The following is a 56412-nucleotide window of genomic DNA, read 5'->3' as shown; positions in this document are numbered from 1 at the left end:
GCCCTGGGTCAGCAGGTTCTTGAACGGCTCGTTGGAGCTCACCAGGCCTTCGTCGCGCATCAGCTTGTGGAAGAAGCGCGCGTACAGCAGGTGGAGAATCGCGTGTTCGATACCGCCGATGTACTGGTCAACCGGTAGCCAGTGGTCGGCCGCCGATTTTTCCACCAGGCCGCCTTCGAAGTGCGGCGAGGCGTAGCGGGCGTAGTACCACGAGGACTCGACGAAGGTGTCCATGGTGTCGGTTTCACGCTTGGCAGGCGCGCCGCATTTAGGGCAGCTGCACTCGTAGAACTCGGGCATGCGCGCCAGTGGCGAACCGGCGCCATCCGGCACCACGTCTTCGGGCAGCACGACCGGCAGTTGATCTTCAGGTACCGGCACGTCACCGCAGGTGGTGCAGTGGATGATCGGGATCGGGCAGCCCCAGTAGCGCTGACGGCTGATGCCCCAGTCGCGCAGGCGGAACTGGGTGCGCGAGGCGCCCAGTTCTTTCTTGATCAGCGCGACTTCGATGGCGTCGAAGGCGCCCGCGAAGTCGAGGCCGTCGAACTCGCCGGAATTGATCAGCGTGCCGTGCTCGCCGTAGGCGTCTTGCCATGGCGCGGGGTTGGTGTCACCGGAACTGGTGCGCACGACCGATTTGACCGGCAGGTTGTATTTGTGGGCGAATTCGAAATCGCGCTCGTCGTGGGCCGGAACCGCCATTACCGCGCCATCACCGTAATGCATCAGCACATAGTTGGCGACCCATACCGGCAGCTTTTCGCCGGTCAGCGGATGCTCGACGAACAGGCCGGTCGGCAGGCCTTTTTTCTCCTGGGTGGCGACGTCGGCTTCAGCCACGCTGCCGCCTTTGCATTCAGCGATGAACGCTTGCAGCTCGGGATTGTTCTGTGCCGCGAGGGTGGCCAGGTGGTGTTCGGCGGCCACGGCGACGTAAGTCGCTCCCATTAAAGTGTCCGGACGGGTGGTGAAGACTTTCAGTGCACCGGTTTCGCCGATGGAGTCGACGTTGTACGGGAACTGCACTTCCATGCCGCGGGACTTGCCGATCCAGTTGCGCTGCATGGTCTTGACCTGTTCAGGCCAGCCAGTCAGTTCGTCGAGGCTTTCCAGCAGTTCATCCGCGTAGGCAGTGATCTTGAAGTAGTACATCGGGATTTCGCGCTTCTCGATCAGCGCGCCGGAACGCCAGCCGCGACCGTCGATCACCTGTTCGTTGGCCAGGACGGTCTGGTCGACCGGGTCCCAGTTCACGGTGCCGCTTTTCTTGTAGATCACGCCTTTTTCGAACAGGCGGGTGAACAGCCATTGTTCCCAGCGGTAGTAATCGGGCTTGCAGGTGGTCACTTCGCGCGACCAGTCCACCGCCAGGCCCAGGCTGCGCAGCTGGCTTTTCATGTAGGCGATGTTTTCGTAGGTCCACTTGGCGGGCGCTACGTTGTTCTTCATCGCGGCGTTTTCCGCCGGCATGCCGAAGGCGTCCCAACCCATCGGTTGCAGAACGTTCTTGCCCTGCATGCGCTGGTAGCGGGAGATCACGTCGCCGATGGTGTAGTTGCGCACGTGCCCCATGTGTAGCTTGCCGCTGGGGTAAGGGAACATCGACAGGCAGTAGTAGGTCTCCTTGCCTGGCTGTTCACTGACTTCAAAGGACTTTTGCTCGTCCCAGAACGACTGGGCGGCGGCTTCGATTTCACGGGGCTGATATTGTTCGTGCATGGCTACTTTTGAACTGAATAGGGGTGGCCTAATCCTCTTCAATGCAACGCTGGACGTTGAAGCCGCCACATTGGCGTTTTCGCTGCCCAGCCGAGCTGGAAGTGGAGTTACAGGAAGCGCCGTAGCATACATGACCGCGCTCTACCGAGGGAAACCCTGATTGCTGCCATACATCCTGCGAAAACCGCTGCGAGGGCCGTTGGTCGCGGCGTTCAGCCGGTTTGTTCATGGAAGCTAAGCTCTAACTGGGGAGTAGGTCATATCTTCCAATGAGGTGAGGGATGGTTGAGTCACAGCAAAAAGCTACAAAACCGGAGCTATACGAAAGGCTGATCGATCGTTTGGCCTTGGCCCTGGAAGCGGCAAGGACCGCTGGCCGGTTGCGCGACGAACGCCCTCTGGAGCTGGAACTGCGCGGCCTGAGCGCCGCAGAGTTTGCACTGGTCAAGGCGTATCTGGATCGCAGTGAACGTGAGACGCACGGATGCTTGTCAGAAGCGGTAAAGCAGCTCGACGCACCACGTTCAGCCAAAATCATCTGGCTCAAGGACAAGGTTCCCGGCAGAGACGCGGTAAAGGTCCGGTCTTTGCAGTTCAAATAGGACACGGTGCCATGCTCCTTGAATTTTTGAAGCATAGTCCTTCCATATTGATTGTCGCATTGCGCCAACCCACTTAGGCTTCGGGCATCTCCAGGAGATGCTCGATGCCGTTCCGATATTTCGTAAAACAACTTCTATTGCCGCCCGGCATTCTATTGCTGCTGCTTTTGCTCGCCTGGTGGTTGCGCCGCTCAAGGCCGCGGCTTGCCGGTGCGTGCTTTGCTCTGGGCCTGGGTGGTTTCTGGCTGATGAGCCTGCCGGTGGTTGTGCAGTGGGGTGCCGGCCTGCTCGAGCGGGAGCCACCGCTGGCCCGCGATGAATGGGCAGTCCTGGGGCAGCGTGCGGACGCGATCGTGGTCCTTGGCTCGGGGCGTGAGCGCGGTGACGTGGCCTGGGGTGCCGACCAGCCCACGGGCGTCGGTCTGGAGCGCCAGCGCTTTGCCGCGCGGCTGGCCAAGGCTTCCGGATTGCCGGTACTGACCAGCGGCGGCCTGCATTACGGCACGCCGCCCAGCGAGGCGCAGATGATGGCTGACGCCTTGCGTGACGATTTCGGCTTGAGCGTGCGCTGGCAGGAAGGGCGCAGCCGCACGACCTGGGAAAATGCGCAGTTCAGCGCCGAGGTGTTGCTTCCCCAGGGCATCAAGCGAGTCGTGCTCGTGACTCAGGCCTGGCATATGCCACGGGCGGCCTGGAGTTTTCGCAAGGCTGGTTTTGAGGTGGTGCCGGCGCCGGTAGGGTTCCTGGGTGGCGATAACGCGCGGCCGCTGGGCGGCTGGATGCCGGAGTTCAAGGCGATCTGGCAGAACGGGCAATTGATCAACGAGGCGGTGGGGCAGGTCGGTTATTCGTTGTTCTATCGAGGTGATGTCGGCACTGATTGATGCGGTGCAGTGAGGCCGCCTTCGCGAGCAAGCCCGCTCCCACATTTGATCGGCGTCGTACACAAATACTGTGACCGACTTAGATCCAGTGTGGGAGCGGGCTTGCTCGCGAAGCTTTTAAACGGTCTTGGCCATCCGGCTGGCAATCAGCGCCCAGCCAAACAACAACACGCAGACTATGAGCAATGGCCATGAACGCCATTCCAGGTATGGCGTCAGGTTGTGCATCGGCACCACTTCGCCATACAGGATGCCGCGTTCGAACTGCGGGATCTGGTCGGTAATCTGACCGAACGGGTTGATCAGGCCGGACACGCCATTGTTGGTGGCACGGATCATCCAGCGGCCGGCTTCCAGCGCGCGCATCTGTGCCATCTGCAGGTGTTGCAGCGGGCCAATGGAGGTGCCGAACCAGGTGTCGTTGCTGATGGTCAGCAACAGGTCGCTGCGGGCGGCAAGGCTGGCGGCGAATTCCGGGTAGACCACTTCATAGCAGATGAACGGCGCGATCTGATAACCCTTGGCTTGCAGCAGCGACTGGTCAGACGGGCCGCGAGCGAAGTCCGACATTGGCAGGTCGAAGAAGGCGATCAGCCCGCGCAGGATGTCCTGCAAGGGAACATATTCACCAAAGGGCACCAGTTTTTGCTTGAGGTAAGTGCCGTCGCCTTCACCGGTCACGGTGATGCCATTGAAGAAACGCTTCTCGTGGCGTACCTCCATGCGGACCGGGACGCCGGTAATCAACGCCGATTTACGTTCGGCCGCGAAGTCGCCCATCATGTTCAGGTAGCCTTCGGCGGACTCCTTGAGTACCGGGATCGCCGTTTCCGGCCAGATGAGCAAATCGACGCGTTTGGAGCTGAAGCTCATGTCGCGGTACAGCGCCAACTGCGCGTTGAGCTGCGCCGGATCCCACTTCATGCTTTGTTCGATGTTGCCCTGAATGGCGGCGACGCTCAGTGGCGGGCCCGAAGGGCTGGTCCAGGCGTGGTGTTTGAGCGCCATGCCGACCAGCCATGGGCCGACCAGCAGCAATACACCGGCAGCGATGAAGCCTTTGCGTCCCGTGCGAACCAGGCGCAAGCCGTTGTAGATCAACGCCGCTGTCAGGGCCAGGGTAAAGGAAATCAGCCACATCCCGCCGAGAGGGGCGAGCCCGGCCAGCGGGCCATCGAGCTGGCTGTAACCGGAATACAGCCACGGGAAACCGGTCAGGAACCAGCCGCGGAAGGCTTCCTGGGCGACCCACAGCGCAGCGAAAGCCAGGGCGTCGGCCAGCGGCGCCTCATTGCGGCGCAGCCAGCGCGCCCAAATCCAGGCGGGCAGGGCAAAGAACCAGGCAATCGCCGCCGTGAAAAGCAGCATCAGGAAACCGGCCAGCAATACCGAAGCGCCGCCGAAGTGGTGAATGCTGTAGTAGATCCAGCTGGTGCCGGCACCGAACAGGCCGAAACCGAAACACCAGCCGCGACCCAAGGCTTGACGTGGGCTCAGTTCGCGCAGGCCGGCATAGAACAGGCCGACGGCGAGCAGTGCCAGTGGCCAGATATCGAACGGCGCCAGGGCCAGGGTGGTGATTGCACCGGCCGCCACGGCCAGCAGGTTACCGGGCCAGCCGGGGCGGGTTGTCCAGCGCATTTCAATCCTTAGCGAGCAATGGGCGTCAGGCGAAGCAAGTGAATCCGACGGCTGTCGGCGTTCAGGATGCGGAAGCGGTATGTGCCGATTTCAGTGATTTCGTTACGTTTTGGCAGATGCCCGAACGCACTCATCACCAGACCGCCAACGGTGTCGAATTCATCGTCGGAGAACTCGCTGTCGAAAAACTCGTTGAAGTTCTCGATCGGCGTCAGGGCCTTGATCAGGAAATCACCGCTCGGCAGCGGCTTGATGTAGCTGTCTTCTTCGACATCGTGTTCGTCTTCGATGTCGCCGACGATTTGTTCCAGCACGTCTTCGATGGTGACCAGGCCTGCCACGCCACCGTACTCGTCGATAACGATGGCCATGTGGTTGTGGTTGGCGCGAAATTCGCGCAGCAGCACGTTAAGGCGCTTGGATTCCGGCACGAAGGTGGCTGGACGCAGCAGATCCTTGATGTTGAAGCTGTCGCCGTTCTCCTTGAGGATCAACGGCAGCAAGTCCTTGGCCAGCAGCACGCCCATCACGTCATCGTGACTTTCGCCGATGACCGGGTAGCGCGAGTGAGCCGAGTCGACCACGGCAGGCAGGAACTCGCGGGGTGTCTGGTTCGCCTTGATGCTGACCATTTGCGAGCGCGGGACCATGATGTCCCGCACCTGCAAGTCAGCCACCTGGATGGCGCCTTCGACGATGGCCAGCGCTTCGCTGTCCAACAGTTTGTTCTGGTGTGCATCGCGCAGCAGCTCCAAAAGCTCCTGGCGGTTTTTCGGCTCGTGGGCAAAAGCCTGGGTGAGCTTCCCCAGCCATGACTTCTGCCCGTTGCTCGATCGATCTTCGCTCATAGCGATTACTCTGAATCCTTTGTTGTTTCTGTGGGGGATAAATCGGTTTCGTCGTCCGCGTACGGATCGGGAAAGCCCAGTTCTGCAAGCAACGTTCGTTCCAGTGCTTCCATCTCCTCGGCTTCGTCGTCATCAATATGGTCGTAACCAAGCAGATGCAAGCAGCCGTGAATCACCAGATGTGCCCAATGGGCCTTGAGTTGCTTGCCTTGTTCGGCGGCTTCACGCTCGACCACGGCGACACAGATCACCAGATCGCCCAGCAGCGGGATGTCGAGGAACTCATCCGGCACATCGGCCGGAAATGACAAGACGTTAGTTGCGTAATCCTTTTGCCGCCAGGTGTGGTTCAGCTCGCGTCCTTCGGCTTCGTCGACCAGGCGAATGGTCATTTCCGAGTCGGCGCTGCGCTGGCGCAAAGCCAGTTCGCACCACTGGCGGAACTCGGTTTCGCTGGGGGCAGGGGCTTGGGTAGCGATTTGCAGGTCAAGCTCAAGCATCGCGGCGGCTATCCTTGGCGGCTGCATCATCGGCCGCACGGGTTTCGAAGCGCTCGTAGGCTTCAACGATGCGCTGTACCAGCGGATGGCGCACGACGTCCTTGGGTTGGAAATGGGTGAAGCTGATCCCCGGCACTTCCTTGAGCACTTCAATCACATGGTGCAGGCCGGACTTGGTGCCGCGTGGCAGGTCGACCTGGGTGATGTCCCCGGTGATGACGGCCGTGGAGCCAAAGCCGATCCGGGTCAGGAACATCTTCATTTGCTCGACCGTGGTGTTCTGGCTTTCGTCAAGAATGATGAAGCTGTTGTTCAGCGTGCGACCGCGCATGTAAGCCAGTGGCGCGACTTCGATCACCTGGCGCTCGATCAGCTTGGCAACGTATTCGAAGCCGAGCATTTCGTAGAGTGCGTCATAGAGCGGGCGCAGGTACGGGTCGATTTTCTGCGACAGATCGCCGGGCAGGAAACCGAGTTTTTCACCCGCTTCGACCGCTGGGCGCACCAGCAGGATGCGGCGAATCTGCTCGCGCTCCAGTGCATCCACCGCGCAGGCGACGGCCAGATAGGTCTTGCCGGTACCGGCCGGGCCAATGCCGAAGTTAATGTCGTTACCGAGGATTTCCTTCACGTAGCGCAACTGATTCAAGCCGCGGGGGCGAATCATGCCTTTTTTGGTGCGCAGCGCCACGGACGGTTCTGCGGGGGAGTGGTTGTCCAGCTGTTCCACGGCAGATTCCTGCAGGAACAGGTGCACCATGTCCGGCGACAGCTCGGTACCCTTGGTTTCCCGGTACAGGCGGCGCAGGAGGTTTTCCGCGGAGGTGGTGTGTTTGGGCTCGCCGATCAGCTCGAACTGGTTGCCGCGATTGCGGATCTCGATGGTCAGGCGTTGTTCGATCAAGCGCAAATGCTCGTCGAATTGCCCGCACAGATTGGCGAAGCGGCGAGCTTCAAAAGGCTCGAGGATGAAACGATGTGGTTCTATGGGTGCGTTCAAGGTCGTATTTAGCCGCCCTGGGGCAATTGAGATGAAATCAAGGATAACGCCAGTGGCGCGGGTGCGAAAGCTCTTAAATGAGGCAACCCGATTCCCGCCTCTGGCGCTGTACCTGTGGGAGCGGGCTTGCTCGCGAAGATGGAGTGTCAATCGACATTAATGGCGCTGACAGACCGCCTTCGCGAGCAAGCCCGCTCCCACAGGGATATTCGGTGTTATTGAATCAGCGAACCCCGCAGCGAGTGCGGCTGCGCGGCATCGATGTGCACGTCCGCGAACTGGCCGATCAGGGTCGGATTGTCGCAGCGGAAGTTGACGATACGGTTATTCTCGGTCCGGCCTTGCAGTTCGCCCGGGTCTTTTTTCGAGTAATCGGTCACCAGGATCCGCTGGATCGAACCGACCATTTGTCGGCTGATCTCGAAACCTTGCTGGTTCAGGCGATGTTGCAGGGCGTTCAGACGTTCTTTTTTCAGCTCTTCCGGCGTTTCATCGGCAAGGTCGGCGGCCGGTGTGCCCGGGCGTTGGCTATAGACGAACGAGTAGGAAAAGTCGAAACCGACGTCGGCAATCAGCTTCATGGTCTGTTCGAAGTCTTTCTCGGTCTCACCCGGGAAGCCGACGATGAAGTCCGAGCTGATGCAGATGCCCGGCACGGCGGCGCGCAGCTTGCGCAGTTTGGATTTGTATTCCAGCGCAGTGTGGTTGCGTTTCATCGCGGCGAGGATGCGGTCCGAGCCCGACTGCACTGGCAAGTGCAGGTGCTTGACCAGTTCCGGTACATCGGCGTGGGCCTGGATCAGGCTGTCGGAGAACTCCAGCGGATGCGACGTGGTGTAGCGGATGCGGTCGATGCCATCGACGGCGGCAACCACACGGATCAGCTCGGCCAGATCTGCCAGGCGGCCGTCATGGGTGAGGCCGCGATAACCGTTGACGTTTTGCCCCAGCAGTGTCACTTCGCGCACGCCGTTTTCGGCCAGGTGAATGATCTCGGCAATCACGTCGTCGAACGGCCGGCTGACTTCTTCGCCGCGGGTGTAGGGCACCACGCAGAACGTGCAGTACTTGCTGCAGCCTTCCATCACCGATACGTAAGCGCTCGGGCCGTCGATGCGCGGCTCGGGCAAATGGTCGAACTTTTCGATTTCCGGGAACGAGACGTCGACTTGCGGCAGCTTGCTGATGCGCGCGGCGTCGATCATTTCCGGCAGGCGGTGCAGGGTTTGCGGGCCGAACACCACGTCGACGTACGGCGCGCGATCGCGGATGGCCGCACCTTCCTGGCTGGCCACGCAACCGCCGACGGCGATCACCATGTCCGGGTTGGCCAGCTTCAGTTCGCGCCAGCGCCCGAGTTGGGAGTAGACGCGGTCCTGCGCACGTTCGCGGATCGAGCAGGTGTTGAGCAGGATGACGTCGGCGTCTTCAGCGCGCGCGGTGACTTCCAGGGCCTGGTGTTCGCCCAGCAGATCGACCATGCGCGAGCTGTCGTACTCGTTCATCTGGCAACCGTGGGTTTCGATGTAAAGCTTCTTGGCCATGGAAAGAGTCATCACGTGATTCAAAGAACCGCGCATTATAGGGAACATGTTCCAAGGTTCCTACCGCTGTGCGTCCGGCGGCTATGCTATAGTTCGCGCCCTCTTTTTTATCCCTCGATGTGTTACCCGCCCACCATGACCAAACGTGAAGCTCCAATCTACAAGGTGATTTTCCTCAACCAGGGCCAGGTGTTCGAAATGTACGCCAAGCAGATCTATCAAAGTGATCTGTGGGGCTTTCTGGAAGTGGAAGAGTTCGTCTTTGGCGAGCGCACGCAAGTGGTCGTCGATCCGAGCGAAGAAAAGCTCAAGGCTCAGTTCGAGGGCGTGGTGCGCAGTTTTGTGCCGATGCATTCGATCGTGCGTATCGACGAAGTCGAGCGTCTGGGGACCCCGAAAATCAGCGAAGCCCGCGGCGCGGTCGGCAATGTCATGCCGTTTCCGATGCCGATGCCTGAGAAGTAAGCCTCAAGATCGAGTCGCCCCCATCGCGAGCAGGCTCGCTCCCACAATTAACCGCGTTTCCATGAGAGAACCCGGTCAACTGTGGGAGCGAGCCTGCTCGCGATAGGGCCAGTCAGAACACAGCAAAAATCAGGGAAGCGGCGCGAAAGGCGTACGCCCATCGGCACTCTGCAGCTCCATAAGATATTTACGGAAAATTTGCCCGAGCACCTGGGTGGCGAGTTCGAGCTCTTCGCGGGGCATTTTTTCGGTGACTTCGTCGGCGGTGTCCAGTGCATCTTCGGCGCCGTTGACCGCCGCCATCTTCAGCAGGATATACGCCTGAACGTTATTGGCCGGTACGCCTTCGCCGTGGAAGAACATGGTACCGAGCTTGAATTGCGCCTGGGCATGGCCTTGCAGCGAGGCTTTTTCGAAATAGCTCAGGGCTTGATTGAGGTCGCGTGGCGCGTTTTTACCTTCGTAGTAGAACTCACCCAACTCGTATTGCGCTTGCGCATCCCCTTCATCCGACGCTTTCTGGCAGGCGGCGATCGCCTGTTCCAGGTCTTGCGGCTGGGTATTGAGGGTGCAGCGACCCATCGCTGGGATCAACAACGAGTTGCCGCCTGCTTGTGCGTGCGCGAGCAGGGGCTGAAGAAGCAACAGGCAGCCCAGTGCAAGGGTGCGGCCGGTGCGGTTCATGGGAATCGACTTACCTCTGAAGGGCGCGCGGACCCATCGAGGGATCCAATAAGCGCGCATTATGAAATAAGCAGGGCCAACCTTACAAAGTCTTTACTCGTTTTTCTGCTGCGCGGGAAATATATCTCCCGTTTTGCGGAGGATTTTTGCTGGAAGTGTAGGAATGGAGGCGGGCGTGTAGGTGAAAGCTGACGCTGGCAATGGCCAACGTCAGCGCTACAGCGTTATTTCAAGGCGGCGAAGGCACGCTCGGCGGCGTCCAGGGTCAGTTTCAGTTCGGCTTCGCCGTGGGCGATCGACGTGAAACCGGCTTCGAAGGCACTCGGTGCCAGGTACACGCCACCTTCGAGCATCAGGTGGAAGAAGCGGCCGAACAGGGCGGCGTCACTGGCCATCACGTCATCGAAAGTGACGATGTCGTCGGCGCCACTGAAGTACAGGCCGAACATGCCGCCGGCTTGTGTGGTCACGAACGGAATGCCCGCCGCATCTGCGCGCTGTTGCAGACCGTCGAGCAGGCGAGTGGTGTAGTCGGTCAGCTCGGCGTGGAAGCCCGGACGGCTGATCAGGCGCAGGGTAGTCAGGCCGGCGGCCATCGCCAGCGGGTTGCCGGACAGCGTGCCGGCCTGGTAGACCGGACCCAGCGGGGCGATGCGCTGCATGATTTCACGCTTGCCGCCGAAGCAGCCGACCGGCATGCCGCCACCGATGATCTTGCCGAAGGTGGTCAGGTCCGGCGTCACGCCGTAGTACGCCTGGGCTCCGCCGAGGGCGACGCGGAAACCGGTCATCACTTCGTCGAAAATCAGCACCACGCCGTGCTTGTCGCACAGGGTCCGCAGGCCTTCGAGGAAACCCGGTGCCGGCGGCACGCAGTTCATGTTGCCGGCCACTGGCTCGACGATGATGCAAGCCACGTCCTGGCCGACTTCGGCGAGCATGGCTTCAACGGCGTCGATGTCGTTGAACGGCAGGGTCAGGGTATGTTTGGCGAACGCTGCCGGTACGCCGGCCGAACTCGGTACGCCCTGGGTCAGTGCGCCGGAACCGGCCTTGACCAGCAGGCTGTCGGAGTGACCGTGGTAGCAGCCTTCGAACTTGATGATGCTGTCGCGACCGGTGAAGCCTCGGGCCAGGCGAATGGCGCTCATGGTCGCTTCGGTGCCGGAGCTGACCATGCGCACCATTTCCATCGACGGCACGAGGGAGCAGACCAGGTCGGCCATCTGCGTTTCCATCTCGGTCGGCGCGCCGTAGGACAGGCCGTGCTCCAGCTGCTTGCGCACCGCGTCCAGCACATCCGGGTGGCTGTGGCCGAGGATCATCGGGCCCCAGGAACCGACGTAATCCACATAGCGCTTGTCGTCTTCGTCGGTGACGTAGGCGCCTTCGGCGTGCTTGAAGAACAACGGCGTGCCGCCGACGCTCTTGAACGCGCGAACCGGCGAGTTCACGCCACCGGGAATGTGTTTCTGGGCATTGGCAAACAGCGTTTCGGAACGAGACATGATCGGGTTCTCAGATTTTAAGTAATTCGTTAAAGGCGCGGGCACGGCGGGTGACTTCAGCTGTGCTCTCGGCGCCGAACAGTCCATGCACCACGGCCAGCAGATCGACCCCATGGGCCACCAGCGGGGCGGCGTTTTCCAGGGTGATGCCGCCGATCGCGCAGATTGGCAGGTGCAGTTGCTTGCGCGCCTGGTCGAGCAGTTCGAGGCTGCAGGTCGGTGCGCCGGGCTTGGTGTTGGAATTGAAGAAGCGGCCGAAGGCAACATAACTGGCACCCTCTTTGGCAGCCTGTTCGGCTAGTTCGAGTTGCGCGTGGCATGTCGAGCCGATGATGGCTTTGGAACCGAGCAGGGCGCGGGTCGGTGACAGCGGACCATCGGTTTGGCCCAGGTGCACGCCCACATTCAGGCGCGCGGCCAGTTCGGCATCATCGTTGATGATCAGATGGGTCTTGTAGCGTTCGCACAGCTCGCGCAAGGCTTCGGCCTCACGCAGGCGACGGGCCTCGTCGCTGCTTTTGTCGCGGTACTGCAGCAAGGTGACGCCGCCTTCCAGCGCCGCCTCCACGTACTTGAGCAACTTACCATCCAGCAAATGGCTGTCGGTAATGGCGTACAGGCCACGTAATTTCATCGGACAAGCCTCACCGCATTACAAAAGGAAGTTACGAACAGAAATCCAGCGGCAGGCGGCGCGGCACAAACTGGCCTTTGCCCAGCTGCTCGGCGTCACGCAGGGTGCGCCATGTGTAGTTAAGCGCGGTCTGCACGGCGCTGGCGAGGTTTTCACCCTGGGCCAGACGACCGGCCAGCGCGCTGGCCAGGGTGCAACCGGAACCGTGATAACTGCCGGGCAGGCGCTGGCAGGTATAGGTTTCGCGCAGGCCGTCGCGACTGTACAGGCGATTGTGGATTTCGGTTTCGTCGCCATGGCCGCCGGTGATCAGCAGGTGTTTGACAAACGGCAAGAGTTTTTCAGCGCACTCGTCCGCGGTGCCTTCGGGCAGTTCGGCGAGGATCCGGGCTTCGGGAAGGTTGGGGGTGGCAATGATCGACAAGGGCAGCAGGCGTTCGCGCATGGCGTAGCCGACTTCGTCCTTGCCCAGGCGTCCGCCACCGCCGGCGCGCAGCACCGGGTCGCAGACCACTGGCAAATGCGGGTGCGCCGATAGCAGTTCAACCACGGTGTCGACCATTTCCAGGGAGCCGAGCATGCCCAGTTTGACCGCCGCGACTTCGGAATCGTTGAGCACGGCATTGGCCTGGGCCAGTACCCACTCACGGTCGAGGACGCGGAAGTCAGTGACATTGACGGTGTCTTGCACGGTCAGGGCGGTGACGGCCGGAGCCGCATGGCAACCCTGGGCGAGCAGGGCTTCGATATCTGCCTGCAAGCCGGCGCCACCACTTGGGTCGTGGCCGGAGAGACAGAGGACAACGGGGCGAGAGCTGTAGATATTCATGGTGCGCGAGCTTACCACCAAACATTCTTTTTCGGGTGCAGCGACACTCCATTGTGGCGAGGGAGCTTGTCGGATCGCCGCACCGTCCCGCTGGGCGCGAAGCGGCCCCAAAAAACCTTCATGTTCATTGCGTCGACTGGTTTTACGACTGCTTCGCAGCCGAGCGGGAGCAAGCTCCCTCGCCACAGTCGTCTTCGTGCCACTGTTTGTGTTGCTGAAACGCCCGTCCTAGAGCCTTTTCATGAAAAATTTCAATGGTGTTTAATGGCCATCAACGGCTATGCTAGAGTGGATCCAAACCAATAACAGGTGATACCGGTTTTACGTCTGCTCAAAAGGAATGGGGGGGCTTCCTGACAGAACCGGACAGGCCACGCTGGGGCTTCAATGCGCTATTTGCTGATGTTGCTGTTGTGTTTGCCCCTCCTGGCAAACGCCGTCGAGTTCGATGAGTTCACTCAGAGCCTCCCCTTGGGCCGAACCCTGCAGGTCTATGAGGACGCGGGTGGTCAGGCAACCATCGCGGATATCCGCGCGCAAGCGGCGGCCGGCAACTTCAAGGCGCACAACAAAGACACGCTCAACGCCGGGTACTCGCGCTCGGTGTTCTGGCTGAAAATCGACCTGCATTACCGCCCGACCGATCCGGCGGTGCAACGGACCTGGCTGCTGGAACTGGCCTATCCACCCCTCGATCATCTCGATCTCTATTTGCCCGATGCGGCCGGCAACTATCAGTTGGTCAGGCAGACCGGCGATGCCTTGCCCTTCGCCAGCCGCGAGATTCGTCAGAACAACTATCTGTTCGACCTGACGTTCAAACCTGAACAGGCCGAAACCATATTCCTGCGATTGCAAAGCGAAGGCTCGATTCAGGCACCGGTAACCTTGTGGTCGAGCACCGCCTACCTCGAAGAGCAGCCTGTGCGCCTCTACGTACTGGGGCTGATCTACGGCGTGTTGCTGGGGATGCTGGTCTACAACCTGTTCATCTACCTCAGCGTGCGCGACACCAGTTACCTCTACTACATCTTCTATATCGCTTCGTTCGGCTTGTATCAGCTGTCGGTCAATGGCGCGGCGGTGCAGTATTTCTGGCCGGACAACCCTTGGTGGGCCAACGCCGCGACGCCGTTTTTCATCGGCTGCGCGGGCCTGTTCGGCAGTCAGTTCGCCCGCAGTTTCCTGCAAATGGCTATCCACAGTCGCTGGCTCGATCGCTTGTTGCTGGCGCTGGTCGCCTTCGGTGCGCTGGTGGTTGGCCTGTCATTGATGACCAGCTACGCCCTGGCCTTGCGCCTGGCCACGGCCCTGGCGCTGACGTTCACGGTGGTGATTTTTGCCGCCGGGATCTTTGCCTGGCTGCGGGGCCTGCGCGTCGCGCGGTATTTCATCATTGCCTGGTCGGCGTTTTTGCTCGGCGGCATCGTCAATACGTTGATGGTGCTTGGATACCTGCCTAATGTGTTCTTGACCATGTATTCCAGCCAGATCGGCTCGGCCATCGAAGTGGCGTTGTTATCCCTGGCACTGGCCGACCGCATTAACGACATGCGCGAGCAGCAGGCGCAAACGCTATTCGACGCCGGCCAGAAGCTTGAAATCCTCAACCAGCAACTGGCTCGCAGTAACAAGCTCAAGGACGAATTCCTGGCCACCCTGACCCACGAACTGCGCACGCCCATGAACGGTGTGATCGGTTCACTGGAATTGATGCAGACGGTCGAAATGAACCTGGAGCTTGAGCAGTATCAGCAGACGGCTTCGGGGTCGGCGCGGGACATGATGCGCATGGTCAACGGTATCCTGACCCTCACCGAACTGCAGGCCGGCAAGCTCCAGGCCTCGACCGACACCTTCAGCTTGCGCAGCATGGTCGAGGCACTGCGCACGCAGTTCGAGGGCAACGCTTCGAGCAAGTCGCTGGACTTCAAGGTCGACGTCGCATCCGGTGTACCGGATCGCGTGCACGGCGACAACACCAAGATTGCGCAATGCCTGGAGTGTCTGCTGGACAACGCCATCAAGTTCACCCGGGTCGGCGGCCTGGCCTTGCGGGTGACCGGCAATGCCACTGGGCCCGACCGGCTGGCGTTGACCTTTGCGGTGATCGACACGGGCATTGGCTTCACCGATCTGGGAGAGGCCACGATGTATCAACGGTTCTTCCAGGTCGATGGCTCTATGACCCGTGAATACGGTGGCCTGGGTGTTGGTCTGGCGATTTGCCGGCAGTTGGTCGAATTGCTCGGTGGACGCCTGACGCATCGTTCCGAGCCAGGACGCGGCAGCCGGTTTCAGCTGGACGTGGAAGTCGGGCTGCCGGTGTCCGAACGCCCGCTGGCGCCGTTGAAGTCCCGGGATTTTCCGCACCTGCGCTTGCCTCAGGATTGTGCCGTGTTGTTGGTGGATGACAACAGCATCAGCCAGTTGGTGATGCGCGGCATGTTGCTCAAGCTGGGTTTCCGCGTGCGTACGGCCGACGGAGCCGATGTCGCGCTCGATCTCCTGCAGCGCGAAGTGTTTGATGCGGTGCTGGTCGATTGCCAGTTGCCGCGCCAGGACGGTGAGTCGCTGTGCTGCCGGATCCGCGCGCTGCCGGGCTATGCCGAGCTGCCGTTGTTCATGATCGCCCTGGGGGGTGACCGTGAACGCTGCCCGACCGGCGCGTTGATTGATTACTTGAGCAAGCCGGTGAAATTCGAAGACTTGCAGGCCGCGCTCTACCGCCGGGTGCTCTGCTCGCAACAGGGCGAAAGCGCCGACAGTTAGGCGGATATGACACTTTGTTCGGTTGAGGGGCGGTGCTTAACTGAAGTCCCTTGGCCGACCAAAGGAGCCCAGTCATGAACCTGCATCAGTTTGCCGAAACCCACGAAGTCACCAACCAGCCACCGTCCCTGGACGGCGCCAACCTCTACCGCATCGACTTGCCGTTGCAGGAATGGTCGCGGCGGTTCGGGGCCGGTTGGGCCGAATCGCGGATCGACGCTTACGGCGCGCTGGCCGGTGGTCCGTTGATGGAAGCCGGGTTCCTCGCCAATCAGAACAAGCCGGTGTTCAACAGTCATGACCGATTTGGTCATCGCATCGATCTGGTGGAATTTCATCCGGCCTATCACCAACTGATGCGCACGGCAGTCGAGCACGGCCTGACCTCGTTGCCTTGGGCGCACCCGCAGGACGGCGCTCATGTCGCCCGCGCTTGTATGTCGTATCTGCACAGCCAGGCCGAAGCCGGCAGTGGCTGCCCGTTGACCATGACCTTCGCCAGCGTTCCGGCCATGCGTCTGCAACCGGACCTGGCGCAAAAGTGGTTGCCGAAAATCCTCGCCACCGAATACGACCCGCGGAACGTCGGCATGGCCCACAAGGCCGGGGTCACCATCGGCATGGCCATGACCGAGAAGCAGGGCGGCACCGATGTGCGGGCCAATACCACCAAGGCTTATCCGGTCGGAGCCAGCGGTCCGGGCCAGGCCTATGAGTTGGTGGGGCACAAGTGGTTTTGCTCGGCGCCGATGTGCGACGCCTTCCTGACACTGGCGCAGACCGACAAGGGCCTGACCTGTTTCCTGCTGCCACGCCATCGCCCGGACGACACACGCAATCAGTTCTACATCCAGCGCCTGAAGAACAAGCTCGGCAATTGCTCCAACGCGTCCAGCGAAGTCGAGTTCCGCGGCGCACTGGCGTGGATGATCGGTGAAGAGGGGCGTGGTGTTCCAACGATCATCGAGATGGTCGCCATGACCCGCTTCGATTGCATGGTCGGTTCCAGTTCGCTGATGCGTCAGGCGTTGACCCAGGCCAGCCATCATTGCGCTCATCGTTCGGTCGGCGGCAAATTGCTCAGCGAACAGCCGTTGATGCAGAACGTGCTGGCGGACCTGGCGCTAGAAAGCGAAGCCGCCCTGGCCTTGAGCCTGCGTATGGGCCGGGCGCTGGATCATCTGGACGACTCGCAGGAAGCCAGGTTCGCCCGGTTGGTAACGGCGGTGGGCAAGTACTGGATCTGCAAGCGGGCGCCGGCCATGATCAACGAAGCCGCCGAATGCATGGGCGGTGCGGGTTATGTCGAAGACAGCATTCTGCCGCGGCTTTACCGCGAGGCACCGGTGAATTCGACGTGGGAAGGTTCCGGCAATGTGCAGTGCCTGGACGTGCTGCGTGCCCTGTCAAAGGAACCGGGCGTGCTCGATGCACTGTTCAGCGAGCTGGGCGATGGCCATGGCGACAAGCGCCTTGCCGCGCACATCCAGCAATTACAGGCAGCCTTCAAGGACACCAGCGACATTCAGTACCGCGCCCGGCAACTGACTGAAGACATCGCCTTGGGATTGCAGGCCAAGTTGCTGCTGGAAGCGGGGAATTCGGTGGTCAGTGATGCCTTCATCGCCAGTCGCCTGGACGGTGGCGGCCGAGTGTACGGTGCGTTGCCACGCGGCCTGGACGTGGAAGCGATTCTCGCCCGATCGACCCCGCAGGGTTTCTGATCCCAGGTGCAAGGTCACCACTGGGCCAATGTGGGAGCGGGCTTGCTCGCGAATGCGGTTTCACATTCAACGGTGATGTGACTGACAGGCCGCTTTCGCGAGCAAGCCCGCTCCCACATTTGATCTGCGGTGCGCCCCGGGGTTTGTGTAGCAATCACTGTTCCCGTGAAGCGACGATGCAGGCAAGATGAAGGTCTGCAAGTCAGAACACAGGATGCTGATCGTGACCGAAGCTTTTATTGTCGTTCAAACCGCCGAGCAAGCCGTGGATCGGCTCGCACTTTTGCACAATCGTGCAACCACCGCGCTGAGTCAGGCGCTCAAGCGTTACCTCAAGGATCGCGTCGAGCCTGATGCCGAACAGCGGGCGTTGTTCCGTTATCCCGAGCTGCGCCTGACCTACCTTTGCCAGGGTGAAGTCCCGCAGACCACCCGTGCCTATGCCAAGGTCCAGCTGCCGGGCACCTACAGCGTCACCGTCACCCATCCGTCTGCTTTCCGTAAGTACCTGCTGGAACAGCTGGTTCCGTTGATGCACGACTTCACCGTGACGGTGGAAGTCGGTGTCAGCCAGCAGAACATCCCGTATCCGTATGTGGTCGAGCAGGGCGATGAACTGGGAGGTTCCGGCGTCACCGCAGCCGTGCTGGCGCGGGTGTTCCCGAGTACCGACCTGTCGGCCGCGACCGACGGCATTGCCGACGGTTTGTACGACTGGGAAAACACCGATCCGCTGCCCCTGGCGTTGTTCGATGCCGCGCGGGTGGATTTCTCCCTGCGCCGATTGGTGCATTACACCGGCAGCGACTGGCGCCATGTGCAGCCGTGGATTCTGCTGACCAACTACCACCGCTATGTCGACCAGTTCATTGTCCACGGCCTGGAACAATTGCGCCAAGACCCGCGCTTCGTGCGCATGGTGCTGCCGGGTAACGTGATCATCGAAAAGAGCATGGATCACGGCGAAGCGTCGGCGATTGCCGCCGGCGTGGTCTGGCACCGTTACCAGATGCCGGCCTATCACCTGATTGCCAGTGACGGCCACGGCGTGACCCTGGTCAACATCGGTGTCGGCCCGTCCAACGCCAAGAACATCACCGACCACCTCGCCGTTCTGCGCCCGCATTGCTGGTTGATGATCGGCCACTGCGGCGGCCTGCGTCAGTCGCAGACGATTGGCGACTACGTGCTGGCCCACGCCTACATGCGTCGCGACGGCATTCTCGACCGGGTCGTGCCGCCGAACATTCCGATTCCGGCCCTGGCCGAAGTGCAGATGGCGCTTCAGCAGGCGGCGGCCAACATCACCGGCGAGAAGGGCGACGAACTGAAAAAACGCCTGCGCACCGGCACCGTGCTGACCTACGACGACCGTAACTGGGAGCTGCGCTGGGCGCAAGAAAGGCCGCTGATCAACCTGTCCCGCGCCGTGGCGGTGGACATGGAAAGTGGCACCATCGCCGCCCAGGGTTATCGTTTGCGGGTGCCGTACGGCACGTTGCTCTGCGTCTCGGACAAACCGCTGCACAGCGAAATCAAGTTGCCGGGCTCGGCCAACGCCTTCTATGAGCGCGCGGTCAGCCAGCACTTGAAGATCGGTATCGAGGCGGTGGATCTGTTGCGCACCGAACTCAACTCACTGCACTCGCGCAAACTGCGCAGCTTCGACGAGCCGCCGTTCCGCTAACGGTTGTCATGGTCATTTGACGGTCGGGGCACTAGCATTAGCAGCCCTGACCGTTAGATGTTTCCTTTCTCATGTCTCGTCCTCCTCAACGCCCCGTTTCCCGCCGCCCTGGCACGAAACCTTCGCCTGCAGCCCCGCGCCGTGTCGCCAAGGCACCACCGGCCGAGCCGAAGCTGATCTTGTTCAACAAACCCTTCGATGTGCTGACGCAATTCAGTGACGGCGAAGGGCGCGCGACGCTCAAGGACTACATCGATGTGCCGGGGATCTATCCGGCCGGACGACTGGATCGCGACAGCGAAGGCTTGTTGCTGCTGACCAACGACGGTCAGCTTCAGGCGCGGATCGCCGACCCGAAGCACAAACTGGCCAAGACTTATTGGGTGCAGGTCGAGGGCGAGCCGGGCGCGGAGCAGTTGCAGCGCTTGCGTGACGGCGTTGAATTGAACGATGGCATGACCTTGCCCGCCGAGGCGCGACAACTGGACGAGCCCGAGCTATGGCCGCGCAATCCGCCGGTGCGCTTTCGCAAAAGCGTGCCGACCAGCTGGCTGGAGTTGGTGATTCGCGAAGGGCGCAATCGGCAGGTGCGGCGCATGACCGCTGCGGTCGGTTTGCCGACCTTGCGCCTGGTGCGGGTCAGAATCGGTGACTGGACGATCGAAGGGCTCGATCAGGGACAGTGGAAAGAAGTACCGGCGCGCTTATAAGGTGCCGGATTCGATCAAGCCGATCACCACGCTCTTGATGATGAACGCGGCCACGCCCAGGCCCAGCACGAAGAACAGGATGAACGAGCCAAAGCGTCCGGCCTTGGACTTCTTCGCCAGATCCCAGACGATGAAACCCATGAAAATGATCAGGATCGTGACCAGACCGGTCATCATCCACTCTTCAAAAACTGCAGGATCCATCGAACATCTCCAGCGCGGGCGAGGCTAAAAGGGCGCGGGGAGTATACGCCTCGCTGGCTGCGTGCAGTATTGACCTGCGTCGGTGTGTCGCAGTCATTCGTCGCCTGTGCCGGCCTCTTCGCGAGCAAGCCCGCTCCCACATTTAACCGAGTTCTACCATGAGAATGCGGTCGATTGTGGGAGCGGGCTTGCTCGCGAAGGCGTCATCAGCTACGCAGATGAGTCAGAGGCAGTTCGGTGCTGTTCAAAACCTGGTTCAGCACAAAACTCGAACGCACGCTGGTCACGCCTTCAATCCGGGTCAGATGCCCGAGCAGCAGTTTCTGGTAGTGATCCATGTCCGGCACCACGACCTTGAGTTGATAGTCGGCATCCATCCCGGTCACCAGGCTGCATTCGAGCACTTGGGGCAAGGTGCGAATGGCCGCTTCGAAGTTCTCGAAACGCTCCGGCGTATGGCGGTCCATACCGATCAGCACGTAGGCCGTCAGGCTCAGGCCGAGCATCTTGCGGTCGAGAAGGGCGACCTGACGGGAAATGTAGCCGTCGTCTTCCAGTTGCTTGACCCGCCGCGAGCACGGCGAAGGCGACAGACCGATGCGCTCGGCCAACTCCTGGTTGGAGATGCGTGCGTCGCGCTGCAATTCCGCCAAAATACTCAGGTCGTAACGATCGAGCTTGCTCATCAATCAGTCCTTTGTCGTAACTATTGCGACAGATTATGTATCTTGGGTTAAAAATTGCGCAAGTGATGTTTAATCAAGCAATCTTCGCAATCCTCTGTCGGCGCTCACGGCCTATTCTTATCACCAGAATCACTGCTCGGACAAACAGTCCAGTGCGGCTCGCCCAATCAGGCCCGCCGCGGTCGCCACCCCCACCGGGGATGTGCCGGCCCCCGAGCTACACACTGTCCAGAAGACGGCGTGAGGTGAGCCGGCGCCACAAGCGTTGAGCCAGGACGAAGTTCTCCAAGGGGAGGCCGACGGGTCTCCCCTTTTTCTTGCGTGGAATTTGACCCTCCTGGCCTCAATAAATAAGTTGCGCGACTGATAACCTGTCGCAGAACCGGCCACTGCTTTCCCAGTCTTACGTACAGGCCCTGACCCGCAATGAGGATAAGCATGAAATCGCGCATCTGGCGTTTGGCCGGTGTTGGTTTGCTGTGTGTCAGTGTCACTGCGCAAACGCTGGCCGATGATCAGCAAAACCGTGGCCATGATGGCGGGCAGCACGGCCAGGATGGGCATCAGGGTGGTAACCAGGGGGGGAGTCAGGGCCGTGGTGGCAACAACCAGCCACGCCCGCAGAACGGCCCGCCACAGAACCCGCCGCGTGCGCAGAACAACGACAATCGCCAGTACGAGCACAACGGCCAGAATCAACATCAGAACAATAGCCAGAGGCAGCCCCGTCCAGCGCCGGATTTCAACAGCCCGGTTCGCTCACCGCCACCACCGCCGCAGGCACCGGCCACTGACATGCCGATCCAGCCCCGCCCCGACACCGTGCGCCAGACCCAGCCGCCGCGGCGCGGTGACTATCAGGATCAGCCGCATCGCAACGATTACAATCAGCGCTGGAAGGGCTATATCGGTGCGCCGACCAATGACAATCACTGGGACGGACGCCCGAGTGGACGCGGTTACGGCTGGGGGCCAGGTCCCAGGTATCGCCCCGGCCAGGTGATCGATCGCTTCCCCGAGCGTAACTTGCGCGTGCCTTACCGTGGCATGGATTACTACTATTCCGGTGGCTACTGGTATCGCCCGCTGGGCCCGCGTTATGAGGTGGTAGCGCCGCCACGCGGGATTCGCGTCAGCTACCTTCCTGATTACGCCGAGCAGATATGGATCGGCGGGGCGCTGCTGTTCCTCGCGGCCGGTTCGTATTACGCCTATCAGGAGAGCACCCGGGATTACGTCGTGGTCGAGCCGCCGATTGGCCAACCGCAGTCGTCACCACCGGCCGCCAGCAATGGTTATGACGTGGAGGCGTACCCGGCCAACGGCCAGTCGCCGGAGCAGGTCAGTCGCGATGGCTACGAGTGTTATCAGTACGCGGTGCAGCAGAGTGGTTTCGATCCACGCACCGCCACTTACCAGCCAGACCCGTCGGTGGTGCAAGCCTACCGACAGGCCCAGGGCAATTGCCTGAGCAGTCGTGGTTATCAGGTCAACTACTGAACCCGAGCGGTTTTCACCACTTCCTGCGGGTCGGCGTGCACCAGCACTTCGGCTCGCGGGTAGGCGTCGTGAATGGCCGCGGCAGCCTGATCGCTGATGCCGTGGGCCACTGACAGCGTCAGTTCCCCCGGCAGCTCCAGATGCAACTGCACAAACCACTGGTTGCCGGAAATCCGCGTGCGCAGGTCATGGGCACCCAGCACGCCGGGCACGCTGCACGCCAATTCCAGCATGTGCTGGCTGACCTCCGGCGGCAGTTCTTCATCCATCAACACCGCAAAGCTCTCCCGGGCGATCTGCACAGCGCTCCACAGAATGTAGGCGGCGATTCCCAGACCGAACCAGGGGTCGACCTGATGCAGGCCATACCCGGCCAGCACCAGCGCGATCAGAATGCTGCCGTTGAGCAACAGGTCCGAGCGGTAGTGCAGGGAGTCGGCGCGTACCGCGTTGGAGCCGGTGGCCTTGACCACCCTATGTTGAAACATCAACAACGCCAGGGTCAGTACGAGGGAGAACACAATCACGCCGATACTGATCCACGGCGCGCCGACCGGTTCGGGATGTTTGAGCCGATCGTAGGCCTGCAACGCAATCAGTACCGCACTGCCGCCAATGAACAACGCCTGGGCCATGCCCGCCAATGACTCGGCCTTGCCATGCCCGTAGCGATGATCATTGTCGGCGGGGCGCAGGGCGTAATGCACCGCCAGCAGGTTGAGCAATGAGGTGACGCCGTCGAGTGTCGAGTCGGTGAGCCCGGCGAGCATGCTCACCGAGCCGCTCAGCCACCAGGCGATGGCTTTGGCGATGATCAACATGCATGCCACCGCCACCGAGGCACGGGTCGCCAGCCGCAGCAGGCGGGCGTGTTCGGAGCTGGAGGTCATAGTGGCCATCGTTCCTTGAAGAGTCCTTTCGCGTGTAGGGATTACGCGGCCGGTTGCAGGCCGAACATCGCCAGTTGCCGGGTGCTGCCTTTGCTCTGGATCAGGCGTGGATCGTCCAGCGGGAAGCTGCGGCCCAGCTCGCTTTCCAGAATAGTCTGCAACTTGCGGTTATCGACCTGACCGTCGGGGCCGATGGCATCCTTGAGTTTTTGCGGATCGACCTGGGCGGTCTTGCCCGGTTCGAAATAAATCGCACCGGTGGCGAAGTCCACGGCAAACGCGATCAGGCCGGGGATGATGTAGAACAGCAGGCCCACGGCATCGAGTGCGGCGATGGCCGGGTCGATCTTGCCTTCGATCTGGCCACGGCGGTCGGGGTAGAAAATCGACCCGCAGGCGGTCACTTGAGTCAGCAAGGTTGCGACCAGAACACCGCCAATCAGGCGAAAGGGAGCACGCATATGAAATCTCCTGGGTAATCTCGAAACGAAACGTCGTCGGTATGAATTAGGACCGTGATTAACGCCACGCAGTTCGCCGTTATACTCGCGGCTCTGTTTGGGAGCCAGCATGATTTCTTTGCCGATCGATGAAGTTTTACCCGCCCTGCGTGAAGCCCTCGCTACACGCCACGAAGCCGTGCTCGAAGCTCCGCCCGGCGCCGGTAAAACCACCCGCGTACCCTTGGCCTTGCTCAACGAGCCGTGGCTGGCCGGGCAGACCATCCTGATGCTCGAACCCCGTCGGTTGGCCGCACGCGCAGCGGCGGAACGGTTGGCCAGTGAGCTGGGGGAAAAGGTCGGCGAAACCGTGGGCTATCGCATTCGCCTCGACAGCAAGGTCGGCCCCAATACCCGAATCGAAGTGGTCACCGAAGGCATCCTCACCCGGCGCCTGCAGGATGACCCGGCGCTGGAAGGCGTTGGCCTGCTGATCTTCGACGAATTTCACGAGCGCAGCCTCGACGCTGACCTGGCCTTGGCCCTGAGCCTCAATGGTCGCGAACTGTTCCGTGATGATCAGCCGCTGAAAATTCTCTTGATGTCCGCCACGCTTGAAGGCGAACGTCTGGCCGGGTTGCTCGACGACGCGCCGATCCTGCGCAGCGAAGGGCGCATGTACCCGGTGGCGATGCGCTGGGGTCGGCCGTTCCAGGCCGGTGAATTCATCGAGCCGCGCCTGGTGCAGACCATCCTCGAAGCCTTGAACGACGAGACCGGCAGCGTGCTGGTGTTCCTGCCGGGGCAAGCGGAGATCCGCCGCGTGCATCAGCAATTGGCCGATGCCTTGGGTGACAACCCACAGGTTCTGCTGTGTCCGTTGCACGGTGAACTGGACCTGACGGCGCAACGGGCGGCGATCGATCCGGCACCGCCGGGCAAGCGCAAAGTGGTGCTGGCCACCAACATCGCCGAAACCAGTTTGACCATCGACGGCGTGCGCGTGGTGATCGATGCCGGGCTGGCGCGGGTGCCGCGTTTCGACCCGGGCAGCGGCATGACCCGTCTCGACACCCAACGCATTTCCAAGGCCAGTGCGACCCAGCGCGCGGGCCGGGCCGGGCGTCTGGAACCCGGTGTTTGTTATCGCCTGTGGTCCCAGGATCAGCACGAGCAGCTGGCGGCTTATGGCAGCGCGGAAATCCTCTCGGCGGACCTTGCCGGGCTGGCCTTGCAGCTGGGTCGTTGGGGCGTGACGCCCGGGCAACTGGTGTGGCTCGACGTTCCACCTGCAGCGGCTTATGCACAGGCTCAGGACTTGCTGGAACGCCTGGGCGCTTTGGACGGCGAAGCGCTGACCCGTCACGGCCAGGCCATGGCCGAACTGCCGGCCCATCCGCGTATCGCGCATTTGCTGTTGCGCGGCCAGGCGCTGGGTCTGGCGGAGATGGCTTGCGATGTCGCCGCACTGCTCGGCGAACGCGATATCTTGCGTGGCGCCGGGGCGGACTTGCACAGCCGACTGGTATTGCTGTCTGGCGAAGAACGCGCCGCACGTGGCGCGCAGGGTGGCGTGCAACGCGCAAGGCAACTGGCGCGGCAGTATCGTGGTTACCTGCGGGGCAAAGCGGCGGAGCCGGTCAGCGATCCGGATCACCCGCGCTGGCTCGGTGCATTGCTGGCGCTGGCCTATCCCGACCGCGTCGCCCAACAACGGCGCGCCGGTGGTGCGGAATATCGCTTGGCCAACGGTCGTGCCGCGCTGTTCGCCGAGGCCGACAGCCTGATGAAGCAGCCGTGGCTGGTGATCGCCGATCTGGGCAGTCGCCAGGGGCAGCGAGAAGAGCGGATTTACCTAGCGACGGATTTCGATCCGGCACTGTTCGACTCAGTGCTGGCCGAGCAGGTGCGTTGCGTCGATCAACTGGATTGGGATGAGCGCGAAGGTGTGCTGCGTGCCGAGCGTCAGCGCAAGGTTGGTGAATTGATCCTCAGCCGTGAACCGCTCACTGGTCTCGACGAAAGCGCCCGCAGCCAGGCGCTGGTGAATCTGGTGCGGCGCAAAGGCCTGGAGCTGTTGCCATGGACCCCGGAGCTGCGTCAGTGGCAGGCACGAGTGGCGTTGTTGCGGCAACTGGACCTCGCCGGCAAGGGCGAGAGCGAGTGGCCGGATGTCAGCGATGCCGCGTTGCTCAAAGGCCTGGAACACTGGCTGATGCCGTATCTGGGCAAGGTTTCCCGGCTCAGTCACTTCGCCAATCTGGACCTGTCGAGCATCGTCCACAACCTGCTGCCGTGGCCGCTGCCGCAGCGGCTGGACGAGTTGGCGCCGCATCATTTGAGCGTGCCGTCGGGCTCTTCGATTCGTCTGGACTACAGCGAACAGCCGCCGATTCTGGCGGTGCGTCTGCAGGAGTTGTTCGGCCTGGCCGAAACCCCGCGTATCGCCGGAGGGCGGCAAGTGGTCAAGCTGCATCTGTTGTCCCCGGCGCGGCGGCCGGTGCAGGTCACGCAGGACCTGGCGAACTTCTGGCGCAGCACCTACGCCGAAGTGAAGAAGGATTTGAAAGGGCGGTACCCGAAGCATTACTGGCCGGATGATCCGCTGGTGGCCGAAGCGACTGCGCGGATCAAACCGCGTAAATAATCATTTGGATGCGAGCTTTGTGGCGGGGGGGCTCGCCACAGAGGATCAGTCTGAGCGTTCGGACTTGGCGGTCAGTTGCTCGCGGCAATAGTCGGCAAACAACTGCGCCGGTTTGGTCAGTTGCCCGCGCTTGAGCCAGGCCGCCACCAGCCCGGAGCCGGTGACGTCTTCGGCGATGTCCACGCACACCACTTTCTGCCCGTCGTAGGTGCACTCCGAATGCGGCTTGGTCACCAGGATCGAGAAACCAAAACCTTGTCCGACCATGCCGCGCACCATCTCGATCGATGGCGAGCTGAAGGCAATGCGCGGGGTCAGGTCCAGCTCTTCGAACAGGCTGACGAAATAGGTCCGGCTCGGCTGCACGTCCAAAAGAATCATCGGCTCCAGGTACAGGTCGCGCAGTGAGACTTGTGCCTGCTGGGCAAAACGGTGATCGGCCGGCAGCAGCGCGTAAGGCCGTTGCGCCGGCATCAAGGGTTCGGTTGCGATGGTGCCGTCGAGATCGTGCTCATAGAGGATCGCCAGGTCGAAGGCGCCGGAGGTCAGGCCCTGCACCAGTTCCTGCTGCTCGCCGTCGCGGATGCGGATTTCCACTCCCGGGTACAACGCCGAAAACCCGGCGATCAATTGCGGCAGGTACAGCGGCGCGACGGTTTCGAAACAGCCGATATCGATCTGCCCGGACACCACATCGTTGTCGGCCAGGGCGTTCTGCTCGAACTCCTTGGCCATGCGCAGCAGTTCCTGGGCCTTGCGGTAGAAGCGTGCACCGCTGGGCGTCAGTGACACGCCCTGGGCGTGATGGCGAATCAGCAGTTGCACACCGAAGCTGTCTTCCAGCCCTTTGATGGCCGTGGAGATCGACGGCTGGGCGATGTACAGCTTGCGCGAGGCCTCGGCGACGCTGCCGCACTCGACGGTGGTGATAAAGTATTTCAGTTGACGCAGATTGTAGGCAGCCACAGCAAACCTCGGGGGAGAACGAATCAGGCATCCAGGCAATTTGCGCGCCACCCCTGTCCGCTCGGGTAGCGATTTGTTGTGGTTGAACAATAACCACATGCTGCGCCAGAAGGGAGATTGGCTACGTAGTTTTTTCTTGGCCTGCGAACACATTTTTACTGGTTTTCCACCGCTCGGGCCTGAGCGACTATCCAATACACAAGAATGTCCTCTGGAGCATCCGAACGTGTTCGAGCTTGAGTATTGGCAACGCAAAGCCGCTTCCCTGCGGTTTCCCGACCAGGCCGTGATCGATGGCCAGCGCCGAGCGGCGCAATCGGGGCAGACTTTCGCCGCGATCAACCCCGCCACCGGGCAATGCCTGGCCAATGTCGCGGCCTGTGGCGAGCAAGATGTGAACGTAGCGGTGCGTAATGCGCGGCAAGTGTTTGAAGCCGGCACCTGGTCGGCACGTTCGCCGACCGAACGTAAACAAGTGCTATTGCGCCTGGCCGACTTGATCCTCGAAAACCGTGAAGAACTGGCGCTGCTCGATTCGCTGAACATGGGTAAGCCCGTCACGGACGCCTACAACATCGATGTGCCGGGTGCCGCCGGGGTGTTGCGCTGGTACGCGGAGAGCCTCGACAAACTCTACGATCAGGTCGCACCGAGTGCGCAGAACGTGCTGGCGACCATCACCCGCGAAGCCCTCGGCGTGGTGGCTGCCGTGGTGCCGTGGAATTTCCCCCTGGACATGGCCGCGTGGAAACTCGCCCCGGCCCTGGCCGCTGGTAACTCGGTGATTCTCAAACCGGCCGAGCAGTCGCCGTTTTCGGCCTTGCGTCTGGCTGAGCTGGCGCTTGAGGCCGGTGTGCCAGCGGGTGTGTTGAACGTGCTGCCGGGTTTGGGCGAGCAGACCGGCAAGGCCCTTGGCCTGCACCCGGACGTCGATTGCCTGGTATTCACCGGCTCCACTGAGGTCGGCAAATATTTCATGCAGTACTCGGCCCAGTCGAACCTGAAACAGGTGTGGCTGGAGTGCGGCGGCAAGAGCGCCAACCTGGTATTCGCCGATTGTCAGGATCTGGACTTGGCCGCCGAGAAAGCCGCGTTCGGCATCTTCTTCAATCAGGGCGAAGTCTGCTCGGCCAACTCGCGATTGCTGGTGCAGCGCTCGATTCATGACGAGTTCGTCGAACGTCTCAAGGCCCAGGCCGAACGCTGGTTGCCGGGCGATCCGCTGGATCCGTCGAGCGCTGCCGGTGCCATTGTCGACAGCCGTCAGACCGCGCACATCATGAAGTTCATCCAGCAGGCCGAGCAGCAAGGTGCGACCAGGATCTGTGGCGGTCGGCAGTCGATCTTCAACGGCTCCGACAATTTCATCCAGCCGACGATCTTTACCGGCGTGACGCCGGACATGTCGCTGTTTCGCGACGAAGTATTCGGCCCGGTTCTGGCGGTCACGGCGTTTGATGACGAGGCCCATGCGTTGCAATTGGCCAACGACAGCGTCTACGGTCTGGCGGCTTCGCTGTGGACCGACGACCTCAACCGCGCCCACCGCGTGGCGCGACAATTGCGAGCGGGCACGGTGTCGGTCAACAGCGTCGATGCACTGGACGTGACCGTTCCTTTTGGCGGCGGCAAGCAGTCCGGTTTCGGCCGCGACTTGTCCCTGCATTCATTCGATAAATACACCCAGTTGAAGACCACCTGGTTTCAATTGCGCTGATAACAAAACGGAGAACTGGCGATGACCACACCACGTGAAACCCGCGACTACCAGGCCGCCGACGCTGCGCACCACATCCATGCGTTCGTCGATCAGAAAGCCCTCAACGATGAGGGGCCACGGGTGATGGTCCGTGGCGAGCGCCTGCACCTGTGGGACAACGATGGCCGCCGTTACCTCGACGGCATGTCCGGGCTGTGGTGCACCAACCTCGGTTACGGGCGCAAGGACCTGGCGGCCGCGGCGAGCCAGCAACTGGAACAGCTGCCGTACTACAACATGTTTTTCCACACCACCCACCCGCAGGTGATCGAGCTGTCCGAGCTGCTGTTCAGCCTGCTGCCGGGTCATTACAGCCACGCGATCTACACTAACTCCGGCTCCGAGGCCAACGAGGTGTTGATCCGCACGGTGCGGCGTTACTGGCAGGTGCTCGGCAAGCCCGAGAAGAAAATCATGATTGGCCGCTGGAACGGTTACCACGGTTCGACCCTGGCCGCGACGGCACTGGGCGGCATGAAGTTCATGCACGAAATGGGCGGCATGATTCCGGACATCGAGCACATCGACGAGCCGTACTTCTTCGCCCACGAAGGCAACCTGACGCCGGCTGAATTCGGTCTGCGTGCGGCACAGCAACTGGAAGCGAAGATTCTCGAACTGGGTGCGGACAAGGTCGCAGGCTTCATCGCCGAACCCTTCCAGGGTGCCGGCGGGATGATCTTCCCGCCGGAAAGCTACTGGCCGGAAATCCAGCGCATCTGCCGTAAGTACGATGTGCTGCTATGCGCCGATGAGGTTATCGGCGGCTTCGGTCGCACCGGCGAATGGTTCGCCCACGAGTACTTCGGTTTCGAGCCGGACACCCTGTCCATCGCCAAGGGCCTGACCTCGGGTTACATCCCCATGGGCGGCCTGATCCTGTCGAAGAAAATGGCTTCGGTGCTGGTGGAGCAGGGCGGCGTGTTTGCCCACGGCCTGACCTATTCCGGGCACCCGGTGGCGGCGGCGGTGGCGATTGCCAACCTCAAGGCCCTGCGCGATGAAGGCGTGGTGACGCGGGTCAAGGACGACATCGGCCCGTACCTGCAACAGAGCCTGCGCGAAGTGTTCGGCAAGCACCCGCTGGTGGGCGATATCCAGGGCACCGGCATGGTCGCGGCGCTGCAACTGGCCGAAGAAAAATCCACGCGTAAGCGCTTCGCCAATGAGAACGACATCGCCTGGCGCTGCCGTACGATTGGCTTTGAGGAGGGGGTGATCATTCGCTCGACTTTAGGCCGGATGATCATGGCGCCAGCGTTGATTGCCAGCCGTGAAGAGATTGACGAACTGATCGCCAAGACCTTGAAAGCGGTGGATCGTACGGCGCAGGAATACGGTCGGCTCTGATCGTGTAGCGTTCTCTCGGGCCTCTTCGCGAGCAAGCCCGCTCCCACAGTGGATTTGTGTCTGACACGGATCCCCTGTGGGAGCGGGCTTGCTCGCGAATGCTATGGCCCATTCAACATAATTCCAGCACCTTGCACCCACCTCGGGCATCCCCGCCCACAACGCCCTTTTGCAGTGCGCGCTAACCAGTTTTTTCATCACTCGCATCCACAAATTTCCTCATTTTCCTAATCCCGCCCTTGGGCCAACATCGATCTCGCCAGCCCGCCGAATGCTGCCCGCCGAAGGGGCCCTCAGAGACCACAGGTTGCAGCCGATTCAGGGCTCGCCGTACTGCCCATGACAAAACTAAATCAACAGCTTTGGGAGTGCTCCATGATCAAGTCCTTGCTTACCCGTGTTGTCCATCCACTGGCGGTCACCGCCATCGCCGCGACGGTCGCTATCAGCGCCCAGGCCGGCACCCTGTCCATCGGCCACACCACCTGGGTCGGCTACGGCACCCTGTACCTGGCCCGGGACCTGGGCTACTTCAAGGAAAACGGTTTGACCGTCGAATTGCCGGTGGTCGAAGAGGCGGCGATGTACATGGCCGCACAAGCTTCCGGTGAGTTGTCCGGCTCGGCGTCGACCATCGACGAGGTGCTCAAGTACCGTCCGCAATTCTGCTTCAAGGCTGTGGCCGCGCTGGACGACAGCCATGGTGGCGACGGCGTGCTGGTGGGCAAGGACGTCAAGAGCCTGCAGGAACTCAAAGGCAAGGCCGTGGCGGTGAACGAAGGTTCGACCTCGCAGTTCTGGTTGTCGTATCTGCTGAAAAAGAACGGCATGAAAATGAGTGACATCACCGTGCAGAACATGACGGCCGACGACGCCGCTACCGCGTTCATCGCCGGTCGCGTACCTGCTGCCGTGACCTGGGAGCCGCACCTGTCGATGGTGCGCGACAAGCAGCAGGGCAAGGTGCTGATCGACAGCAGCAGCACACCGGGGGTGATCGTCGACGTGGTGGCACTGAACTGCACCGTCATCGAAAAGCAGCCGGAAGACGTCAAGGCACTGGTGGCCGGTTTGTACAAAGCCGTGCAGTACACCAAGGATCATCCGCAGGAAGCCTACAAAATCATGGCCAAGGGTGTCGGCGGCTACCTGGCCGATCCGAAGGAAATGGAAGCGGCCGCCCAGGGCGTGCGCTTCTACGATCAGGCCATGAGCGAAAAACTGCTGGGTTCGCCGGGCAAGCCGGGTGACAGCGCACCGCTGATCAAACTGGCCAACGAGACCGCCAGCGAGCTGCAAGGCAAGCCCTACAACGTCAGCAATGACGACCTGATCGACAACCGTTTCGTCACCCCGCTCTAGGAGGCTGCATGTTCAAGCGCAATTCGTGGCTGAGCCGCTGCATCACGCCCAAGACCGGGTTGCCGGTCTCGGTGATCTGGAGCGCGAGTGGTCTGGCCTGGGTGCTGTTGGTCGGCCTGTGGGCCGGGTTGTCCTACGGCGGTGTGGTGCCGGGCATGTTCCTGCCGACGCCGGGCGCGGTGGTCGAGGCCGCTGTGCGCCTGGGTCGCGACGGCACCCTCGGCCAGCATGTGTGGGCCAGCGTCGAAGTGGTGATGGTCGGTTTCATCGTGTCGTCCCTGGTGGCGGTGCCGCTGGGGCTGTTGATGGGCAGCTTCCGCATCGTCCAGGCGTTCCTGGAGCCGATGGTCAACTTCATTCGCTACCTGCCGGTGACGTCGTTCGTACCGCTGTTCATCCTGTGGATCGGCATCGGTCTGGAGCAGCGGGTCTCGGTGATCATTTTCGGCGTATTTTTCCAGCAACTGGTGATGATCGCGGACGTGTCCAAAGGCATCTCCAAGGATCTGATCAACGCCTCCTATACCCTCGGTTCGAACCGTCGTGACGCGGTGCTGCATGTGATCGCCCCGGCTTCCTTGCCAGGCGTGCTCGACACCCTGCGGGTGACCATGGGCTGGGCCTGGACTTACCTGGTGGTGGCTGAACTGGTCGCCGCTTCCAGTGGCCTGGGTTACCTGAGCCTCAAGGCCATGCGCGGCTTCCAGGTGGATGTGATTTTCCTCGCCATCGCGATCATCGGCCTGCTGGGGCTGGTCACCGATCAACTGTTCCGCTTCCTTCGTCTGAGGATTACCGCATGGGCTCAGTAACCGCCGCCACTCATCGTTTTGTCGCCCCTCAGGCTGCCCCGGTGAACGCGCCTCGGCTGCAAGTGGACAAGGTCAGCCTGCGTTACAAGAAGCCGGATGGCGGAACCTTTACCGCGTTGGAAGAAGTGTCGTTCGAGGTACCGGACCAGCAATTTGCTGTACTGGTGGGGCCGTCGGGTTGCGGCAAATCGAGTCTGCTGTACCTCACCGCCGGCCTGGCCGAACCGACGTCGGGGGAGATCTACGTCGGCGGCCAACAGGTGGAGGGCCCCGGCGCGGATCGCGGCATGGTGTTCCAGAGCTACACGCTGTTCCCGTGGCTGACCGTGCGGCAGAACGTCGAGTTCGGCCTCAAGCGGCGCGGCATGCCGGCGGCGCAGCGCAAGGATATTGTCGACTACTACGTCAATGAAGTGGGCCTGAGCGGCTTTGCCGACAACTACGCCAAGCAGTTGTCTGGCGGGATGATGCAGCGCGTCGCCATTGCCCGCGCCTTGGCCAACGACCCGCAGATCCTGCTGATGGACGAACCCTTCGGCGCCCTCGACAGCCAGACGCGCCTGCAAATGCAGCAGTTGTTGCTGCGGGTGTGGGGCAACAGCAAGAAGACCGTGTTGTTCGTGACCCACGACATCGACGAGGCGATTCTGCTCGGCGATCGGGTCTACGTCATGGGCGCAAGGCCAGGGCGGATCAAGCAGATCCTCGATGTGCCGATCGAACGTCCGCGCAACCTGGACATGGTCATGGAGCGCTCATTCATCGAGATGAAGCGCGAGATCTTCGGGCTGCTGCATGATGATCTGGAGGAGGTGCATTAAGCCTGATTCCAGCACATGCATGACCCCTGTGGGAGCGAGCCTGCTCGCGATGGCGTAGTGTCAGTCAATATTGATCTGTCTGACACACCGCAATCGCGAGCAGGCTCGCTCCCACAGGTTTTGCATCTGGAGGGGCTAGGGTGTTGCGGGCAACAGGAACCGCGCAATCACCGGCAAGTGATCGGAGATGCGCAGCGTATCGTCCTGCCGCACCGTCGCCTCCACCCGTTTGATCCGCGGACTGTAGAACAGGTAGTCGACGGTCCGGTCCGGGCCGTTCAGCCCGGGGTCGTTCGGGTAGTGGGTCAGCCAGCGCTCGCGGTCGATCCCGCTGGCTTCGTTGTTGGTCGGGATCATCGGGTACTTGTCCCACAGCAGGTGCAACGGGCTGTCGGCAGAGTAGGGTGCGCGTTGCGCATCGGACAGGCGTCGATACTGACCCAGCGGCAACAGGTTGAAATCCCCGCCGATCAACCACGGCGTGCCACGGCTTTCGAGTTTATCGAGGATCCGGGCCACGGCGTTCACCTGATTTTGCAAGGTGTTGTCGGCTTGGGTCGCACGCTCCAGATGGGTATTGAGCACCGCCATCTGCCCGCCGTCACTCAACGGCAAGTAGCTCACCAGCAATGCGTTTCTGGGTTTGAATTGGCGGCTGAGCGGATTACCCGAGACGACGGGCAGTTGCAGGCGTTGGGCATGTTCGATCCGGTAACGGCTCAGGGTTGCCAGTTGCCGGCCGACGCTGCCGAAGATGTGCAGGTCCGGGACGAAATCAGCCTTCCAGTCGAAGGCGCTGACGCTGCATGGGTACAAATCGGCGAGCCGTTCTTGCAGCAGTTTGAACTGGTGCTGGTAATCGCTGGCCTTGGCGTCGTCGTCCAGCTCCTGCAACAGCACGATGTCCGGTTGTTCGTCGCGAATCACCCGCGCCACTTCGTCGAGGCTGAAGGCCATGTCTTCCGCTGTGGGGCGTTCGTCGGTACCGGCGGCCAGGTCATTCCAGAACACGTAACGCTTGCCGGCCAGGTACTGGACGTTCCAGGTCATCACTTTCAGTGCCTGCCCGGGGACCAGGGTGGGTGCCTGGCCGCTGCAACTCACTGGCAACACTTCTTTGGCGTCGGGGCGCCAGGTCAGGCTGTAGGTCATCACGGCGATCAGGCCGATCACGATCAGCAGGCCCAGCAGGATGTGGCGCAGTAGACGGGTCATGGCTCAGCTTATTGGCGTTGCAAAATTGTTCCCGAGCATACCCGAGAGCGATGGGCGCTCCCAAGGTCAGAGCGAGCTGTCATTTTTCTCAGGCAACGGGTTGATCAGCATGAACAAACGGAACAGCACCACACTGGTAAACAGCTGCAGGAAACTGTGGGCGCTGTCGATCAGCAGCGAGATCACCGGGTTCTGCGGTTCGGGGTACGCCGCCAGGGTCGCCCCCTTGAGCAGCCACAGCGGCCCCATCACACACAGAATGCACAGCAGGATGCGCAGGAAGTGACCTTGGGTCATGCGCAGGCTTTCCTTCATGGCCGCCAGCGGCGCCGTGCCGCGCAACACCAGCAGGTATTCGCCAAACGCCAGGGTCACCATCAGATAGATACCCGGCAGGAAATACAGCGACAGGCCCAGCAAAATCAGCACGGTATTGAGCGCCGTCAGCAGGGCGAAGCGCGGCCACAGGCTCGCCGCCATCGCCAGCAGGTCGCGGTTGCGCGGTGATTCGCCCCGGCTGCGGGCGTCAAGAAACAGAATCAGCGCGGCGGTGTACAGCGGGTACACCAGCAAGCCGACAATCACGCTGATGCCGGGGAAACTGTCCGGCTCGGTGGAGTGGTCGACCACTTGTTGCAGCAACGCCTCCAGGATCACCAGCGGCAGGCACAGTTGCACGATCTGGCCCAGATTGCGCTTGAAGAAATACAGGGAGTCACGCAGCACATCTAACGGATTCATCGGTTGGTATCGCAGGTTGAAAGCAGTGGTCCACTTTAACCGATCAGGTGCCGGGAGACGCAAACGTAAACGTTCAGTAAAGGTCATTGAAACAGTTTGTTTCAGCCTCCATTAAGGTCGGGCACCTTATCCTCGTTGGATAAAGGCAACGATTTTCCCGGCAATCTACGAGGTCGCCATGAACAGCGAAGAACAAACCCTGATCGATGGACTGTTTTCCCGGCTGCAACAGGCCGAAACGGACTCAGCCCCGCGTGACGCCCAGGCCGAGGCGCGGATCAAGGAACACCTGACGCGCCAGCCTGCGGCAGGATATTTCATGACCCAGGCGATTCTGGTGCAAGAGACAGCGATCAAGAGCCTCGATGAGCAGAACCAGCAACTGACCCGGCAAGTCCAGCAATTGCAGGCAGAACTGCAACAGGCCAAGGCCCAGGCGAGCCCGGCTCCAGCGTCGAGCGGCGGTGGCTTTTTGTCGAGTATCTTTGGCGGCGCTTCCCGTGATCCACAACCGGCACCGACCCAGAGTTCGGCGCCATCGAGCGGTGGCTGGCGTGAGCCGGGGCGCTCGTCGTTCGGTTCGCAAGCGCCACAGCAGAACTTCGGTGCTGCGCAACAGGCATTTCCACAACAGGGCTATGCCCCACAGCAGCAAGCACCGGCAGCGGCCGGCAGCAGTTTCCTCGGTGGAGCGCTGAAAACCGCCGCTGGCGTGGCGGGTGGCGTGATGCTGGCTCAAGGCATCAGCAGCCTGTTTCATCACAATCAGCAACCGGAAGTCGTCGAAGTCATCAAGGAAGAGCCAGCCCAGGTCAACGACCAGGGCACCAATGGCTGGGGCGATGACCAGCGCATGGCCGGCAACGATTCCTGGAGCAACGATCAGGGTGGCTTCAGCGATGCTGACTACAGCGATGATTCGTTGTTCGGCGGCGACGACGATTCCTTCGTCTGACACATCTGTGGCGAGGGAGCAATCTCCCTCGCCACATAGCCGATTATTCGCGGAACAATCCTCCGGGCTGGCATACTGGGCGACCTTTCGGGCCTGGTGCCTGAATCAGCCTTGAGGAAAGCCGGTGAAAAAAATCGCAGTGTTCGCCGATGTCCAGAACCTCTACTACACCGTGCGTCAGGCTTATGGTTGCCATTTCAACTATGCCGCGCTGTGGGCTGACATCAGCCAGCAGGGCGAGATCGTCGAAGCCTACGCCTACGCCATCGACCGTGGCGACAGCAAACAGCAGCAGTTCCAGCAGATCCTGCGTAACCTCGGGTTCACCGTGAAGCTCAAGCCCTACATCCAGCGCAGCGATGGTTCGGCCAAGGGTGACTGGGACGTGGGTATCACCCTCGACATCATGGACGCCGCCGACCATGTCGACGAGATCGTGCTGGCTTCCGGCGATGGCGATTTCGACATGCTGCTCGAACGCATCATCAGCAAGCATGGCGTGCAAGCCGTGGCCTACGGCGTGCCGGGCCTGACGGCCAACTCGCTGATCCGCGCCGCCAGCCGCTACGTGCCGATTGAAGGCGCGTTGTTGCTCAAGAATTGATTTTTACGGAGTAGAAACAGGTTTGGAACGCATCGCAGTCATCGACTTTGAAACCACCGGGATCTCCCCGAGCAGCAGCTGCCGGGCCACGGAAATTGCCGTGGTGATCCTTGAACAGGGACGCATTGTCGAGCGTTACCAAAGCCTGATGAACGCCGGCGTGCGCGTCCCGGCTTTCATCGAGCAGCTTACCGGCATCAGCAACACCATGCTGCGCACCGCGCCGTCGGCGGAGCAGGTGATGAACGAAGTGAATGAGTTCGTCGGCACCACACCCTTGCTCGCGCATAACGCCGCGTTCGACCAGAAGTTCTGGGACTTCGAACTCGGGCGAATCAAACGCACCCGCTTGCAGAACTTTGCCTGTTCGCTGCTCTTGGCCCGCCGCCTGATGCCTGGCGCGCCGAACCACAAACTCGGCACCCTCACCACGTTTGCCAATCTGCCGCACACCGGCAAGGCCCACCGGGCCATGGCCGATGCCGAGATGGCGGCCAACCTGACGGCGCACCTGGAGGAAGAGTTGCTCCACAAGCATGGCCTGCGCGAGCTGTCCCATGACTTGCTGTGCAAATTGCAGAAGGTGCCGGCGGCGAAGGTGGGTGAGCATCTCAAGCGCTATCGCTGATCCCGAGCTCACCACAAATCCCCTGTAGGAGCGAGCCTGCTCGCGACGGGGTGTCAGGTTTCCCGCGTTATCGTTGGCGACCATCGCGAGCAGGCTCGCTCCTACAGGTTCCGCGTTCGATCAAAGCTTGCCATTCCCTTCGATATGCCCCAACGGCACCCGCTTCTCTATCGCACTGGACAACACGATCGACGTCTTGCTGAACCCGAACGTGGCGATCCGGTTGATCAACTCTTCCAGCTCCGGCATAGAGCCCACCGCGGCTTGCATGATCACGCACGGATCGCCGGTCACCCGATGGCATTCGGTCAATTGCGGGATTTTGATCAGGTCGTCGTAGGCCTTCTGGTTGCCGTGCTGGTTCAGGCGCAGTTCGATCACGCACTGGATCGGCAGGCCCAGCTTGGCCATGTCGACCTTCGCCTGATAGCCGGTGATCACGCCGCTGGCTTCGAGCTTGGCCACGCGCTCGGCCACGGCGGGGGCTGACAGGTTGACCTTGCGCGCCAGGTCCGCGTAGGACGCGCGACCGTTTTCCAGCAGGGCGCTGAGCAGCATGCGGTCGTATTTGTCCATGGTGCGACTCCTGAAAGTGGTCGACTTTCGAAAACACGGTTTATAGCGCTGAACTCCGTGTTTTGAAAAGTGTACTGGCGCTTTAAACAGGTTTTGTAACTTATTTTCCGTCTCCAGCCTTTCTAGAATAGCCGTTCACTTGTCCTTGCCTGTGAGCTGCCCCCCATGTCCGGCCTTCGTCGCTTTCCCTTACCTTTGATCGCTGCCTTTTTCGCCTTGTACGTGATTTGGGGCTCGACTTACCTGGTGATCCGTATCGGTGTGGAATATTGGCCGCCGCTGCTGCTCGCCGGGATCCGCTTCGTCATTGCCGGGACCTTGATGTACGCCTTCCTGCGCTGGCGCGGGGCGCCGGCACCGACCTGGGCGCAGTGGAAAGCCGCCGGGGTCATTGGCGTGTTGCTGCTCGCCTGTGGCAATGGCGCGGTCAGTGTCGCCGAGCACACCGGGGTCGCTTCTGGTGTCGCCGCATTGGCGGTAGCGACGGTGCCGCTGTTTACCCTGCTCTGTGGGTATTTCTGGGGCGCGCGCAATACCCGTCTGGAGTGGGCCGGGATTGTGCTCGGGCTGATCGGCATTGCCATGCTCAACCTGGGTTCCAATCTGCAATCGAGCCCATTGGGCGCGGCGTTGCTGGTCTTTGCCGCGGCGACCTGGGCGTTCGGCTCGGTATGGAGCAAACACTTGCCATTGCCACAAGGGGCAATGGCAAGTGCCGTAGAAATGTTGGTCGGTGGTGTAGTGCTGCTGATCGCCAGTGCGGTCAGCGGTGAACACCTGGAAAAGGTGCCGCCCATCGAAGGTTGGGCAGCCCTGGCGTACTTGACCGTGTTCGGCTCGATCATCGCCTTCAACGCCTACATGTACCTGTTGAAACACGTGCGCCCGGCGGCGGCTACCAGTTATGCCTACGTCAATCCTGCAGTGGCGGTGTTGCTGGGGATCGTGTTTGTCGGCGAGACCATCGGCATCGAAGAAGCACTGGCGATGGCTGTGATCATCAGCGCCGTGGTGCTGATCGGATTGCCGCAGTGGCGTCGGACGCCGGTTAAGCCTGTGGTGACGGTGGTGCCGACAGAATCCCGAGTGAATTAGGGTAAACTGCGCGGCATTGCATCTTGTTTTGCACACTTGTTTTGAACAACCCGCGCTGAATTTTCCTACGGTACTCCCATGACTTTCGCCACCCTTGGCCTGATCGAACCCTTGCTGCGCTCACTTGAGACGCTCGGCTACCAGACTCCGACGCCGGTTCAGGCGCAAGCCATTCCGGCGGTGCTGGCCGGTCGCGACCTGATGGCCGCCGCTCAGACCGGCACCGGCAAGACCGCCGGTTTCGCCTTGCCGCTGCTGCAACTGCTGGCCATGGAAGGGCCGAAAGTCACCGCCAACTCGGTCCGCGCGCTGATCCTGGTACCGACCCGTGAACTGGCCGAGCAGGTTCACGAAGCCGTGCGCCAGTACGCCGAAAATCTGCCGCTGCGTACTTACGCGGTGTATGGCGGCGTCAGCATCAACCCGCAAATGATGAAGCTGCGCAGCGGTGTCGACCTGCTGGTGGCAACCCCGGGCCGCTTGCTCGACCTGTTCCGCCAGAACGCGCTGAAGTTCAACCAGCTGCAAACCCTGGTGCTGGACGAAGCCGACCGCATGCTCGACCTGGGCTTTTCCGAGGAGCTGGCGAACATTTACCGCGCGCTGCCGAAGAAACGTCAGACGCTGCTGTTCTCCGCGACCTTCTCCGATGATATCCGCCTGCTGGCCGGGCAGATGCTCAACGACCCGCTGAGCATCGAAGTCAGCCCGCGCAACGTGGCGGCCAATACGGTCAAGCAATGGATCGTGACGGTGGACAAGAAGCGCAAGCCGGAACTGTTCGTGCATCTGATGCGCAAGGGCAAGTGGAAGCAGGTTCTGGTGTTCGCCAAGACCCGCAACGGCGTGGACGCGCTGGTGGAGAAACTCCAGGGGCTGGGCATCGACGCCGACGGCATCCACGGCGACAAGCCCCAGGCGACTCGCCAGCGCGCGCTGGATCGTTTCAAGGCAAGTGAAGTGCAGATTCTGGTCGCTACCGACGTGGCCGCCCGTGGCCTGGACATCGAAGACCTGCCGTTGGTGGTCAACTTCGACTTGCCGATCGTCGCCGAGGATTACATCCACCGCATCGGTCGTACCGGCCGCGCGGGCTCGACCGGCGAGGCGATTTCCCTGGTGTGCGCCGATGAAGTGAATCTGCTGTCGGCCATCGAGATGCTGACCCGCCAGACCTTGAAGCGGCAGAACGAGCCGGACTTCGAGCCGGAGCACCGCGTACCGGACACCGATGCCAGTGGCCAGGTCGTCAAGAAGCCGAAGAAACCGAAGAAGCCCAAGGCTTCCGGTGGTGGCGGTGGCAAACGCAATCTTGGCAAGTGGGTGGATAGCGGAGAGGTTGCACCGGCGGAGCCTTCGATCAAGCCGGTGCGCAAAGTGCCGGTGTTCAATACCGGGCCGCGTAAGCGTAAGCCTTAATAGCTTCAGCGACCGTTCGACCGCCATCGCGAGCAAGCTCGCTCCCACAGGATCCATGTCGTACACAAATTATGTGTTCACTGAAGATCAATGTGGGAGCGAGCTTGCTCGCGATTGGGGCGACTTGGTCTCAGCCCTCGCGCCGCAACCACTCCACCATCCCCAACCCAGCCGCTCGCCCACTGGCAAAACACGCGGTCAGCAGATAACCGCCTGTCGGCGCTTCCCAATCAAGCATTTCCCCGGCGCAAAACACGCCAGGCATTTGCTTGAGCATCAAGCGCTCATCCATCGCCTCGAACAACACACCGCCCGCGCTGCTGATGGCCTCGTCCAGTGGACGGGTTTTCACCAGTGTCAGTGGCAATGCCTTGATCGCCTTGGCCAGCAAGGCCATATCGGCAAAGCACTCGGCACTGGTGAGTTCACGCAAAAGCGCCGCTTTTACCCCATCGATACCCAACTGACTGTGCAGGTGCTTGGCCATCGAGCGTGAACCTCGTGGTTTGCTCAACGCCGCCAGAACTTTATCCACAGGCCGGCCGGGCAGCAGGTCCAGATGAATCGTCGCTGTACCGTGCTGGTTGATCGCTTCGCGGATCGGTGCCGACAGGGCGTAGATCAAACTGCCCTCGATCCCGGTGGCGGTCATCACGCATTCGCCGAGCCGGGGAATGTCGTCGTTCAGGCCGATGGCGATATTTTTCAGCGGCGCGCCGGCGAATTTGCTGACCATCAATTCGCTCCAGGCCTGCACCTCGAAGCCGCAATTGCTCGGTTGCAAAGGTGCCAGTCCTACGCCGTGCTGCTCCAGTGCCTGCATCCAGGCGCCGTCCGAACCCAGTCGTGACCAACTGCCGCCACCGAGGGCGAGCAGGGTGGCATCGGCTTGCACGGTTTTTTCGCCTTCCGGGCTGTCGATGCGCAAACCGCCATGCTCGTTCCAGCCGAGCCAGCGATGGCGGGTGTGGATAACTACACCGCTGTCGCGCAGGCGCTTGAGCCAGGCGCGCAGCAGCGGTGCGGCTTTCATGTCGGTGGGGAATACCCGGCCGGAACTGCCGACGAAGGTTTCGATGCCCAGCTCGTGAATCCACTGGCACAGCGCTTCGGCGCCGAAGCCGCGCAGCAGCGGGGCGATTTGCGGGGCGCGTTCGGCGTAGCGCGAGAGAAATGCCGGGTAGGCTTCGGAGTGAGTGATGTTCATGCCGCCGACGCCGGCCAGGAGGAATTTTCGTCCAACCGAAGGCATGCCGTCGTACAGGTCGACCTTGATCCCGGCCTGGCTCAGCACTTCAGCTGCCATCAAACCGGCAGGACCGCCGCCGATGATGGCGACGTTAGAGAGGAGGGCTGGTGAAGGTTGAGTCATGGGATGCACTGCGGTCTGGCGGGATAAGCCGGGCATTCTACCAGCCCGAATCCCTGTGGGAGCGAGCCTGCTCGCGAAAGCGTTGTATCAGTCGACATCCATGTTGAAGGACAGATCGCCTTCGCGAGCAGGCTCGCTCCCACAGTTGACTTGTGGTGTTTTTAAAGGTGGTTAAAAAACAATCAATCCTCTGTAGCCTATAGACGGCATGACCTGCAGACCCTTTCACTCAGGTTATCCACAGGCAGCTCCACAGGCATTGTGGGTAAAGCATCCACAACAACTCAGTGACAGCCTGATGACTGCCAGACGCGCTGCGCGCTGTGATGGAGGATGCCGTGGCGGCGGGCCAGGGCCTGGCGGTCTTTGCTGTAGCCGCCGCCGATCACCCCGACCAGCGGGATGTCGCGGCCCAGGCAATGGCGCATCACGCTTTCATCGCGGGCGGCGACGCCTTCGTCTGTCAGCTTCAGATAACCCAGGGCGTCGTCCTTATGCACATCGACCCCGGCGTCATACAGCACCAGATCCGGTTGGTAGAGCGGCAGCAGGTAGTTGAGCGCATCGTCCACCACCTTCAGGTAGTCGGCATCACCCATGCCGTTGGGCAGCGGAATGTCCCAGTCACTTTCGGCTTTGCGTGCAGGAAAGTTCTTTTCGCAGTGCAGGGAAACGGTTACCGCTTCCGGGGTGTGGTGCAGGATTCGTGCGGTCCCGTCGCCTTGATGCACGTCGCAATCGAAGATCAGCACCCGGTTCACCCGACCACTCTCCAGCAGGTAGTGGCTGATCACCGCCAGGTCATTGAAGATGCAGAACCCGGCCGGGTAGTCGTAGTGCGCATGATGGGTGCCGCCCGCCAGGTGACAGGCCAGGCCATGCTCCAGCGCCTGCTCGGCCGCCAGCAGTGAGCCGCCGACTGCCCGCACCGTGCGCCGGGCCAGGGCTTCGCTCCAGGGCAGGCCGAGGCGGCGCTGGTCTTCGCGGGACAAATCGCCACTCATGTAGCGGTCGATATACGAAGGGTCATGGGCGAGGGCGAGAATGTCTGCCGGACACAGATCCGGGCGCAGCAGGTCGGCGTCGCGGGTCAGGCCGCTGTCCACCAGGTGATCGCGCAGCAGGCGGAACTTGTCCATGGGGAAGCGGTGATCCGCCGGAAACTCGGGACTGTAGTCTTCGTGATAAATCAGCGGCAGTGGCATGGTCATTTCATGTAGGAATGAGAGAAGGATCCTACCAGCGTTGTAGACTGGCGACATTGAAATGGAGGGGCGGGGCACGATGGAGCCAATACTGGAGCTTGAAAGCGCTCGGCTGCTGTTGCGCCAGTGGCGCGATGAAGATCTGGCGGACTTTGCGGCGATGTGTGCCGATCCGCAGGTGATGCGCTATTTTCCGGGCACTTTGAGTCGGCTGGAAAGCGCGTCATTGATCGGGCGAATCCGTGGTCATTTCGCCGAGCATGGTTATGGGCTCTGGGCCTTGCAGCGAAAGGACTCTGGCCAGTTCATCGGGTTTACCGGGCTCAATGTGGTCGGATTCGACGCGCCATTCACCCCTGCAACGGAAATCGGCTGGCGCCTGGCCCGCGAGCACTGGGGCCTCGGTTACGCCAGTGAAGCGGCGTGGACCGCTCTGCGCTGCGGGTTCGACCGCTTGCCACTGAAAGAGGTGGTGGCCTTCACGACGCAAACCAACCTGCCGTCAGAGAAAGTCATGCAGGCCATCGGCATGCACCATGACCCGGCGGATGACTTCGAACACCCGCGACTCGAAGCCGATCATCCGTTGCGTCGGCACGTTCTGTATCGCATCAGCCGCGAACAATGGCTGCAAACCTTGCATGGATAAGCTGGCACGGACGTTTACAATGGCCCCATGCTGGCCCGGGCCGGAAACTGAATCGACCGTTGCAGCCAAGACTGCGCGGCAATGTTTTGCGTGAGGAGAGTCTGAATGAGCCAAGTGTTGGAAGATCTGGTCGACTTGCTGACCCTGGAACCGATCGAGGAAAACCTGTTCCGCGGCCGTAGCCAGGACCTGGGTTTCCGTCAGCTGTTCGGTGGCCAGGTACTCGGCCAGTCGCTGTCGGCGGCGAGTCAGACGGTAGAAGAGGCGCGCCATGTGCATTCGATGCACGGCTATTTCCTGCGTCCGGGTGATGCCGGGTTGCCGGTGGTGTATCAGGTTGACCGGGTGCGTGACGGCGGCAGCTTCAGCACGCGCCGGGTGACGGCGATCCAGAAGGGCCACCCGATCTTCACATGCAGTGCGTCATTCCAGTACGACGAGGAAGGCTTTGAGCACCAGAGCGAAATGCCGGTTGTGGTTGGCCCGGAAAATCTGCCTTCGGAGCTGGAAATCACCCAGCAGCGCGCGCACCTGATTCCCGAGAAAATGCGCGAAAAGCTGTTGTGCCCCAAGCCGATCGAATTCCGCCCGGTGACTGAAAAAGATCCCTACAACCCGCTGCCGTCCGATCCGGTCAAGTACGTCTGGTTCCGCGCCGACGGAGCTTTGGCCGATTCGCCGGCGCTGCATAAATACCTGCTGGCCTATGCATCGGACTTCGGTCTGCTGGTCACCTCGATGCAGCCCCATGGCAAATCGGTCTGGCACAAGGACATGCAAGTCGCCAGCCTCGATCACGCACTGTGGTTCCACCAGAATCTGCGTGCCGATGACTGGCTGCTTTACGCGATGGACAGCCCGTGGGCCGGCAACTCCCGCGGATTCTCCCGAGGCAGTGTGTTCAATCGCGCCGGGCAACTGGTGGCCTCGGTCACTCAGGAAGGCTTGATCCGTCACCGCAAGGATTGGGCGTGAGCCTGGCCGACGTGCGTCACTGGGTGTTCGACATGGACGGCACCCTGACCGTGGCCGTGCACGACTTCGCAGCGATTCGCGTAGCCTTGGCGATTCCTGCCGAACACGACATCCTGACCCACCTCGCCGCACTGCCAGCTGATGAAGCCGCTGCCAAGCATGCGTGGTTGCTGGAGCACGAACGGGACCTGGCCCTCGGTTCGAAACCGGCGCCGGGCGCAGTGGAGTTGGTGCGCGAGCTGGCCGGGCGCGGTTATCGCCTGGGCATTCTCACGCGCAATGCCCGGGAGCTGGCGCATGTCACGCTGGAGGCCATTGGTCTGGCCGACTGCTTTGCGGTCGAGGACGTGCTGGGGCGTGATGAAGCACCGCCCAAGCCTCATCCGGGCGGTTTACTGAAACTGGCCGAAGCGTGGAAGGTGCCGGCAAGCGAGATGGTGATGGTCGGTGATTACCGTTTTGATCTCGATTGCGGGCGGGCGGCGGGGGCACGCACGGTGCTGGTGAACCTGCCGGATAATCCTTGGCCGGAATTGACCGATTGGCATGCGGCGGATTGTGTCGAGTTGCGGCAGATGTTGTCGGCTTGATTGCCTCGTTGCCTGGTCAACCGCTTTCGCGAGCAGGCTCGCTCCCACATTTGATTTCTGGTGTTCACAAATGATGTGTTCACCGCAAAATCCTTGTGGGAGCGAGCCTGCTCGCGAAGGCGTCAGATCAGGCAGTGCAACACCTACTGCCCAAACAATGCCTTCTGCCCCTCCGGCGAGGTAAACATCCCGTCCCCGCTATGCCCGACTCCGGGTACTTCAATCAGTTGCTGCTTCAGCCCTTGCGGTTGCAGCCGCTTCAGATAATCAAAGTAAAAACGCCCGCGCGCCAACCGATACGGCCCTTGCGCCCTGGCCTCACAGCTTTTATCCAGCGCCGGATGATTCGGGTCGGTGTCCTGCTGGCCCAGTAGGTAAACGATGTCACGCTTAAGGTACTTTTCCTGCAGTTGTGTGGGCGTTTGTCCTTCGGCGTAGGCGGGCAAATCCGCTAGCCCATACTTCCAGCGATTGAATTGCGGGCAACCGGCGTGACTGAACGCCACGGGCCGGCGCTCATCGAAATAGGCGTAGGACGACGGGTTGGCAATCACGTATCGAACCTGTACGCCGGCCGCCTCGAGGGCTGGCTGATCATGACCGAGCAACGCATAGCGCTGAACCACCTGCGCGCCCCCGGAGTGCCCGGCGATGACAATTTGCTTCACATCCGGAAACTGCTGGCGATCTCCCAGGCGGGCAATGATTTCGTCGAGCGCGGCGTAGGAACTCAGCCGAAACGGCGCCGTGGATTCGCCGCCGGCCATCCATTCATTGCCTTGCCAGCGCAAAACGGTGTCGGCCACCGGATGAACCGCAACATCGGTTTCATTGAGGAATTGCGGGGCGATCACCAGGGTCGTTGCGCTTTGCCCGGCCAGTTCGGCCGCGTGCTCACCGCTCTGCAGATAAGTTTGCGCGTTGCGCAAGCGACCGTGGAGGATGATCAGCACCCGTTCGATTTTTGCCGGGGCGGGGCTGATGCCCACCGCGATTTCACCTGATTTCAACAGCAGGCGCCCGGGACTGAGTTCCTTGACCTCATGCTCGGCGGCCTGGGACGTTGCGCAAGTAAACAGAACAACCAACAACCACTTCTTCATTTACAGATTTTTCGTCGCAAAGGTATCGCACTGGCTTACCTGGCCTTGGGCGAAACCGGTTTTGAACCAGCGCACCCGTTGCGCTGACGTACCGTGGGTGAACGAATCCGGGACCACGCGGCCCTGACCCTGTTGCTGCAAACGATCGTCACCGATGGCGTTCGCTGCGTTCAGTGCTTCTTCGATGTCGCCCGGTTCCAGCCAGTTCAGGCGCTTCTGCGCATTGTTGGCCCAGACACCGGCCAGGCAATCGGCTTGCAGTTCCTGACGAACCAGCAAACCGCCGTCGCCTTCCATCTGCCGGCCTTGTTGGCGGGCTGCCTGAATTTTTGCAGACACTCCAAGCAGGGTCTGCACATGGTGTCCGACTTCGTGAGCGATTACGTAGGCCTGGGCGAAGTCGCCCGCGGCGGAAAAGCGTTGGGACATTTCCTGGAAGAACGCCATGTCCAGGTAGACCTTCTGGTCCGCCGGGCAATAGAACGGCCCGGTGGCCGAGGTAGCCAGACCGCAGGCCGAGTTCACGCGGTTGCTGAACAGCACCAGGGTCGGGTCTTTGTATTGACGGCCGGCCTGCTGGAATATCGTGCCCCAGGTGTCTTCGGTGTCGCCGAGGATCGAGCGCACGAACTCCGCGCCTTCGTCATTGGCCGGCGGTGCCTTGCGGCTCTGGTTGGTGGCGGGTGCCGATTGCTGGTCCATTTGCCCGGTCAGTTGTCCGAGGATTTGCAGCGGATCCTGGCCGGTGATCCAGCCGATGCCGACGATCAGCAGGATCGCCGTCAGGCTCAGGCCCTTGCCACCGCCGAAGCGCATCCCGCCGCCGCCACTGCCGACATCATCACCACGGGCATCGACCACGTTGTCGCTGCGTCGGCCTTTTTTCCATAGCATGTGTGAATCCTCTTCTGTTCCGGGTCACGAGCCGTGCGATGAGTGTTGCTGCCAAGTGGGAGCCGCGCCAGTCCGGTCGTCAGACTGCCGGTTGTGTGACTGGTTCCATATTTTGCTTCGTGGGGCTTCTCTTCTAGAATCAGCCAAATTTTGTTTGGGACATACCATGGCTGGCAGTCAGATCGAACGTGTCTTCAGCGTGCTGGAAAGCCTGACCGGTGAACCGCAGGGTTTGCCGATGCAGACGTTGGCCGAGCAACTGGAAATCCCTAAAAGCGCGACTCATCGTTTGCTCGCTGAACTGATTCGCCTGGGGTACGTGCGGCAGAATCCGGACAACCTGCGCTATCACCTGTCGACCAAGCTGGTGGCCATGGGCTTTCGATACTTGTCCGGCAGCGGCGCGGATATCATCCAGCCAGTGCTCGATCGTCTGGCCGGGGAAACCGGTGAGCTGGTGCGTCTGGGGGTGATCCAGGGGGAGCGCCAGGTGTGGATCGCCAAGTCCCAGGGTGCCCGTTCCGGTCTGCGCTACGACCCGGACATGGGGCGCGATGCGCCTTTGTTCTACACGGCCTCCGGGCACGCGTGGCTGGCGTGCATGAGCGATGCCGAGGCGCTGTTGCTGGTTGAGCGGCAAGGGACCGAGTTGCCTCAAGACGTCGGGCCTAATGCACCGCGTTCGAATATTGAACTGCTGGAGCGCTTGCGTCTGGCGCGGGAGCAGGGTTATGCCTGGGTCGAGGAAAGTTCGGCGGTGGGCACCTCGGCGATTGCCGCCGTGGTGCGTCATCCACTGGATGGCCGGGTCATCGGCGTGCTCAGTATTGCCGGGCCAAGTGCGCGAATGCCCGGTGCGCGATTGCATGAATTGGCGCCAACCTTGTTGAAATACGCCGATGAGCTTTCGCTGGCGAGCCAGGCATCAGAGTTGTTCAGTTGAACCTGAAGTCTGCTTGAATAAACAGTGTGCGGTATTCGCCCACTTTCTTGAGTCGTAGATTTCATAAAATGGAACCAGGTTCTAAATTATTCATGTCTCGCCTCAACCCATAAAAGGACTTTGTCTTGACGTCGCCCAGCAGTACCCCGCTTTCCGGCGTCAATCAGCCCTTCAAAGGGATCCTGCTGATCGTTGTCGCGACTTTCCTGTTTTCCAGCCACGACGCCTTTTCCAAATACCTCTCCGGTTTCTATCCCATTGTCATGGTGGTCTGGGCGCGTTACGTGGTTCACACCTTGCTGATGGCCGGGATTTTCCTGCCGCAATCCGGGCTACGAGTGTTGCGTACCAAGCGGCCATTTCTGCAATTGATCCGGGCATTGTGCCTGCTGGGCACCAGTCTGTTTTTCACCACGGGGCTGATGTACATCCCGTTGGCGGAGGCCACGTCGGTCAACTTCCTGGCGCCGGTGCTGGTCACCGCGCTGTCGGTGCCGCTGCTTGGCGAGCGGGTGACGCGGGGGCAATGGCTGGCGGTGATCTGCGGTTTTATCGGGGTGCTGATCATCGTTCACCCGGGGGGAGATCTGTTTACCCCGGCGGTGTTGCTGCCGTTCTGCTCGGCGCTGTTTTTCTGCTTCTATCAACTGCTGACGCGCAAGCTCAGTGAGATCGACAGCCCGACCACCAGCAACTTTTTCGCGGGCCTGTGCAACACGCTGGTGATGAGTGCGCTGGTGCCGTTCTTCTGGCAGACACCGAACCTGGTGCATGGCGCGATGATGCTGGCGCTGGGGGCCTGCGGGATGACGGCGCACCTGTTCCTGACCCAGGCTTTTCGTCTCGCGGCACCGGCACTGCTGGCACCGTTCAGCTATTGCCAGATCATCTTCGCCGGCCTGCTGGGCTGGCTGCTGTTTTCCCATACGCCGACACTGACCACCGTGCTCGGCATTGCCGTGATCTGTTGCAGCGGGTTGGCAGCGGCCTGGCAGCAAAGCCGCCGCTAAGCTGCGGCAAAACGCAGGCAAAAAAAAGCGCAGACCCGAGATCGGGCCTGCGCGGAGGGAGCATCAGACTTCTACTGTCGGAATCTTGCGCGGTGCCATGAAGTACATCCAGATCAGCGCAATGAAGTACATCGCCGGAATCATGGTGAACAGCACGGTGTAGTTGTTGTTGGTGATGGTCAGGATATGGCCGACCAACTGAGTCATGAACATCCCGCCAATCGCCGCACACATGCCGCCGAAACCGAACACCGTACTCATCATGTGCTTGGGTGTGTAGTCCATCACCAGGCTCCAGATGTTAGCTGTCCAGGCCTGGTGCGCGCCGATGGCCAGGGAGATGGCGGCCACCGCAACCCATAGATTGCTGGAGCCGGCAGCCATGATGACGCCGATGATGCAGCAGGCGAACAGGAACATGGACATCAGTCGCGCCTTGATCGGGTTGACGCCGCGACCGATCAGGAACGAGGAGAGGATGCCGCCGCCGACGCTGCCGAAGTCGGCGGTGAGGTAGATGATGATCAGCGGAATGCCCATCTGGGTCACGTTGATGCCCAGGTTGTATTGCTGATTGAGGAACGGCGGCAGCCAGTACAGGTAGAACCAGAACACCGGCGCGGTCATCGAGTAGGCGAGGGCGAAGGCCCAGGTGCCGCGCATGCGCAGGATCTTCGAGAACGGCACGCGGGATTGTTCCGGCTCGACTTCCTTCTGGATGTAGTCCAGTTCCGATTGTTTGACGCTCGGATGCTCTTCCGGGTTGAAGTACTTCAGGCCCCAGAACAGCAACCAGATCCCGCCCAGTGCCGACATGCACAGGAACGCGGCCTGCCAGCCCCATGCGTGGAGGATCAGCGGCAGCAGCATCGGGGTGACCATCGCACCGACGTTGGTCCCGGCATTGAATATCCCGGTGGCCACGGCGCGCTCGCCGGCCGGGAACCACAGGCGGGTGGTTTTCACGCAGGCCGGATAGTTGGCGGCTTCGGTCAGGCCAAGGATGAAACGGCAGACCATGAAGCCGGCCGCTGAAGTGGCCAGGCCATGGGCGCCGGTTGCCAGGCTCCAGAGCAACACCGCGCAGAAGAACACGCGCTTGACGCCGACCCGGTCGATCAAGCGGCCTTGCAGCACGAAGCCGATGGCGTAACCGACCTGGAACCAGAAGTTGATGTTGGCGTAGTCCATCGCCGTCCAGCTCATCTCCTTGGCCAGGATAGGCTGCATTACGCCCAGGGCGGCGCGGTCGATGTAGTTCAGGGTAGTGGCGAAAAACACCAGCGCCAGCATGCCCCAACGGGTTTTGCCGACCGCCATGGCGCCGCGGATTTTATCGCCGATGCCGCCAGAGGCAGCGCTCATGGCCGGAGCCATGCGTGAGCTAGGTGCAGGATTCATGTGTGCCATCCGTTCAATGACTGACAAGCGAAGCTCGTCGGGACTTCAAGGGCGCGTGATCAATCGATGGCGACGGGCGCGGTTGGACTGATCGGCTGTGTTCGTCGGGCTGACGAGTTATTCAGCGAGCGGCACGCGAGTGCCAGCGGTGCGCGGGGGGCGGATGGACGCCAGGCAAGGCGTAATGACGGTTGAGTGATCGAGCAAGGCGTTGAAGGAGCGCATGAGCGTATACCCGTTTTTTGAAATTTTTATGTGGTGTTCTGGGTCTTGTTAACTGGGAACCGGTGATTCATGACCGGACCCAATGTGGTGTTGATGTTGCGCAGTGGACAAAAAATCGTCAATTCGCCAACCACCATTGTGTTCGATAATCGAACACAAAACTAACCGGATAGTACACTTTGAATTGCTGTGCGGGATCGCCAAGCCAATAATTTACCCAGGACAAACACTACCCCTGTAGGAGCGGCCGAAGGCTCCTACAGGGATCGGGCGTGCGATGCCCCCTAACAAGATGGTCCCCATTACCGGGAGTCGAAATATGCAGCGTTCCATTGCCACCGTATCCTTGAGCGGTACCCTGCCGGAAAAACTCGAAGCCATTGCCGCCGCCGGGTTCGACGGTGTGGAGATTTTCGAGAACGACCTTCTCTACTACGACGGCAGCCCAAGGGAAATTAAACAGATGTGCGCCGATCTCGGGATCGCCATCACCCTGTTTCAACCTTTTCGTGATTTCGAAGGCTGCCGGCGTGATCGGCTGTCGCGCAATCTGGAGCGCGCCGAGCGCAAATTCGACCTGATGCAGGAACTGGGCACCGACCTGGTGCTGGTGTGCAGCAACGCCTCGGCCGACTCCATCGGTGATGAACAGATTCTGGTCGACGATCTGCGACTGCTGGCTGAGCGTGCCGGGGCCCGTGGTCTACGCATCGGTTACGAAGCGCTGGCCTGGGGCCGGCATGTGAACACCTATCAACAGGTGTGGAACATCGTGCGTCAGGCCGATCATCCAAGCCTTGGCGTGTTGCTGGACAGCTTTCACACCTTGTCGCTCAAGGGCGATCCAAGTGCTATCGCCGAGATTCCCGGCGACAAGATCTTCTTCGTGCAAATGGCCGACGCACCGATCCTGGCCATGGACGTGCTGGAGTGGAGCCGGCATTTTCGCTGCTTCCCGGGCCAGGGTGAGTTCGACTTGCCAGGGTTCCTCGCGCCGATCATCCAGAGCGGCTACACCGGGCCATTGTCGCTGGAGATCTTCAACGACGGCTTCCGCGCCGCGCCGCCACGGGCCAATGCCGCCGACGGCTTGCGCTCGTTGTTGTACCTGGAAGAGAAAACCCGCGAGCGTCTGGCGCAGGAAACCAGGCCTGCGGCCAACCCCGGGATTCTGTTCGAAACACCCAAGGCCAGCGAGTACAACGGCATCGAATTTCTCGAATTCGCCGTGGATGAAAGCCTCGGCGCCAAGCTCTCCCATTGGCTGGAGCGACTGGGTTTCGTCAAGGCCGGGCAGCATCGCTCCAAGAGCGTCAGCCTGCTGCGTCAGGGCGATATCAACCTGATCCTGAACTCGGAGCCTTACTCATTCGGCCACAGCTTTTTCGAAGCCCACGGCCCTTCGCTGTGCGCTACGGCCGTGCGGGTCAAGGACAGCGCCAGCGCACTGGCCCGCGCCGTAGCCTACAAGGGCCAGCCCTATCGCGGGCTGGTCGGCCCCAACGAGCTGGAGCTGGCGGCGGTGCGTGCGCCGGATGGCAGCCTGATCTATCTGGTGGATCAACACGCCGATGTTTATGGCACGGACTTCAATCTGTACCCGCAAGCGCCTGTCAGCGGCGGCCTCAAGCGCATTGACCACATGGCCATGGCGCTGCCGGCCGACAGCCTCGACAGTTGGGTACTGTTCTATAAGAGCCTGCTGGATTTCGAGGCGGACGATGAAGTGGTGCTGCCGGACCCTTATGGTCTGGTGAAGAGCCGTGCCTTGCGCAGTCGCGACAGTTCGATCCGCTTGCCGCTGAACATTTCCGAGAATCGCAACACCGCGATCTCACACGCGCTGTCGAGTTATCGCGGCTCCGGAGTGCATCACATAGCCTTTGATTGTGATGACATCTTTGCCCAGGTCAGCCGTGCAAAAGAGGCGGGCGTGCCGCTGCTGGATATCCCGCTCAACTACTACGATGACCTGGCGGCGCGGTTTGACTTCGACGACGATTTCCTCAGCGAACTGGCCTACTACAACGTGTTGTATGACCGCGACGCCCAGGGCGGGGAGCTGTTTCACGTGTATACCGAGCCGTTCGAGGGGCGGTTTTTCTTTGAAATCATCCAGCGTAAAAACGGATACGCCGGCTACGGCGCGGCCAACGTGGCGGTGCGGCTGGCGGCCATGGCCAAATCCCGAAGCGGAGCCATCCGTCAGGCCAAGTTGTAGGAAATTCGTAAACGCGGGATTAAACGTGGGCCGCGCGGCTTCCTTCACCGTGCCGCGCAGCCCATAATCGCCAGCCTGTGCAGTGATGGCCGTGAGCCCGCAATGACAATGACTTCAGAACTCCCCGCCGCCTCCGTAGAACCCGGTGCCGAGCCGCGCAAGAGTCGCAAGAACAACCCGGAAAAGACCCGCGAAAACATCCTGCAGGAGGCAATTGTCGAATTCGTCCAGCAGGGGCTTTCCGGGGCCCGCGTCGATGCCATCGCCGAGCGCATCCACACCTCCAAGCGCATGATCTACTACTACTTCGGCAGCAAGGAGCAGCTCTACGTCGAGGTCCTGGAAAAACTTTACGGCGATATCCGCAACACTGAAAGCCGTTTGCACCTGACCGAACTGGCACCGGTGGAAGCGATTCGGCGGCTGGTTGAATTCACATTCGATCACCACGATCGCAACGTCGATTTCGTGCGCATCGTCAGCATCGAAAACATTCACAACGCCGAGTACGTGAAGCGCTCCGATGCGATCAGGGCGATGAACAATACCGTTCTCGATTCCCTCGATGTGATCCTGCGTCGGGGCGTTGAAGAGGGTGTATTCCGCGCCGGCCTGGTGCCGCTGGATGTGCATCTGCTGATCAGCTCGTTCTGCTTTTATCGCGTCTCGAACCGCCATACCGTGGGCGAGATTTTCCAGATCGACTTGCCGGATGAGCGCATCAAGCAGCGTCATCGGGAGATGATTTGCGAATCAGTGCTGCGTTATTTGCAGGCTTGAAAAGATCGCAGCCTTCGGCAGTTCCTACAGATCAATGTGATTGACGTAGGAGCTGCCGAAGGCTGCGATTTTTTGATCTTCAGTCCTTCATGCCCTGGAAATGCTCGAGCATTCTCTGGGCATCCGGCACCACGCCGCTGAACAGCTCGAATGCCTTCACCGCCTGAAACACCGCCATGTTGCCGCCGTCCAGCGTGCGGCAACCGAGGGCGCGGGCGTTGCGCAGCAGTTCGGTTTCCAGCGGGAAGTAAACGATCTCCGCCACCCACAACTCGGCTCGAAGCAACTCGACCGGCACCGGCATACCCGGCAGTTTTTTCATGCCCATCGGCGTGGTGTTGACCAGGCCGTCAGCCTGGGCCAAGGCGCTCGGCAGGTCATACCCGGCCATCGCCAGACCGACACCGAAATGCTGATTGAGGTTGTCGGCCAGATCCTGGGCGCGGCGGATGTCCACGTCAAAAATGCTCAGTTGCCGTACGCCTTCGCTCAACAGGGCGTGGGCCACCGCCGCCCCTGCGCCGCCGGCGCCCATCTGTACGACACGTTCAACGGCAACGCCTTTCAGACCCCGTCGAAAGCCCTCGGCAAAGCCCAGGCAATCGGTGTTGTGGCCGATGCGTTTGCCATCCTTGAGCACCACCGTGTTGACCGCACCGATACCGCGGGCCTCCGGCGAGAGTTCGTCCAGCAGCGGGATGATTGCCTGTTTGCACGGAAAGGTGATGTTCAAACCGGTGAAGTTCATGCGCTCGGCGGCCATCAACAGGTCGGGCAGGGCGTTGCTGTCGAGTTTCAACTGATCAAGATCAATCAGACGATAGAGGTAGCGCAGCCCTTGGGCATCGCCTTCATGCTCGTGCAAGGCCGGTGTGCGGGAAGCCTGGATGCCGGCGCCGATCAGCCCGGCCAGTACCACGTTGTTCTGAGTCACGGCGATCACCCCTTCAAACGATGACTGAAGTGTTCCAGCGCCAGGCGATAGCCGTGACTGCCGAACCCGGCCATCACCGCCGTTGCAATAGCGGATACGAACGAGTGGTGGCGGAAGGGCTCGCGGGCGTGCACGTTGGACAGGTGGACTTCGATGACCGGCAGCTCGCTGGCGACCAGGGCGTCGCGGATGGCGACCGAGGTGTGAGTCCACGCGGCGGGATTGATGACGATCCCGGCGCAGCGACCGCGGGCCGCGTGAATCCAGTCGAGCAGTTCGCCCTCATGGTTGGTCTGGCGAAACTCCACCGCCAGGCCGAACTCTTCGGCGGCGCGTGCGCACAGGGACGAAATGTCTGCCAGGGTTTCGTGGCCGTAAGTCGCCGGTTCGCGGGTGCCGAGCAGGTTCAGGTTCGGGCCGTTGAGCACCAGAACGATAGGGGACATCGGAATCTCTCCACTTATTATTGTTGGAATCGGCCAAGGTTCTCGGCCTGTGGAGATAAATTGTACTAACTAGTTAATTTGGTCAATTGAAGAGAGGGCACGCTGGCGGTTTGTGGGCGATGATCGGACACTTTCTGTGTTCAGCGCGGCAAATGTTCCACCAGAAAATCAATGAACGCCCTCAAGCGCAGCGGTACATGTCGACTTTGCGGGTACAGCAGGGTGAATGGTCGCGAGCGCCCGCCATAGGGCTTGAGCACTTCCACCAGTGAGCCGTCGGCCAGTTCCTTTTCCACGATAAAACGATAGGTCTGAAACAACCCTGCCCCGTGTTTGGCCAGCGTCACCCCGCCCAATACATCATCGGAACAACTGAGGTTGCCCTCGGCCAGAATCTCCCGGGGCACGCCTTCATCGTTGAACAACCAGGCAATGCGCCGGCCGCTGCTGGGTAACTCGTATTGAATGCATTCGTGGTGTTCGAGGTCGTCGAGGGTTTGCGGCATGCCGGCCTGTTTCAGGTAATCAGGGCTGGCGATCAGCACCAGGGCGGCATCTTCCAACTGGCGGGCTATCAGGCCTGAATCCGGGATGGCTCGCACGCGAATCGCCATGTCGTAGCCTTCGCCGACGAAATCGATGTTGCGATTGCTGATATGCGACTCGACTTTCACCGCGGGATAGCGCGCCCGAAATTCGGGCAGCAGCGGCAGGATTCGATGATGCGCGTAGGTGGTCGGAATACTGATGCGCAAAGTACCGGACGGCACTTGCTGCTGGCCCATGACCTCGCGCTGGGCCTCGACCAGTTGCGCAAGGGCCTGGCGACATTCTTCGTAATAACGGCGACCACTGTCAGTGAGCTTCACGCTACGCGTGGTGCGCGCGAACAGCCGCACGCCCAGGCGTTCTTCCATGCGTGACACCGATCGGCTCACGGCAGCGGGCGTGACACCTGCCACCAGCGCTGCGGCAGTAAAACTGCCAGCCTCGGCGGCCAGGCAAAACAGCTCAATGCTGCCCAACTGAAGATCGTCGAATTGTCGCTGCATGATTGATGACACCGGGGATCAAATGAAAAAGCTGGATCAGTAATTATCAGCTGCCAGCGCTGTAAAGAAAGGATTTCTTACCAATTCGCGTGGTGTTCGGCAGACCCGGGAAGCACCAGAACGCTAGCCTGAGGACGGAAGAAATGATTCGGCTGCCAATGCCAGCGGTCGGATTTTCCAGGGAATGT

The 56412-nt window shown here is 61.1% G+C and carries 52 protein-coding genes (1 of these 52 running past the window's edge); 26 read left to right on the top strand and 26 right to left on the bottom strand.

Features of this window, described 5'->3' with window-relative positions:
* On the bottom strand, nucleotides 1-1722 hold the 5' portion of the coding sequence (gene leuS / locus ACXX83_RS21265; RefSeq protein WP_458549509.1) for a leucine--tRNA ligase. The gene continues 885 nt to the left of window position 1, outside the view; the window shows 1722 of its 2607 coding nt (coding positions 1-1722); its start codon is at nucleotides 1720-1722; the stop codon falls past the left edge of the window.
* Nucleotides 1723-2003: 281 nt separating this feature from the next.
* Between leuS and ACXX83_RS21260 the strand changes: the two genes are divergently transcribed.
* Together ACXX83_RS21260 and ACXX83_RS21255 are read left to right on the top strand one after the other, a co-directional pair.
* A complete protein-coding gene (locus ACXX83_RS21260) occupies nucleotides 2004-2324 on the top strand; it encodes a hypothetical protein (RefSeq protein ID WP_007975866.1) in 321 nt (106 codons plus the stop codon).
* Between the two features lie 104 nt (nucleotides 2325-2428).
* Nucleotides 2429-3208, top strand: coding sequence for a YdcF family protein (locus ACXX83_RS21255; protein ID WP_458549508.1), 780 nt, complete (start codon nucleotides 2429-2431; stop codon nucleotides 3206-3208).
* Between the two features lie 117 nt (nucleotides 3209-3325).
* Here the strand turns inward: ACXX83_RS21255 and lnt are convergent, their stop codons facing one another.
* The 5 genes from lnt to miaB all read right to left on the bottom strand — a co-directional run bounded on the left by lnt (nucleotide 3326) and on the right by miaB (nucleotide 8741).
* Nucleotides 3326-4849, bottom strand: coding sequence for an apolipoprotein N-acyltransferase (gene lnt, locus ACXX83_RS21250; RefSeq protein WP_458549507.1), 1524 nt, complete (start codon nucleotides 4847-4849; stop codon nucleotides 3326-3328).
* Nucleotides 4850-4857: 8 nt separating this feature from the next.
* On the bottom strand, nucleotides 4858-5697 hold the full coding sequence (locus ACXX83_RS21245) for a CorC family transporter (protein WP_015096964.1): 840 nt from the start codon (nucleotides 5695-5697) through the stop codon (nucleotides 4858-4860).
* Between the two features lie 5 nt (nucleotides 5698-5702).
* Nucleotides 5703-6197, bottom strand: a complete 495-nt coding sequence (gene ybeY, locus ACXX83_RS21240; RefSeq protein ID WP_217838475.1) for an rRNA maturation RNase YbeY — start codon at nucleotides 6195-6197, stop codon at nucleotides 5703-5705.
* Complete coding sequence (locus ACXX83_RS21235) at nucleotides 6190-7197, bottom strand: PhoH family protein (RefSeq protein ID WP_015096962.1); 1008 nt, start codon at nucleotides 7195-7197, stop codon at nucleotides 6190-6192. The genes ybeY and ACXX83_RS21235 overlap by 8 nt, the downstream gene beginning before the upstream one ends.
* Before the next feature lie 215 nt (nucleotides 7198-7412).
* Nucleotides 7413-8741, bottom strand: coding sequence for a tRNA (N6-isopentenyl adenosine(37)-C2)-methylthiotransferase MiaB (miaB, locus tag ACXX83_RS21230; RefSeq protein ID WP_458549506.1), 1329 nt, complete (start codon nucleotides 8739-8741; stop codon nucleotides 7413-7415).
* Nucleotides 8742-8876: 135 nt separating this feature from the next.
* Between miaB and ACXX83_RS21225 the strand changes: the two genes are divergently transcribed.
* Nucleotides 8877-9206 carry a DUF1820 family protein gene (locus ACXX83_RS21225; RefSeq protein WP_003185742.1) on the top strand — a complete coding sequence of 110 codons (330 nt, stop codon included), beginning with the start codon at nucleotides 8877-8879 and terminating at the stop codon, nucleotides 9204-9206.
* Between the two features lie 129 nt (nucleotides 9207-9335).
* Here the strand turns inward: ACXX83_RS21225 and ACXX83_RS21220 are convergent, their stop codons facing one another.
* The 4 genes from ACXX83_RS21220 to ACXX83_RS21205 all read right to left on the bottom strand — a co-directional run bounded on the left by ACXX83_RS21220 (nucleotide 9336) and on the right by ACXX83_RS21205 (nucleotide 12861).
* Nucleotides 9336-9890: a tetratricopeptide repeat protein gene (locus ACXX83_RS21220; RefSeq protein WP_095965710.1), complete on the bottom strand. Its 555-nt coding sequence runs from the start codon at nucleotides 9888-9890 to the stop codon at nucleotides 9336-9338.
* Nucleotides 9891-10114: 224 nt separating this feature from the next.
* Nucleotides 10115-11398 (bottom strand): glutamate-1-semialdehyde 2,1-aminomutase, encoded by a 1284-nt coding sequence (gene hemL, locus ACXX83_RS21215; RefSeq protein WP_008052405.1) that lies wholly within the window; start codon nucleotides 11396-11398, stop codon nucleotides 10115-10117.
* A gap of 10 nt (nucleotides 11399-11408) precedes the next feature.
* Nucleotides 11409-12032: a thiamine phosphate synthase gene (gene thiE / locus ACXX83_RS21210; RefSeq protein WP_015096960.1), complete on the bottom strand. Its 624-nt coding sequence runs from the start codon at nucleotides 12030-12032 to the stop codon at nucleotides 11409-11411.
* 31 nt (nucleotides 12033-12063) lie between these two features.
* Nucleotides 12064-12861: a hydroxymethylpyrimidine/phosphomethylpyrimidine kinase gene (locus ACXX83_RS21205; protein WP_008052407.1), complete on the bottom strand. Its 798-nt coding sequence runs from the start codon at nucleotides 12859-12861 to the stop codon at nucleotides 12064-12066.
* Between the two features lie 387 nt (nucleotides 12862-13248).
* Here ACXX83_RS21205 and ACXX83_RS21200 point away from each other — a divergent pair, with 387 nt between their 5' ends.
* The 4 genes from ACXX83_RS21200 to ACXX83_RS21185 all read left to right on the top strand — a co-directional run bounded on the left by ACXX83_RS21200 (nucleotide 13249) and on the right by ACXX83_RS21185 (nucleotide 19754).
* Nucleotides 13249-15633, top strand: a complete 2385-nt coding sequence (locus tag ACXX83_RS21200; protein WP_458549505.1) for a 7TM diverse intracellular signaling domain-containing protein — start codon at nucleotides 13249-13251, stop codon at nucleotides 15631-15633.
* 74 nt (nucleotides 15634-15707) lie between these two features.
* Nucleotides 15708-17357, top strand: a complete 1650-nt coding sequence (locus tag ACXX83_RS21195) for an acyl-CoA dehydrogenase family protein (protein ID WP_458549504.1) — start codon at nucleotides 15708-15710, stop codon at nucleotides 17355-17357.
* Nucleotides 17358-17544: 187 nt separating this feature from the next.
* Nucleotides 17545-19044: an AMP nucleosidase gene (amn, locus tag ACXX83_RS21190; RefSeq protein WP_177325105.1), complete on the top strand. Its 1500-nt coding sequence runs from the start codon at nucleotides 17545-17547 to the stop codon at nucleotides 19042-19044.
* 71 nt (nucleotides 19045-19115) lie between these two features.
* Complete coding sequence (locus ACXX83_RS21185; protein WP_015096956.1) at nucleotides 19116-19754, top strand: pseudouridine synthase; 639 nt, start codon at nucleotides 19116-19118, stop codon at nucleotides 19752-19754.
* Here the strand turns inward: ACXX83_RS21185 and ACXX83_RS21180 are convergent.
* Together ACXX83_RS21180 and ACXX83_RS21175 are read right to left on the bottom strand one after the other, a co-directional pair.
* A complete protein-coding gene (locus tag ACXX83_RS21180) occupies nucleotides 19749-19958 on the bottom strand; it encodes a DUF2788 domain-containing protein (protein WP_015096955.1) in 210 nt (69 codons plus the stop codon). The genes ACXX83_RS21185 and ACXX83_RS21180 overlap by 6 nt on opposite strands.
* A 206-nt stretch (nucleotides 19959-20164) precedes the next feature.
* Nucleotides 20165-20644 (bottom strand): Lrp/AsnC family transcriptional regulator, encoded by a 480-nt coding sequence (locus ACXX83_RS21175; RefSeq protein WP_007937367.1) that lies wholly within the window; start codon nucleotides 20642-20644, stop codon nucleotides 20165-20167.
* A 438-nt stretch (nucleotides 20645-21082) separates the two neighbouring features.
* On the opposite strand from ACXX83_RS21175, the gene ACXX83_RS21170 reads away from it, so the two are divergent.
* Nucleotides 21083-22144, top strand: coding sequence for a DUF6515 family protein (locus tag ACXX83_RS21170; RefSeq protein WP_458549503.1), 1062 nt, complete (start codon nucleotides 21083-21085; stop codon nucleotides 22142-22144).
* Here ACXX83_RS21170 and ACXX83_RS21165 read toward each other — a convergent pair.
* Both ACXX83_RS21165 and pmcY read right to left on the bottom strand, forming a co-directional pair.
* Complete coding sequence (locus tag ACXX83_RS21165; protein ID WP_217836445.1) at nucleotides 22138-23034, bottom strand: cation diffusion facilitator family transporter; 897 nt, start codon at nucleotides 23032-23034, stop codon at nucleotides 22138-22140. The two genes, ACXX83_RS21170 and ACXX83_RS21165, sit on opposite strands and share 7 nt — an antisense overlap.
* Before the next feature lie 41 nt (nucleotides 23035-23075).
* A complete protein-coding gene (pmcY, locus tag ACXX83_RS21160) occupies nucleotides 23076-23495 on the bottom strand; it encodes a periplasmic Zn2+ metallochaperone PmcY (RefSeq protein ID WP_458549502.1) in 420 nt (139 codons plus the stop codon).
* 109 nt (nucleotides 23496-23604) lie between these two features.
* Between pmcY and hrpB the strand changes: the two genes are divergently transcribed.
* Nucleotides 23605-26121 (top strand): ATP-dependent helicase HrpB, encoded by a 2517-nt coding sequence (gene hrpB, locus ACXX83_RS21155; RefSeq protein ID WP_458549501.1) that lies wholly within the window; start codon nucleotides 23605-23607, stop codon nucleotides 26119-26121.
* A gap of 45 nt (nucleotides 26122-26166) precedes the next feature.
* Here hrpB and ACXX83_RS21150 read toward each other — a convergent pair whose 3' ends face one another.
* Nucleotides 26167-27087 carry a LysR substrate-binding domain-containing protein gene (locus tag ACXX83_RS21150; protein ID WP_015096950.1) on the bottom strand — a complete coding sequence of 307 codons (921 nt, stop codon included), beginning with the start codon at nucleotides 27085-27087 and terminating at the stop codon, nucleotides 26167-26169.
* A gap of 226 nt (nucleotides 27088-27313) precedes the next feature.
* Between ACXX83_RS21150 and ACXX83_RS21145 the strand changes: the two genes are divergently transcribed.
* From ACXX83_RS21145 to ACXX83_RS21125, 5 genes are all read left to right on the top strand, one after another.
* Nucleotides 27314-28804: an aldehyde dehydrogenase gene (locus ACXX83_RS21145; protein ID WP_458549500.1), complete on the top strand. Its 1491-nt coding sequence runs from the start codon at nucleotides 27314-27316 to the stop codon at nucleotides 28802-28804.
* A 21-nt stretch (nucleotides 28805-28825) separates the two neighbouring features.
* Nucleotides 28826-30196, top strand: a complete 1371-nt coding sequence (locus tag ACXX83_RS21140) for an aspartate aminotransferase family protein (protein WP_458549499.1) — start codon at nucleotides 28826-28828, stop codon at nucleotides 30194-30196.
* 375 nt (nucleotides 30197-30571) lie between these two features.
* Nucleotides 30572-31558: an ABC transporter substrate-binding protein gene (locus tag ACXX83_RS21135; RefSeq protein WP_458549498.1), complete on the top strand. Its 987-nt coding sequence runs from the start codon at nucleotides 30572-30574 to the stop codon at nucleotides 31556-31558.
* A gap of 8 nt (nucleotides 31559-31566) precedes the next feature.
* Nucleotides 31567-32370, top strand: coding sequence for an ABC transporter permease (locus tag ACXX83_RS21130; RefSeq protein WP_007975817.1), 804 nt, complete (start codon nucleotides 31567-31569; stop codon nucleotides 32368-32370).
* The gene (locus ACXX83_RS21125; protein ID WP_007975815.1) at nucleotides 32358-33191 is read left to right on the top strand and encodes an ABC transporter ATP-binding protein; all 834 of its coding nucleotides are present in this window, start codon (nucleotides 32358-32360) and stop codon (nucleotides 33189-33191) included. The genes ACXX83_RS21130 and ACXX83_RS21125 overlap by 13 nt, the downstream gene beginning before the upstream one ends.
* A 135-nt stretch (nucleotides 33192-33326) precedes the next feature.
* On the opposite strand, the gene ACXX83_RS21120 is transcribed toward ACXX83_RS21125, so the two are convergent.
* Nucleotides 33327-34406 (bottom strand): endonuclease/exonuclease/phosphatase family protein, encoded by a 1080-nt coding sequence (locus ACXX83_RS21120; RefSeq protein WP_458549497.1) that lies wholly within the window; start codon nucleotides 34404-34406, stop codon nucleotides 33327-33329.
* 66 nt (nucleotides 34407-34472) lie between these two features.
* Complete coding sequence (locus ACXX83_RS21115; RefSeq protein ID WP_458549496.1) at nucleotides 34473-35147, bottom strand: YciC family protein; 675 nt, start codon at nucleotides 35145-35147, stop codon at nucleotides 34473-34475.
* A gap of 178 nt (nucleotides 35148-35325) precedes the next feature.
* Between ACXX83_RS21115 and ACXX83_RS21110 the strand changes: the two genes are divergently transcribed.
* The 3 genes from ACXX83_RS21110 (at nucleotide 35326) to ACXX83_RS21100 (ending at nucleotide 37334) form a co-directional block, all read left to right on the top strand.
* The gene (locus ACXX83_RS21110; RefSeq protein WP_458549495.1) at nucleotides 35326-36102 is read left to right on the top strand and encodes a DUF2076 domain-containing protein; all 777 of its coding nucleotides are present in this window, start codon (nucleotides 35326-35328) and stop codon (nucleotides 36100-36102) included.
* 124 nt (nucleotides 36103-36226) lie between these two features.
* Nucleotides 36227-36706 (top strand): LabA-like NYN domain-containing protein, encoded by a 480-nt coding sequence (locus ACXX83_RS21105; RefSeq protein ID WP_015096943.1) that lies wholly within the window; start codon nucleotides 36227-36229, stop codon nucleotides 36704-36706.
* A 22-nt stretch (nucleotides 36707-36728) separates the two neighbouring features.
* Nucleotides 36729-37334 carry a 3'-5' exonuclease gene (locus tag ACXX83_RS21100; RefSeq protein ID WP_458549494.1) on the top strand — a complete coding sequence of 202 codons (606 nt, stop codon included), beginning with the start codon at nucleotides 36729-36731 and terminating at the stop codon, nucleotides 37332-37334.
* Between the two features lie 120 nt (nucleotides 37335-37454).
* Here ACXX83_RS21100 and ACXX83_RS21095 read toward each other — a convergent pair whose 3' ends face one another.
* Nucleotides 37455-37910, bottom strand: coding sequence for an Lrp/AsnC family transcriptional regulator (locus tag ACXX83_RS21095; RefSeq protein ID WP_007994028.1), 456 nt, complete (start codon nucleotides 37908-37910; stop codon nucleotides 37455-37457).
* A 165-nt stretch (nucleotides 37911-38075) separates the two neighbouring features.
* On the opposite strand from ACXX83_RS21095, the gene yedA reads away from it, so the two are divergent.
* On the top strand, nucleotides 38076-39005 hold the full coding sequence (gene yedA, locus ACXX83_RS21090) for a drug/metabolite exporter YedA (RefSeq protein ID WP_458549493.1): 930 nt from the start codon (nucleotides 38076-38078) through the stop codon (nucleotides 39003-39005).
* A gap of 78 nt (nucleotides 39006-39083) precedes the next feature.
* Nucleotides 39084-40424, top strand: a complete 1341-nt coding sequence (rhlE1, locus tag ACXX83_RS21085; protein WP_458549492.1) for an RNA helicase RhlE1 — start codon at nucleotides 39084-39086, stop codon at nucleotides 40422-40424.
* Between the two features lie 130 nt (nucleotides 40425-40554).
* On the opposite strand, the gene ACXX83_RS21080 is transcribed toward rhlE1, so the two are convergent.
* Together ACXX83_RS21080 and ACXX83_RS21075 are read right to left on the bottom strand one after the other, a co-directional pair.
* The gene (locus ACXX83_RS21080) at nucleotides 40555-41796 is read right to left on the bottom strand and encodes a TIGR03862 family flavoprotein (RefSeq protein WP_458549491.1); all 1242 of its coding nucleotides are present in this window, start codon (nucleotides 41794-41796) and stop codon (nucleotides 40555-40557) included.
* 284 nt (nucleotides 41797-42080) lie between these two features.
* Entirely contained in the window at nucleotides 42081-43001 is a 921-nt protein-coding gene (locus ACXX83_RS21075; protein WP_217836433.1) for a histone deacetylase family protein, read from the bottom strand.
* Nucleotides 43002-43080: 79 nt separating this feature from the next.
* Between ACXX83_RS21075 and ACXX83_RS21070 the strand changes: the two genes are divergently transcribed.
* The 3 genes from ACXX83_RS21070 to ACXX83_RS21060 all read left to right on the top strand — a co-directional run bounded on the left by ACXX83_RS21070 (nucleotide 43081) and on the right by ACXX83_RS21060 (nucleotide 45215).
* Nucleotides 43081-43650 carry a GNAT family N-acetyltransferase gene (locus ACXX83_RS21070; RefSeq protein WP_217836432.1) on the top strand — a complete coding sequence of 190 codons (570 nt, stop codon included), beginning with the start codon at nucleotides 43081-43083 and terminating at the stop codon, nucleotides 43648-43650.
* Nucleotides 43651-43755: 105 nt separating this feature from the next.
* Entirely contained in the window at nucleotides 43756-44625 is an 870-nt protein-coding gene (tesB, locus tag ACXX83_RS21065; protein WP_458549490.1) for an acyl-CoA thioesterase II, read from the top strand.
* Nucleotides 44622-45215 (top strand): HAD family hydrolase, encoded by a 594-nt coding sequence (locus tag ACXX83_RS21060; RefSeq protein ID WP_407801016.1) that lies wholly within the window; start codon nucleotides 44622-44624, stop codon nucleotides 45213-45215. The genes tesB and ACXX83_RS21060 overlap by 4 nt, the downstream gene beginning before the upstream one ends.
* A 143-nt stretch (nucleotides 45216-45358) precedes the next feature.
* Here the strand turns inward: ACXX83_RS21060 and ACXX83_RS21055 are convergent, their stop codons facing one another.
* Complete coding sequence (locus ACXX83_RS21055) at nucleotides 45359-46318, bottom strand: alpha/beta hydrolase (RefSeq protein WP_458549489.1); 960 nt, start codon at nucleotides 46316-46318, stop codon at nucleotides 45359-45361.
* Nucleotides 46319-47212, bottom strand: coding sequence for a KPN_02809 family neutral zinc metallopeptidase (gene ypfJ, locus ACXX83_RS21050; protein ID WP_015096933.1), 894 nt, complete (start codon nucleotides 47210-47212; stop codon nucleotides 46319-46321).
* 166 nt (nucleotides 47213-47378) lie between these two features.
* Between ypfJ and ACXX83_RS21045 the strand changes: the two genes are divergently transcribed.
* A complete protein-coding gene (locus tag ACXX83_RS21045; RefSeq protein ID WP_015096932.1) occupies nucleotides 47379-48155 on the top strand; it encodes an IclR family transcriptional regulator in 777 nt (258 codons plus the stop codon).
* Nucleotides 48156-48280: 125 nt separating this feature from the next.
* Entirely contained in the window at nucleotides 48281-49165 is an 885-nt protein-coding gene (locus ACXX83_RS21040; protein ID WP_015096931.1) for a DMT family transporter, read from the top strand.
* A 63-nt stretch (nucleotides 49166-49228) separates the two neighbouring features.
* Here ACXX83_RS21040 and ACXX83_RS21035 read toward each other — a convergent pair whose 3' ends face one another.
* The gene (locus ACXX83_RS21035) at nucleotides 49229-50566 is read right to left on the bottom strand and encodes an MFS transporter (protein ID WP_217836428.1); all 1338 of its coding nucleotides are present in this window, start codon (nucleotides 50564-50566) and stop codon (nucleotides 49229-49231) included.
* Nucleotides 50567-51110: 544 nt separating this feature from the next.
* Between ACXX83_RS21035 and quiC the strand changes: the two genes are divergently transcribed.
* On the top strand, nucleotides 51111-53012 hold the full coding sequence (quiC, locus tag ACXX83_RS21030; protein WP_015096929.1) for a 3-dehydroshikimate dehydratase QuiC: 1902 nt from the start codon (nucleotides 51111-51113) through the stop codon (nucleotides 53010-53012).
* Nucleotides 53013-53114: 102 nt separating this feature from the next.
* Nucleotides 53115-53792 carry a TetR/AcrR family transcriptional regulator gene (locus ACXX83_RS21025; RefSeq protein ID WP_458373882.1) on the top strand — a complete coding sequence of 226 codons (678 nt, stop codon included), beginning with the start codon at nucleotides 53115-53117 and terminating at the stop codon, nucleotides 53790-53792.
* A gap of 79 nt (nucleotides 53793-53871) precedes the next feature.
* Here ACXX83_RS21025 and ACXX83_RS21020 read toward each other — a convergent pair whose 3' ends face one another.
* The 3 genes from ACXX83_RS21020 to ACXX83_RS21010 all read right to left on the bottom strand — a co-directional run bounded on the left by ACXX83_RS21020 (nucleotide 53872) and on the right by ACXX83_RS21010 (nucleotide 56224).
* Complete coding sequence (locus ACXX83_RS21020) at nucleotides 53872-54726, bottom strand: shikimate dehydrogenase (RefSeq protein WP_095965782.1); 855 nt, start codon at nucleotides 54724-54726, stop codon at nucleotides 53872-53874.
* 5 nt (nucleotides 54727-54731) lie between these two features.
* A complete protein-coding gene (gene aroQ, locus ACXX83_RS21015; protein ID WP_458549488.1) occupies nucleotides 54732-55172 on the bottom strand; it encodes a type II 3-dehydroquinate dehydratase in 441 nt (146 codons plus the stop codon).
* A gap of 140 nt (nucleotides 55173-55312) precedes the next feature.
* A complete protein-coding gene (locus ACXX83_RS21010; RefSeq protein ID WP_015096925.1) occupies nucleotides 55313-56224 on the bottom strand; it encodes a LysR family transcriptional regulator in 912 nt (303 codons plus the stop codon).
* Nucleotides 56225-56412 lie beyond the last annotated feature (188 nt).

The sequence above is a fragment of the Pseudomonas sp. GNP012 genome, assembly GCF_054343835.1.
This window is presented reverse-complemented; position numbering and strand designations above follow the sequence as displayed.

What these genes read in the sequence shown, in the direction of transcription:
- ACXX83_RS21260 (WP_007975866.1), top strand. Translation starts at nt 2,004, where the DNA reads ATGGTTGAGTCACAGCAAAAAGCTACAAAACCGGAGCTATACGAAAGG.
- ACXX83_RS21255 (WP_458549508.1), top strand. Translation starts at nt 2,429, where the DNA reads ATGCCGTTCCGATATTTCGTAAAACAACTTCTATTGCCGCCCGGCATT.
- lnt (WP_458549507.1), bottom strand. Translation starts at nt 4,849, where the DNA reads ATGCGCTGGACAACCCGCCCCGGCTGGCCCGGTAACCTGCTGGCCGTG.
- ACXX83_RS21245 (WP_015096964.1), bottom strand. Translation starts at nt 5,697, where the DNA reads ATGAGCGAAGATCGATCGAGCAACGGGCAGAAGTCATGGCTGGGGAAG.
- ybeY (WP_217838475.1), bottom strand. Translation starts at nt 6,197, where the DNA reads ATGCTTGAGCTTGACCTGCAAATCGCTACCCAAGCCCCTGCCCCCAGC.
- miaB (WP_458549506.1), bottom strand. Translation starts at nt 8,741, where the DNA reads ATGGCCAAGAAGCTTTACATCGAAACCCACGGTTGCCAGATGAACGAG.
- ACXX83_RS21225 (WP_003185742.1), top strand. Translation starts at nt 8,877, where the DNA reads ATGACCAAACGTGAAGCTCCAATCTACAAGGTGATTTTCCTCAACCAG.
- ACXX83_RS21220 (WP_095965710.1), bottom strand. Translation starts at nt 9,890, where the DNA reads ATGAACCGCACCGGCCGCACCCTTGCACTGGGCTGCCTGTTGCTTCTT.
- hemL (WP_008052405.1), bottom strand. Translation starts at nt 11,398, where the DNA reads ATGTCTCGTTCCGAAACGCTGTTTGCCAATGCCCAGAAACACATTCCC.
- thiE (WP_015096960.1), bottom strand. Translation starts at nt 12,032, where the DNA reads ATGAAATTACGTGGCCTGTACGCCATTACCGACAGCCATTTGCTGGAT.
- ACXX83_RS21205 (WP_008052407.1), bottom strand. Translation starts at nt 12,861, where the DNA reads ATGAATATCTACAGCTCTCGCCCCGTTGTCCTCTGTCTCTCCGGCCAC.
- ACXX83_RS21200 (WP_458549505.1), top strand. Translation starts at nt 13,249, where the DNA reads ATGCGCTATTTGCTGATGTTGCTGTTGTGTTTGCCCCTCCTGGCAAAC.
- ACXX83_RS21195 (WP_458549504.1), top strand. Translation starts at nt 15,708, where the DNA reads ATGAACCTGCATCAGTTTGCCGAAACCCACGAAGTCACCAACCAGCCA.
- amn (WP_177325105.1), top strand. Translation starts at nt 17,545, where the DNA reads ATGAAGGTCTGCAAGTCAGAACACAGGATGCTGATCGTGACCGAAGCT.
- ACXX83_RS21185 (WP_015096956.1), top strand. Translation starts at nt 19,116, where the DNA reads ATGTCTCGTCCTCCTCAACGCCCCGTTTCCCGCCGCCCTGGCACGAAA.
- ACXX83_RS21180 (WP_015096955.1), bottom strand. Translation starts at nt 19,958, where the DNA reads ATGGATCCTGCAGTTTTTGAAGAGTGGATGATGACCGGTCTGGTCACG.
- ACXX83_RS21175 (WP_007937367.1), bottom strand. Translation starts at nt 20,644, where the DNA reads ATGAGCAAGCTCGATCGTTACGACCTGAGTATTTTGGCGGAATTGCAG.
- ACXX83_RS21170 (WP_458549503.1), top strand. Translation starts at nt 21,083, where the DNA reads ATGAAATCGCGCATCTGGCGTTTGGCCGGTGTTGGTTTGCTGTGTGTC.
- ACXX83_RS21165 (WP_217836445.1), bottom strand. Translation starts at nt 23,034, where the DNA reads ATGACCTCCAGCTCCGAACACGCCCGCCTGCTGCGGCTGGCGACCCGT.
- pmcY (WP_458549502.1), bottom strand. Translation starts at nt 23,495, where the DNA reads ATGCGTGCTCCCTTTCGCCTGATTGGCGGTGTTCTGGTCGCAACCTTG.
- hrpB (WP_458549501.1), top strand. Translation starts at nt 23,605, where the DNA reads ATGATTTCTTTGCCGATCGATGAAGTTTTACCCGCCCTGCGTGAAGCC.
- ACXX83_RS21140 (WP_458549499.1), top strand. Translation starts at nt 28,826, where the DNA reads ATGACCACACCACGTGAAACCCGCGACTACCAGGCCGCCGACGCTGCG.
- ACXX83_RS21135 (WP_458549498.1), top strand. Translation starts at nt 30,572, where the DNA reads ATGATCAAGTCCTTGCTTACCCGTGTTGTCCATCCACTGGCGGTCACC.
- ACXX83_RS21130 (WP_007975817.1), top strand. Translation starts at nt 31,567, where the DNA reads ATGTTCAAGCGCAATTCGTGGCTGAGCCGCTGCATCACGCCCAAGACC.
- ACXX83_RS21125 (WP_007975815.1), top strand. Translation starts at nt 32,358, where the DNA reads ATGGGCTCAGTAACCGCCGCCACTCATCGTTTTGTCGCCCCTCAGGCT.
- ACXX83_RS21120 (WP_458549497.1), bottom strand. Translation starts at nt 34,406, where the DNA reads ATGACCCGTCTACTGCGCCACATCCTGCTGGGCCTGCTGATCGTGATC.
- ACXX83_RS21115 (WP_458549496.1), bottom strand. Translation starts at nt 35,147, where the DNA reads ATGAATCCGTTAGATGTGCTGCGTGACTCCCTGTATTTCTTCAAGCGC.
- ACXX83_RS21110 (WP_458549495.1), top strand. Translation starts at nt 35,326, where the DNA reads ATGAACAGCGAAGAACAAACCCTGATCGATGGACTGTTTTCCCGGCTG.
- ACXX83_RS21095 (WP_007994028.1), bottom strand. Translation starts at nt 37,910, where the DNA reads ATGGACAAATACGACCGCATGCTGCTCAGCGCCCTGCTGGAAAACGGT.
- yedA (WP_458549493.1), top strand. Translation starts at nt 38,076, where the DNA reads ATGTCCGGCCTTCGTCGCTTTCCCTTACCTTTGATCGCTGCCTTTTTC.
- rhlE1 (WP_458549492.1), top strand. Translation starts at nt 39,084, where the DNA reads ATGACTTTCGCCACCCTTGGCCTGATCGAACCCTTGCTGCGCTCACTT.
- ACXX83_RS21080 (WP_458549491.1), bottom strand. Translation starts at nt 41,796, where the DNA reads ATGACTCAACCTTCACCAGCCCTCCTCTCTAACGTCGCCATCATCGGC.
- ACXX83_RS21075 (WP_217836433.1), bottom strand. Translation starts at nt 43,001, where the DNA reads ATGCCACTGCCGCTGATTTATCACGAAGACTACAGTCCCGAGTTTCCG.
- ACXX83_RS21070 (WP_217836432.1), top strand. Translation starts at nt 43,081, where the DNA reads ATGGAGCCAATACTGGAGCTTGAAAGCGCTCGGCTGCTGTTGCGCCAG.
- tesB (WP_458549490.1), top strand. Translation starts at nt 43,756, where the DNA reads ATGAGCCAAGTGTTGGAAGATCTGGTCGACTTGCTGACCCTGGAACCG.
- ACXX83_RS21055 (WP_458549489.1), bottom strand. Translation starts at nt 46,318, where the DNA reads ATGAAGAAGTGGTTGTTGGTTGTTCTGTTTACTTGCGCAACGTCCCAG.
- ypfJ (WP_015096933.1), bottom strand. Translation starts at nt 47,212, where the DNA reads ATGCTATGGAAAAAAGGCCGACGCAGCGACAACGTGGTCGATGCCCGT.
- ACXX83_RS21045 (WP_015096932.1), top strand. Translation starts at nt 47,379, where the DNA reads ATGGCTGGCAGTCAGATCGAACGTGTCTTCAGCGTGCTGGAAAGCCTG.
- ACXX83_RS21035 (WP_217836428.1), bottom strand. Translation starts at nt 50,566, where the DNA reads ATGAATCCTGCACCTAGCTCACGCATGGCTCCGGCCATGAGCGCTGCC.
- quiC (WP_015096929.1), top strand. Translation starts at nt 51,111, where the DNA reads ATGCAGCGTTCCATTGCCACCGTATCCTTGAGCGGTACCCTGCCGGAA.
- ACXX83_RS21025 (WP_458373882.1), top strand. Translation starts at nt 53,115, where the DNA reads ATGACAATGACTTCAGAACTCCCCGCCGCCTCCGTAGAACCCGGTGCC.
- aroQ (WP_458549488.1), bottom strand. Translation starts at nt 55,172, where the DNA reads ATGTCCCCTATCGTTCTGGTGCTCAACGGCCCGAACCTGAACCTGCTC.
- ACXX83_RS21010 (WP_015096925.1), bottom strand. Translation starts at nt 56,224, where the DNA reads ATGCAGCGACAATTCGACGATCTTCAGTTGGGCAGCATTGAGCTGTTT.